51 protein-coding genes and 3 pseudogenes are annotated in these 51,971 nt (G+C 71.4%); 40 read left to right on the forward strand and 14 right to left on the reverse strand.

What is annotated here, in order from left to right; genetic code table 11:
* The first annotated feature begins 126 nt into the window (after positions 1–126).
* Together ABZY11_RS14720 and mycP are read left to right on the forward strand one after the other, a co-directional pair.
* Positions 127–900 (forward strand): hypothetical protein, encoded by a 774-nt coding sequence (locus tag ABZY11_RS14720; RefSeq protein ID WP_356479530.1) that lies wholly within the window; start codon positions 127–129, stop codon positions 898–900.
* Positions 897–2,084, forward strand: coding sequence for a type VII secretion-associated serine protease mycosin (gene mycP / locus ABZY11_RS14725; protein WP_356479485.1), 1,188 nt, complete (start codon positions 897–899; stop codon positions 2,082–2,084). Before ABZY11_RS14720 ends, mycP begins: the two co-directional genes overlap by 4 nt.
* A gap of 27 nt (positions 2,085–2,111) precedes the next feature.
* Here the strand turns inward: mycP and ABZY11_RS14730 are convergent.
* A pseudogene (locus ABZY11_RS14730) lies at positions 2,112–2,861 on the reverse strand (serine hydrolase); the annotation flags it as partial.
* Positions 2,862–2,957: 96 nt separating this feature from the next.
* Here ABZY11_RS14730 and ABZY11_RS14735 point away from each other — a divergent pair.
* Positions 2,958–3,734 (forward strand): SseB family protein, encoded by a 777-nt coding sequence (locus ABZY11_RS14735; RefSeq protein WP_356479486.1) that lies wholly within the window; start codon positions 2,958–2,960, stop codon positions 3,732–3,734.
* 72 nt (positions 3,735–3,806) lie between these two features.
* Here ABZY11_RS14735 and ABZY11_RS14740 read toward each other — a convergent pair whose 3' ends face one another.
* Positions 3,807–4,169: a DUF1844 domain-containing protein gene (locus ABZY11_RS14740; protein ID WP_356479487.1), complete on the reverse strand. Its 363-nt coding sequence runs from the start codon at positions 4,167–4,169 to the stop codon at positions 3,807–3,809.
* Between the two features lie 342 nt (positions 4,170–4,511).
* Between ABZY11_RS14740 and infC the strand changes: the two genes are divergently transcribed.
* From infC to ABZY11_RS14780, 8 genes are all read left to right on the forward strand, one after another.
* A complete protein-coding gene (infC, locus tag ABZY11_RS14745) occupies positions 4,512–5,210 on the forward strand; it encodes a translation initiation factor IF-3 (RefSeq protein ID WP_356479488.1) in 699 nt (232 codons plus the stop codon).
* 120 nt (positions 5,211–5,330) lie between these two features.
* The gene (gene rpmI / locus ABZY11_RS14750; RefSeq protein ID WP_072484441.1) at positions 5,331–5,525 is read left to right on the forward strand and encodes a 50S ribosomal protein L35; all 195 of its coding nucleotides are present in this window, start codon (positions 5,331–5,333) and stop codon (positions 5,523–5,525) included.
* 109 nt (positions 5,526–5,634) lie between these two features.
* Positions 5,635–6,018, forward strand: coding sequence for a 50S ribosomal protein L20 (gene rplT, locus ABZY11_RS14755; protein WP_072484442.1), 384 nt, complete (start codon positions 5,635–5,637; stop codon positions 6,016–6,018).
* A gap of 125 nt (positions 6,019–6,143) precedes the next feature.
* On the forward strand, positions 6,144–6,974 hold the full coding sequence (locus ABZY11_RS14760; RefSeq protein WP_356479489.1) for an RNA methyltransferase: 831 nt from the start codon (positions 6,144–6,146) through the stop codon (positions 6,972–6,974).
* Positions 6,975–7,063: 89 nt separating this feature from the next.
* Entirely contained in the window at positions 7,064–8,227 is a 1,164-nt protein-coding gene (locus ABZY11_RS14765) for an ATP-binding protein (RefSeq protein ID WP_356479490.1), read from the forward strand.
* A gap of 145 nt (positions 8,228–8,372) precedes the next feature.
* Positions 8,373–9,500 (forward strand): phenylalanine--tRNA ligase subunit alpha, encoded by a 1,128-nt coding sequence (gene pheS / locus ABZY11_RS14770; RefSeq protein WP_356479491.1) that lies wholly within the window; start codon positions 8,373–8,375, stop codon positions 9,498–9,500.
* The gene (pheT, locus tag ABZY11_RS14775) at positions 9,500–12,013 is read left to right on the forward strand and encodes a phenylalanine--tRNA ligase subunit beta (RefSeq protein ID WP_356479492.1); all 2,514 of its coding nucleotides are present in this window, start codon (positions 9,500–9,502) and stop codon (positions 12,011–12,013) included. The genes pheS and pheT overlap by 1 nt, the downstream gene beginning before the upstream one ends.
* Positions 12,014–12,436: 423 nt before the next feature.
* Positions 12,437–13,786 carry a transcriptional regulator gene (locus ABZY11_RS14780; protein ID WP_356479493.1) on the forward strand — a complete coding sequence of 450 codons (1,350 nt, stop codon included), beginning with the start codon at positions 12,437–12,439 and terminating at the stop codon, positions 13,784–13,786.
* 146 nt (positions 13,787–13,932) lie between these two features.
* Here the strand turns inward: ABZY11_RS14780 and ABZY11_RS14785 are convergent, their stop codons facing one another.
* A complete protein-coding gene (locus ABZY11_RS14785) occupies positions 13,933–14,793 on the reverse strand; it encodes a 3-hydroxybutyryl-CoA dehydrogenase (protein ID WP_356479494.1) in 861 nt (286 codons plus the stop codon).
* A gap of 187 nt (positions 14,794–14,980) precedes the next feature.
* On the opposite strand from ABZY11_RS14785, the gene ABZY11_RS14790 reads away from it, so the two are divergent.
* Positions 14,981–16,273: a family 10 glycosylhydrolase gene (locus ABZY11_RS14790; RefSeq protein WP_356479495.1), complete on the forward strand. Its 1,293-nt coding sequence runs from the start codon at positions 14,981–14,983 to the stop codon at positions 16,271–16,273.
* Between the two features lie 139 nt (positions 16,274–16,412).
* On the opposite strand, the gene ABZY11_RS14795 is transcribed toward ABZY11_RS14790, so the two are convergent.
* Complete coding sequence (locus ABZY11_RS14795) at positions 16,413–16,625, reverse strand: DUF1918 domain-containing protein (RefSeq protein WP_356479496.1); 213 nt, start codon at positions 16,623–16,625, stop codon at positions 16,413–16,415.
* Between the two features lie 89 nt (positions 16,626–16,714).
* Positions 16,715–17,713, reverse strand: coding sequence for a DMT family transporter (locus tag ABZY11_RS14800; RefSeq protein WP_356479497.1), 999 nt, complete (start codon positions 17,711–17,713; stop codon positions 16,715–16,717).
* Here ABZY11_RS14800 and ABZY11_RS14805 point away from each other — a divergent pair.
* The 3 genes and pseudogenes from ABZY11_RS14805 to ABZY11_RS14815 all read left to right on the forward strand — a co-directional run bounded on the left by ABZY11_RS14805 (position 17,712) and on the right by ABZY11_RS14815 (position 20,721).
* Entirely contained in the window at positions 17,712–19,181 is a 1,470-nt protein-coding gene (locus ABZY11_RS14805; protein WP_356479498.1) for a PLP-dependent aminotransferase family protein, read from the forward strand. The two genes, ABZY11_RS14800 and ABZY11_RS14805, sit on opposite strands and share 2 nt — an antisense overlap.
* Before the next feature lie 235 nt (positions 19,182–19,416).
* A complete protein-coding gene (locus ABZY11_RS14810; protein ID WP_356479499.1) occupies positions 19,417–19,992 on the forward strand; it encodes a histidine phosphatase family protein in 576 nt (191 codons plus the stop codon).
* Positions 19,993–20,092: 100 nt separating this feature from the next.
* A pseudogene (locus ABZY11_RS14815) lies at positions 20,093–20,721 on the forward strand (serine hydrolase domain-containing protein).
* Positions 20,722–20,905: 184 nt separating this feature from the next.
* On the opposite strand, the gene ABZY11_RS14820 reads toward ABZY11_RS14815, so the two are convergent.
* From ABZY11_RS14820 to ABZY11_RS14830, 3 genes are all read right to left on the reverse strand, one after another.
* Entirely contained in the window at positions 20,906–21,646 is a 741-nt protein-coding gene (locus tag ABZY11_RS14820) for a Clp protease N-terminal domain-containing protein (RefSeq protein WP_356479500.1), read from the reverse strand.
* Between the two features lie 31 nt (positions 21,647–21,677).
* Positions 21,678–21,941, reverse strand: a complete 264-nt coding sequence (locus ABZY11_RS14825) for a hypothetical protein (RefSeq protein ID WP_356479501.1) — start codon at positions 21,939–21,941, stop codon at positions 21,678–21,680.
* Positions 21,942–22,030: 89 nt separating this feature from the next.
* The gene (locus ABZY11_RS14830) at positions 22,031–22,528 is read right to left on the reverse strand and encodes a peptidylprolyl isomerase (RefSeq protein ID WP_356479502.1); all 498 of its coding nucleotides are present in this window, start codon (positions 22,526–22,528) and stop codon (positions 22,031–22,033) included.
* A gap of 215 nt (positions 22,529–22,743) precedes the next feature.
* Between ABZY11_RS14830 and ABZY11_RS14835 the strand changes: the two genes are divergently transcribed.
* From ABZY11_RS14835 to ABZY11_RS14880, 10 genes are all read left to right on the forward strand, one after another.
* Positions 22,744–24,606, forward strand: coding sequence for a glycoside hydrolase family 15 protein (locus ABZY11_RS14835; RefSeq protein WP_356479531.1), 1,863 nt, complete (start codon positions 22,744–22,746; stop codon positions 24,604–24,606).
* A gap of 94 nt (positions 24,607–24,700) precedes the next feature.
* A complete protein-coding gene (locus ABZY11_RS14840) occupies positions 24,701–25,471 on the forward strand; it encodes an HAD family hydrolase (protein ID WP_356479503.1) in 771 nt (256 codons plus the stop codon).
* Positions 25,472–25,571: 100 nt separating this feature from the next.
* On the forward strand, positions 25,572–26,315 hold the full coding sequence (locus tag ABZY11_RS14845; protein ID WP_356479504.1) for a hypothetical protein: 744 nt from the start codon (positions 25,572–25,574) through the stop codon (positions 26,313–26,315).
* Positions 26,316–26,363: 48 nt separating this feature from the next.
* Positions 26,364–27,002 carry an ankyrin repeat domain-containing protein gene (locus ABZY11_RS14850; RefSeq protein WP_356479505.1) on the forward strand — a complete coding sequence of 213 codons (639 nt, stop codon included), beginning with the start codon at positions 26,364–26,366 and terminating at the stop codon, positions 27,000–27,002.
* Positions 26,959–27,525: an AAA family ATPase gene (locus ABZY11_RS14855; RefSeq protein WP_356479506.1), complete on the forward strand. Its 567-nt coding sequence runs from the start codon at positions 26,959–26,961 to the stop codon at positions 27,523–27,525. The genes ABZY11_RS14850 and ABZY11_RS14855 overlap by 44 nt, the downstream gene beginning before the upstream one ends.
* 46 nt (positions 27,526–27,571) lie before the next feature.
* Positions 27,572–28,600, forward strand: a complete 1,029-nt coding sequence (argC, locus tag ABZY11_RS14860) for an N-acetyl-gamma-glutamyl-phosphate reductase (protein WP_356479507.1) — start codon at positions 27,572–27,574, stop codon at positions 28,598–28,600.
* Positions 28,597–29,751: a bifunctional glutamate N-acetyltransferase/amino-acid acetyltransferase ArgJ gene (argJ, locus tag ABZY11_RS14865; RefSeq protein ID WP_356479508.1), complete on the forward strand. Its 1,155-nt coding sequence runs from the start codon at positions 28,597–28,599 to the stop codon at positions 29,749–29,751. Before argC ends, argJ begins: the two co-directional genes overlap by 4 nt.
* Complete coding sequence (gene argB, locus ABZY11_RS14870; RefSeq protein ID WP_356479509.1) at positions 29,748–30,662, forward strand: acetylglutamate kinase; 915 nt, start codon at positions 29,748–29,750, stop codon at positions 30,660–30,662. The genes argJ and argB overlap by 4 nt, the downstream gene beginning before the upstream one ends.
* A complete protein-coding gene (locus tag ABZY11_RS14875) occupies positions 30,659–31,855 on the forward strand; it encodes an acetylornithine transaminase (RefSeq protein ID WP_356479510.1) in 1,197 nt (398 codons plus the stop codon). The genes argB and ABZY11_RS14875 overlap by 4 nt, the downstream gene beginning before the upstream one ends.
* Before the next feature lie 10 nt (positions 31,856–31,865).
* On the forward strand, positions 31,866–32,402 hold the full coding sequence (locus ABZY11_RS14880; RefSeq protein WP_356479511.1) for an arginine repressor: 537 nt from the start codon (positions 31,866–31,868) through the stop codon (positions 32,400–32,402).
* Positions 32,403–32,426: 24 nt separating this feature from the next.
* Here ABZY11_RS14880 and ABZY11_RS14885 read toward each other — a convergent pair whose 3' ends face one another.
* Both ABZY11_RS14885 and ABZY11_RS14890 read right to left on the reverse strand, forming a co-directional pair.
* A complete protein-coding gene (locus ABZY11_RS14885) occupies positions 32,427–33,128 on the reverse strand; it encodes a L,D-transpeptidase family protein (RefSeq protein ID WP_356479512.1) in 702 nt (233 codons plus the stop codon).
* A gap of 92 nt (positions 33,129–33,220) precedes the next feature.
* Entirely contained in the window at positions 33,221–33,829 is a 609-nt protein-coding gene (locus ABZY11_RS14890; protein WP_356479513.1) for a pyridoxamine 5'-phosphate oxidase family protein, read from the reverse strand.
* A 164-nt stretch (positions 33,830–33,993) separates the two neighbouring features.
* Between ABZY11_RS14890 and ABZY11_RS14895 the strand changes: the two genes are divergently transcribed.
* From ABZY11_RS14895 to ABZY11_RS14910, 4 genes are all read left to right on the forward strand, one after another.
* Positions 33,994–35,187, forward strand: coding sequence for an argininosuccinate synthase (locus ABZY11_RS14895; protein WP_356479514.1), 1,194 nt, complete (start codon positions 33,994–33,996; stop codon positions 35,185–35,187).
* A gap of 88 nt (positions 35,188–35,275) precedes the next feature.
* Positions 35,276–36,709 carry an argininosuccinate lyase gene (gene argH / locus ABZY11_RS14900; protein ID WP_356479515.1) on the forward strand — a complete coding sequence of 478 codons (1,434 nt, stop codon included), beginning with the start codon at positions 35,276–35,278 and terminating at the stop codon, positions 36,707–36,709.
* A 114-nt stretch (positions 36,710–36,823) separates the two neighbouring features.
* Positions 36,824–37,795: an aldo/keto reductase gene (locus ABZY11_RS14905; RefSeq protein ID WP_356479516.1), complete on the forward strand. Its 972-nt coding sequence runs from the start codon at positions 36,824–36,826 to the stop codon at positions 37,793–37,795.
* A gap of 95 nt (positions 37,796–37,890) precedes the next feature.
* On the forward strand, positions 37,891–38,790 hold the full coding sequence (locus tag ABZY11_RS14910) for a sigma-70 family RNA polymerase sigma factor (protein ID WP_356479517.1): 900 nt from the start codon (positions 37,891–37,893) through the stop codon (positions 38,788–38,790).
* A 63-nt stretch (positions 38,791–38,853) separates the two neighbouring features.
* On the opposite strand, the gene ABZY11_RS14915 is transcribed toward ABZY11_RS14910, so the two are convergent.
* Complete coding sequence (locus ABZY11_RS14915; protein ID WP_356479518.1) at positions 38,854–39,378, reverse strand: hypothetical protein; 525 nt, start codon at positions 39,376–39,378, stop codon at positions 38,854–38,856.
* Between the two features lie 83 nt (positions 39,379–39,461).
* Between ABZY11_RS14915 and ABZY11_RS14920 the strand changes: the two genes are divergently transcribed.
* Together ABZY11_RS14920 and ABZY11_RS14925 are read left to right on the forward strand one after the other, a co-directional pair.
* Entirely contained in the window at positions 39,462–40,013 is a 552-nt protein-coding gene (locus ABZY11_RS14920; RefSeq protein ID WP_356479519.1) for a helix-turn-helix domain-containing protein, read from the forward strand.
* On the forward strand, positions 40,010–41,554 hold the full coding sequence (locus ABZY11_RS14925) for an MFS transporter (RefSeq protein WP_356479520.1): 1,545 nt from the start codon (positions 40,010–40,012) through the stop codon (positions 41,552–41,554). Before ABZY11_RS14920 ends, ABZY11_RS14925 begins: the two co-directional genes overlap by 4 nt.
* A 96-nt stretch (positions 41,555–41,650) precedes the next feature.
* Here ABZY11_RS14925 and ABZY11_RS14930 read toward each other — a convergent pair whose 3' ends face one another.
* Entirely contained in the window at positions 41,651–42,322 is a 672-nt protein-coding gene (locus tag ABZY11_RS14930) for a lysophospholipid acyltransferase family protein (protein WP_266917157.1), read from the reverse strand.
* 234 nt (positions 42,323–42,556) lie between these two features.
* Here ABZY11_RS14930 and ABZY11_RS14935 point away from each other — a divergent pair, with 234 nt between their 5' ends.
* The 3 genes from ABZY11_RS14935 to ABZY11_RS14945 all read left to right on the forward strand — a co-directional run bounded on the left by ABZY11_RS14935 (position 42,557) and on the right by ABZY11_RS14945 (position 44,935).
* Positions 42,557–43,735: a glycerophosphodiester phosphodiesterase gene (locus ABZY11_RS14935; RefSeq protein WP_356479521.1), complete on the forward strand. Its 1,179-nt coding sequence runs from the start codon at positions 42,557–42,559 to the stop codon at positions 43,733–43,735.
* A gap of 93 nt (positions 43,736–43,828) precedes the next feature.
* Complete coding sequence (locus ABZY11_RS14940; RefSeq protein ID WP_356479522.1) at positions 43,829–44,395, forward strand: sigma-70 family RNA polymerase sigma factor; 567 nt, start codon at positions 43,829–43,831, stop codon at positions 44,393–44,395.
* Positions 44,396–44,431: 36 nt separating this feature from the next.
* Entirely contained in the window at positions 44,432–44,935 is a 504-nt protein-coding gene (locus tag ABZY11_RS14945; RefSeq protein ID WP_356479523.1) for a GNAT family N-acetyltransferase, read from the forward strand.
* Between the two features lie 5 nt (positions 44,936–44,940).
* Here ABZY11_RS14945 and ABZY11_RS14950 read toward each other — a convergent pair whose 3' ends face one another.
* Both ABZY11_RS14950 and ABZY11_RS14955 read right to left on the reverse strand, forming a co-directional pair.
* Entirely contained in the window at positions 44,941–45,378 is a 438-nt protein-coding gene (locus ABZY11_RS14950; protein ID WP_356479524.1) for a hypothetical protein, read from the reverse strand.
* A 2-nt stretch (positions 45,379–45,380) separates the two neighbouring features.
* Positions 45,381–45,740, reverse strand: a complete 360-nt coding sequence (locus tag ABZY11_RS14955) for a hypothetical protein (RefSeq protein WP_356479525.1) — start codon at positions 45,738–45,740, stop codon at positions 45,381–45,383.
* A 611-nt stretch (positions 45,741–46,351) separates the two neighbouring features.
* Here ABZY11_RS14955 and ABZY11_RS14960 point away from each other — a divergent pair.
* From ABZY11_RS14960 to ABZY11_RS14985, 6 genes and pseudogenes are all read left to right on the forward strand, one after another.
* Positions 46,352–47,413, forward strand: a complete 1,062-nt coding sequence (locus tag ABZY11_RS14960; protein WP_356479526.1) for an ATP-binding cassette domain-containing protein — start codon at positions 46,352–46,354, stop codon at positions 47,411–47,413.
* Complete coding sequence (locus ABZY11_RS14965) at positions 47,410–48,081, forward strand: methionine ABC transporter permease (RefSeq protein WP_326764593.1); 672 nt, start codon at positions 47,410–47,412, stop codon at positions 48,079–48,081. The genes ABZY11_RS14960 and ABZY11_RS14965 overlap by 4 nt, the downstream gene beginning before the upstream one ends.
* 75 nt (positions 48,082–48,156) lie before the next feature.
* Positions 48,157–49,023, forward strand: a complete 867-nt coding sequence (locus ABZY11_RS14970) for a MetQ/NlpA family ABC transporter substrate-binding protein (protein ID WP_356479527.1) — start codon at positions 48,157–48,159, stop codon at positions 49,021–49,023.
* Between the two features lie 141 nt (positions 49,024–49,164).
* Positions 49,165–49,812, forward strand: coding sequence for a GNAT family N-acetyltransferase (locus ABZY11_RS14975; RefSeq protein WP_356479528.1), 648 nt, complete (start codon positions 49,165–49,167; stop codon positions 49,810–49,812).
* 107 nt (positions 49,813–49,919) lie between these two features.
* Complete coding sequence (gene cbiE, locus ABZY11_RS14980; protein ID WP_356479529.1) at positions 49,920–51,158, forward strand: precorrin-6y C5,15-methyltransferase (decarboxylating) subunit CbiE; 1,239 nt, start codon at positions 49,920–49,922, stop codon at positions 51,156–51,158.
* Positions 51,159–51,491: 333 nt separating this feature from the next.
* Positions 51,492–51,971 (forward strand): annotated as a pseudogene (locus ABZY11_RS14985) (5,6-dimethylbenzimidazole synthase); the annotation flags it as partial.

Genomic DNA, 51,971 nt, shown 5'->3' on the forward strand with positions numbered 1-51,971 from the left:
GGCGTGGAGGCGCCCGGGCGCGGGGTGTGGTCCACGCCCCCGACCGGGCCGGCCCACGTCCCGCACACCTACCGGCAGCCGTATCCCGCTCCCCGCCCCGAGACGCCCGCCGAGACCACCACCCGGCTGCGCCCGATCCGTACCCGGCACCCCGGCAGGACCGCGACAGCCGCGGCCTGTGTCGTGCTCGGGCTCGGACTGATCGGCGGCGCGGCCACCGGCGCCTGGCTCACCAGCGACTCCTCGGCCGATGCCGCCGCCCACAGCGCCTACACCGTGGGCCGCTCCGCCTGGCACAGCGTTCCCGTGGACACCCTCTTCCCCCGCACCCTGACCGGTGAGGGAGCGGGCCCCGGCGGCGCCGACCGGGTCTGGACCCGGATCGCCGTCGCCCCGGACAGCGGCTGCCGGGCGGCCCTGGACCCGCTGCTGGCCCGGACACTCGGCCCGGTCGGCTGCGAGCGCCTGCTCCGCGCCACCTACACCGATGCCACCAGCAGCAGCGTCACCACGGTCGGGGTGATCTTCACCGAGGGCGACGCTGCGGCGATGAAGGCGCTGAGCAACCGCTTCACCGCCCAGCACCTCGGCCGGCGCACCGACCTGTTGCCCCGCACCTACCCGGTCAAGGGCACGGTCGCCGCCGGATTCGGCGACCGGCAGCGCGCCAGCTGGACCGTCCACGTACTGACCGAGGTGCCCGTCGTCGTGTTCGCCGTGTCCGGCTTCGCCGACGGGCGTACCGTCACCGACCCGCAGCCCGTCGACAAGGCCATGGCCGCGGACGCCACGACGGCCGCCGCCCAGGCCGGGCTCGGCCACGAGGCCAAGGGCCTGGCCGACCGGATCGAGCGCGGCCTGCGCCGGACCGTCAACGACCTCACGGAGAAGCCGGAATGAGCCGCCGCCGCCGTGCCCTGGGCGCGGTCTGCGCCGCCACCGCGTTCGCGCTCCTGCCCACGGCACCGGCCCGGGCCGACGCCATCCGGGACCAGCAGTGGGGCCTCCAGGCCCTCCACACCGACCAGGCGTGGCGGACCACCAAGGGCAGGGGAATCACCGTCGCCGTCGTCGACACCGGGGTCGACGGCAGCCTTCCCGATCTGGCCGGCCAAGTACTGCCCGGCAAGGACATGATCGGTTTCGGCGCCCGCCGCGGCGACCGCTCCTGGGCCCGCCACGGCACCGCGATGGCGGGCATCATCGCAGGTCACGGCCATGGCACGGGACGCGACGACGGCGTGCTCGGCATCGCGCCCGAGGCGAAGATCCTGCCGGTCCGGGTGATCCTCGAAGCCTCCGACCCGGCCCGCGCCAAGGCCCGGGAATCACGCGGCACGGCCCTCGCCGACGGCATCCGCTGGGCTGCCGACCACGGCGCCGACGTCATCAACCTCTCGCTCGGCGACGACAGCAAGTCCGCGCACCCCGAGCCGGGCGAGGACGCCGCCGTCCAGTACGCGTTGAAGAAGGGGGCCGTGGTCGTCGCCTCCGCGGGCAACGGCGGCGAGAAGGGCGACCACATCTCGTACCCCGCCGCCTACCCCGGCGTCATCGCGGTCGCCGCCGTCGACCGGTACGGCACCCACGCCGCGTTCTCCACTCGTCGCTGGTACGCCACCGTCAGCGCACCCGGGGTCGACATCGTCGTCGCCGCGCCCGACCGCCAGTACTACGTGGAGTGGGGCACCTCCGCCGCCTCCGCGTTCGTCTCCGGCGCGGTCGCGCTGGTCCGCGCCGCGCACCCGGAACTGACGCCCGCCCAGATCAAGAAGCTCCTCACCGACACGGCCCGCAGCGCCCCGGCGTCCGGCCGTGACGACGCCCGGGGGTACGGCATCGTCGACCCCGCCGCGGCGATAGAGGCCGGAGCCGCGCTCCGCCCCGCCGGTCTGCGCGCCGATTCCGCCGAGACCGGCTACCGGAAGCGGTACTTCGGCCCCGGCCCCACCCCCGAGCACCACGAGAGCAGCGCCGCGGGCTGGCTCGCAGCCGGCGCGGGCGGTCTCGGAGCGGTTCTGCTGGCCCTGGCCGTGGTGCTCTGGCGCGGCCGGGGCCGCGGTCCGGCCGCAGTACGGGGCTGAAAGCGGCCCCGGCCGCCGCGCGGTGCCGAGCACCCCCACCGCCGCCTTCGCCACCGCCTCGACCAGCGCGATCCCGGACTCCTTCGTCCGTTGCCCGTCCGAGAGCACCGCCAGCAGACAGGTACACCCGTCGGCCCGGACCCGGCCGACGCTGTTGATGTCCCACAGCCCGGTCGTCGTCCGCGGCATCCAGCCGTTCTTCAGCGCCCAGCCGCTGCCCGCCGCCGACACCCCCCACCGCTGACCGGCCTCCACCCGCCCCATCAGCCCCCGCAGATACGCACGGGACTCCTCGCTCAGCTCCGACTCCGTGCCGAACACCGCCCGCAGCAGCGTCAGCCGGTCCGCCGCCGTGGTCCGGGTCAGCCCCCATGGGTGCGCCGCGGTCGTCCCGGTCAGGCCCAGGCGCGCATTGGCCGCGTCGAGCGCCGCCGGGCCGCCGATCGCCCGCAGCAGTGCGGTGGCACAGGCGTTGTCGCTCCGCTCGATCGCGGCGGTGGCCCGGTCGTGCTCGACGGCGGTGAGGGCGCGCCGCTCGTCCTGGGCGATGAGCAGCAGCGCCGCGACCATGTCGACCTTGACGGTGCTGGCGGTGTCGAACGAGCCGTCCCCGTAGACCGCCCGCGCCCCGCTCCCGGTGTCCAGCGCGGCGGCGGACACCCGCACCTCACCCGCACCGGCCGGCAGCGGCTCCACCGCCGCGGCCAGCGCCGCGTCGAGATCCACCGTCGGCTCCTCACTCCTCGTCGCCGGACCCCGAGCGGTGCCGGCGGCCAGTACGGACGATACGGACCCGGCCGGGTCCGGGCCGCGAGGACCGGCCGGTCCCGACCTGTCGGCGGGACGGAAAAGCCCAGGCACTAGGCTCGCCCTGTGGCGCAGAAGAACATTCCGGACCCTGGATACTCCGACGACGACGGCACGGCCGACCCGGCACTGACCGCGGCACTGGCCGCCTGGGCCGAGGACCGCAAGGCCATCGGCCCGGTACTCGAAGCCCTCAAGGGCACCCGGCTCCTGGTCCCGGTCGTCGCCGTGCTGGGGGAGCTGGAGGAGGACGACGAGGCGAGCCGCGAAGCGTCCGGCAAGGGTGGTGGTGGGCGACGGGCGGGCGGGCTGCGTCGCGAGAAGACCAGCGACATGGCCGTCCCCACCCTCCAGGCGGGGGACCGCCGGGCCCTGCCCGCCTTCACCTCGACCGCCTCGCTGGCCCGCTGGGACCCGAAGGCACGCCCCGTCGCCGTACCCCTGCACCAGGCGCTGCAGGCCGCCGCGCACGAGAAGGCGGACACGGTCGTCCTCGATCTCGCCGGCCCGGTCGCGTTCGAGCTGACCGGTTCCGCGCTGCTCGCCCTCGCCGAGGGCCGCACCAGCGCCGACCCGCTGGACGACCCCGCCGTCACCTCGGCGGTACGCGACGCGGTCGCCGCCGAGCCCGCGGTGCTCCGGGCCCACCTCGGCCCCGGCCGGGCCGACGGCACCCTCGCCCTCGTCCTTGCCCCCGGAGCGGACCCCGCCGAAGCGGCCCGCCGGGTAGCGGAAGCGCTGGCGGCCGACGAGGTCCTGCGCGCCCGTCTGGTGCGCGGCCTCGACCTGGCGCTGCTGCCGGGCGACGCCGTTACGCCGGGCGAGCCGCTGTTCACGCGCTGATCGCGGCACCACGGGGTGAGCCCCCCTGCCCGGGGCGGGCAGGGGGGCTCACTCGTGGGAACAGGGAGGGGCTCAGCCGAAGACGGGGCCGGTGTACTTCTCGCCGGGGCCCTGACCTGGCTCGTCCGGTACCAGCGACGCCTCACGGAACGCGAGCTGCAGCGACTTCAGGCCGTCCCGCAGCGGGGCCGCGTGGAAGGAGCTGATCTCGGTGGCGCTGGCGTCCAGCAGGCCGGCCAGCGCGTGCACCAGCTTGCGGGCCTCGTCGAGGTCCTTGTGCTCGTCGCCGTCCTCGGTCAGCCCGAGCTTCACGGCGGCGGCGCTCATCAGATTGACCGCGACCGTCACGATCACCTCGACCGCGGGCACCTCCGCGATGTCGCGGGCCATGTCGTCGAAGCCGGGGGAAGCACTGGTGGGGGTCGCGTCACTCATGCGCCATACGATAGGCCCACACCGATGCCGTCCCGTCCGCGGGAGCGGTGGGCGAGAGCTGGTTAGCGTACGCCCGGGGGAGCTGCTAGCCTTGTGTAACGACCGGCTGGGCAGCTATGTGCCCGGCCCACAAGTGGAGGCTCCGATCTCCCACCTGGCTGCCCTTCAGGGTGGCGGGTCATCCGGTCAGGCGGTGACCATCGTTCCGTACGGACGATGGGACCGCCCGATGCGCCCCGCGGTTGACCGCGGCGGTTCCGGTTGTTCCAGGAGCCCCGCCTGTGTCCCGTCCGGGGCATTTTTATTGCACTGGTGCGGTTGGTCTCACGAAACAGACGTTACGTGGCTGTCCGCCAGGCGGCCGCGTGGTGCTACCGAGGAGGATCCATCAGCGCCGAGCCCCGCATCAACGACCGGATTCGCGTTCCCGAGGTGCGACTTGTCGGTCCCAGCGGCGAGCAGGTCGGGATTGTTCCGCTTGCCAAGGCCCTGGAACTCGCACAGGAGTACGACCTCGACCTGGTCGAGGTGGCGGCGACCGCCCGTCCGCCCGTGTGCAAGCTCATGGACTACGGGAAGTTCAAGTACGAGTCGGCCATGAAGGCCCGTGAGGCGCGCAAGAACCAGGCGCACACGGTCATCAAGGAGATGAAGCTCCGGCCGAAGATCGACCCGCACGACTATGACACCAAGAAGGGTCACGTCGTCCGGTTCCTCAAGCAGGGCGACAAGGTCAAGATCACGATCATGTTCCGTGGTCGTGAGCAGTCCCGCCCTGAGCTGGGCTTCCGACTGCTCCAGCGTCTGGCTTCGGACGTGGAGGAACTCGGCTTCATCGAGTCCAACCCGAAGCAGGACGGCCGGAACATGATCATGGTTCTGGGCCCGCACAAGAAGAAGACCGAAGCCATGGCCGAGGCCCGCGAGGCCCAGGCCGCCCGCAAGGCGGGGCGTCAGGGTTCCACCCCCGACGCCGAGGCCGCGGACGGGGCTGCCGAAGCGCAGTCCGAGGCTCCGGCCGAGACACCTTCCGAGGCGTGACCTCAGGGGCTGCCATCCAGGCGGCCCCGGGTCCCCCCGGAATTCCCACCAAGATCTGACGCCCCTGCTGTCCGGTGCCTGCACCGCGAGGGGCGCCACTGACGAGGAGAGAACGGCGCGATGCCGAAGAACAAGACGCACAGCGGTGCCAGCAAGCGCTTCAAGATCACCGGCTCCGGCAAGGTGCTCCGTGAGCGCGCAGGCAAGCGCCACCTTCTTGAGCACAAGTCGTCCAAGAAGACCCGCTCGCTGACCGGCACGGTCGTAGTGGCTCCGTCCGACGCCAAGAAGATCAAGAAGCTTCTCGGCAAGTGAGTCCGCGGCCCGCGGTGAACCCGTGGGCGGCGAACTCGACTGAGACCGGGACCAATTCGTTTCCGGGCCGTGTGAGTCCAACCACGGCCCCGCTACAAGGAGTCAAAAAGTGGCACGCGTCAAGCGGGCAGTAAACGCTCACAAGAAGCGCCGGGCAATCCTCGAGCAGGCCAGCGGTTACCGCGGCCAGCGCTCCCGCCTGTACCGCAAGGCGAAGGAGCAGGTCACCCACTCCCTCGTCTACAACTACAACGACCGCAAGAAGCGCAAGGGCGACTTCCGTCAGCTGTGGATCCAGCGCATCAACGCCGCTGCCCGCCAGAACGGCATGACGTACAACCGCCTCATCCAGGGTCTGAAGGCCGCCAACATCGAGGTGGACCGCAAGATCCTGGCCGAGCTCGCGGTCAACGACAGCAACGCGTTCGCCGCCCTCGTCGAGGTTGCCCAGAAGGCCCTCCCGAGCGACGTCAACGCCCCGAAGGCCGCCTGATCCAGGTCGCACTTCCTGTCTTCTGAGCCGGACCCGCAGGCGCTCGCCGTCTGCGGGTCCGGTGCGTTGCACGACATGTTCCGTACGTCCGTCACCTCCGTACGCAGAGAGGCTCGCCGCCGACCATGGGCACCCCCGAACTGATCTCCCCGCGATCGCCGCGCGTCACCGCCGCCCGGCGGCTGGCCAAGCGCAACTTCCGCGGCAAGGAGCGCAGGTTCATCGCCGAGGGGCCGCAGGCCGTGCGCGAGGCCGCCGAGCACCGCGGCAGCGACGGCGAGCCGACCCTGATCGAACTGTTCGCCACCGTCGAGGCGGCCGAGCGGTACGCCGACATCGTCGCCGCCGCCCACGCGGCCGGCGCCCGGGTGCACCTCGCCGACGGCGATGTGCTCGCCGATGTGTCGCAGACCGTCACCCCGCAGGGCCTGATCGGCGTCTGCCGCTTCCTCGACTCCCCGTTCGACGCGATCCTCGCCGCGAAGCCGAAACTGGTCGCCGTCCTCGCCCACGTACGCGACCCCGGGAACGCCGGTACGGTGCTGCGCTGCGCCGACGCGGCGGGTGCCGACGCCGTGGTGCTCACCGACGCCTCGGTGGACCTCTACAACCCCAAGTCCGTCCGGGCCTCGGTCGGCTCGCTCTTCCACCTGCCGGTCGCCGTCGGCGTCCCGGTCGAGCAGGCGGTGCGGGGGCTGCGGGAGGCGGGCGTACGGATCCTCGCCGCCGACGGCGCGGGCGACGACGACCTCGACGACGAGCTCGACGCGGGCACCATGGGCGGTCCGACCGCCTGGGTCTTCGGCAACGAGGCCTGGGGTCTGCCGGAGGAGACCCGGGCGCTGGCCGACGCCGTGGTGCGGGTACCCATCCACGGCAAGGCGGAGAGCCTCAACCTCGCGACGGCGGCGGCCGTCTGCCTGTACGCCTCCGCGAGGGCCCAGCGCCCGCGGTGACACCGCAGGGTGTCGCCGCGTCACCGACGACTAGTAGGGTGGCGAACTCGGGGGCCCACTGCACCGGTTCGAGAGGTGGGGTACGGGATATGGCTGTCGGCACGAGCAGGCCGCGCGAGACACATGCGGTCGTTCTGCGCGCCTGCGAATCCCCTGGTACGGCCGGTGAACCGGACGGGAGCCGGGAGGCCGGAGCCCTGGACCCGGGTGTCGACGCCGACGACCTGCCCGACGGCCTGGTGGTCGCCGACGAGACCGGCCGGATCATCTGCTTCAACTCCGCCGCCGCCCGGATCACCGCGGTGCCCCGGGCCGCCGCCCTCGGCCGCTCCCTGGAGCACGCACTGCCGCTGGAGGACCTCAAGGGCCGCCGCTGGTGGGCCCTGACCGATCCCTACGGCGGCCTCGCCACCCGGGTCGGCCAGCCCGAACGCAATCTGCTGCTGCCCGGCGGCCGGGAGGTCCTGGTATCCGCCCGTTATGTGCGTGAGCACCCCACCGGCCCGGTGCGCCGGGTGGTGATCTCGCTGCGCGGCACCGAGGCCCGCCGCCGCAACGAACGCAGCCACGCCGAGCTGATCGCCACGGTCGCCCATGAGCTGCGCTCCCCGCTGACCTCCGTCAAGGGCTTCACCGCGACCCTCCTCGCCAAGTGGGAACGGTTCACCGACGACCAGAAGCGCCTGATGCTGGAGACGGTCGACGCCGACGCGGGCCGTGTCACCCGGCTCATCGCCGAGCTGCTCGACATCTCCAGGATCGACTCCGGACGCCTGGAGCTGCGACGCCAGCCCGTGGACCTCTCCGCCGCCGTCGAACGCCACATCCAGGCCCTCACCGCGAGCGGCCAGACCCCCGACCGCTTCCTGGTCCGCACCTGCCAGCCGCTGCCCGCGGTCTGGGCCGACCCGGACAAGGTCGACCAGGTGCTCGGCAACCTGCTGGAAAACGCGGTGCGCCACGGCGAGGGAACCGTCACCATTGAAGTCGCACCCGCACCCGCGAAGAGCGACGAGAAGGGAACGGCCGTCACCGTGAGCGACGAAGGCCCCGGCATCCCCGAGGAGTCGATGGGCCGTGTCTTCACCCGCTTCTGGCGGGGAAGCAAGCGCGGTGGTACGGGGCTGGGCCTCTACATCGTCAAGGGCATCGTCGAGGCGCACGGCGGCACGATCACGGTCGGCCGCGGCCCCGGCGGCGGCGCGGAGTTCCGATTTATCCTGCCCGTGAGCGCGCCGGCCTACCTGGTCTGAGCGGCCCACGGGCCTCCCACACATCCTGTGGCCCTTAGACTCGACCTTTGGCACCTTTGCGTCCTCCAGTCGTCGATCGGGGCCATGGGGGTCCGGGGCATTCCCCGGTAAGCGCAGTATCAGCCAATCGGAAGCACGGGAAGAGATGTCGGCACCGAACAAGTCGTACGACCCAGTCGAGGTCGAGGCACTGAAACCGGAAGAGATCGAGCGCATGCGGGACGAGGCGTTCGCCGCCTTCGCCGCCGCCGGTGACCTCGACGCGCTCGCCCAGGCGAAGACCGCGCACACCGGGGGTACCTCGCCGCTGTCGCTCGCCAACCGCGAGATCGGCGCACTGCCGCCGCAGGCCAAGGCCGAGGCCGGCAAGCGCGTGGGACAGGCCCGCGGCGCCGTCTCCAAGGCCCTCGCCGCCCGTCAGGCGGAGCTGGAGGCCGAGCGGGACGCCCGCGTGCTGGTCGAGGAGGCGGTGGATGTCACGCTGCCCTACGACCGCACCCCGGCCGGCGCCCGCCACCCGCTGACGACCATCATGGAGCGCGTCGCGGACGTCTTCGTGGCCATGGGCTACGAGGTCGCCGAGGGCCCCGAGGCCGAGGCGGAGTGGTTCAACTTCGACGCCCTGAACTTCGTGCCCGACCACCCGGCCCGGCAGATGCAGGACACCTTCTTCGTCCAGGGCCCCGACGGTGCCAGGACCGACGAGTCCGGTGTCGTGCTGCGTACCCACACCTCGCCGGTCCAGGCCCGCTCCCTGCTCGACCGGGAGCCGCCCGTCTACGTGGTCTGCCCCGGCCGCGTCTACCGCACCGACGAGCTCGACGCGACGCACACCCCGGTCTTTCACCAGATCGAGCTGCTGGCCGTCGACGAGGGCCTCACCATGGCCGACCTCAAGGGCACCCTCGACCACATGGTCCAGGCGCTCTTCGGCCCGGACATGAAGACCCGGCTCCGGCCGAACTTCTTCCCGTTCACCGAGCCGTCCGCCGAGATGGACATGGTCTGCTACGTCTGCCGCGGCGCGTCCGTCGGCAACCCGGACCGCCCCTGCCGTACTTGCGGCAGCGAGGGCTGGATCGAGCTCGGCGGCTGCGGCATGGTCAACCCCAGGGTGCTCATCGCCTGCGGCGTCGACCCCCAGAAGTACAGCGGATTCGCCTTCGGGTTCGGCATCGAACGGATGCTGATGTTCCGCCACAACGTAGATGACATGCGAGACATGGTCGAGGGTGACGTCCGGTTCACCCGGCCGTTCGGGATGGAGATCTGATGCGCGTCCCGCTTTCCTGGCTGCGGGAGTACGTCGACCTGCCGGCGACCGAGACCGGCCGTGACGTACAGGCCAAGCTCGTCGCCGTGGGTCTGGAGGTCGAGACCGTCGAGCAGATCGGCGCCGGCCTCAAGGGCCCGCTGGTCGTCGGACAGGTACTGACCATCGAGGAGCTGGAGGGCTTCAAGAAGCCCATCCGCTTCTGCACGGTCGACGTCGGCAACGCCAACGGCACCGGCGAGCCGCAGGAGATCGTCTGCGGCGCCCGTAACTTCGCCGTCGGCGACAAGGTCGTCGTGGTCCTCCCGGGCGCCGTGCTGCCGGGTGACTTCGCGATCGCCGCACGCAAGACGTACGGCAGGACCTCGCACGGCATGATCTGCTCCACCGACGAGCTCGGCATGGGTGACGACGGCACGCACGGCATCATCGTGCTGCCGCCGGAGCACGAGGTCGGCACCGACGCGATCGAGCTGCTCCAGCTCGTCGACGAGGTCCTCGACATCGCCGTCACGCCGGACCGCGGCTACTGCCTCTCCATGCGCGGGGTGGCCCGCGAGACCGCCATCGCGTACGGGCTGCCGCTGCGCGACCCGGCGCTGCTGGACGTGCCCGCGCCGAACGCGTACGGCTACCCGGTCAAGGTCGCCGACCCGATCGGCTGCGACAAATTCACCGCGCGCACCGTCGTCGGCCTCCAGCCCGAGGTCCGTTCCCCGATCTGGCTGCAGCGCCGGCTGCAGAAGGCCGGGATGCGTCCGATCTCGCTCGCCGTCGACATCACCAACTACGTGATGCTGGAACTCGGCCAGCCGCTGCACGCCTACGACCGCACCCGCATCGACGGGCCGATCGGGGTGCGCCGCGCCCAGCAGGGCGAGAAGCTCACCACCCTCGACGGCACGGTCCGCGTCCTGGACGCCGAGGACCTGGTCATCACCGACAACCGCGGGCCGATCGGCCTCGCGGGCGTCATGGGCGGTGCCAACACCGAGATCGCGGATGTCCAGGAGGGTGAGCACAGCACCACCGAGGTCGTCATCGAGGCCGCGCACTTCGACGCGATCTCGATCGCCCGGACCGCCCGCCGCCACAAGCTGTCCTCCGAGGCGTCCAAGCGCTTCGAGCGCGGCGCCGACCCGCAGGCCGCCGCGGCCGCCGCACAGCGCACCGTCGACCTGCTGGTGCTGCTCGCCGGCGGCACCGCCGAGGCCGGGGTCACCGAGGTCAGCGCGCCGTCCGCGCCCCGCACCATCGCGATGCCCGCCAACCACCCCGACCGGGTGGCCGGTGTCGACTACGGCCGCGAGACCGTCGTACGCCGCCTCCAGGAGGTCGGCTGCGACGTCTACGGGCAGGACGAGCTGATCGTCACCGTGCCGTCCTGGCGCCCGGACCTCAGCGAGCCGAACGACCTCGCCGAAGAGGTCATCCGGCTGGAGGGTTACGAGAACCTCCCGTCCACCCTCCCGACCCCGCCCTCCGGCCGCGGGCTCACCGACCGCCAGCGGCTGTACCGCAGGGTCGGCCGGGCGCTCGCCGGAGCCGGCTACGTCGAGGCGCTGAACTACCCGTTCATCGGCGACGCCGTCCTCGATCAGCTCGGGCTCGACGCCGACGACGCCCGCCGCCGTACGGTCCAGCTCGTCAACCCGCTCTCCGACGAGGAGCCGGCGCTGCGCACCACGCTGCTGCCGGGCCTGCTCGGCGCACTGCGGCGCAACGACGGCCGCGGCAGCCACGACCTCGCGCTCTTCGAGACCGGCCTGGTCTTCCGGCCCACCGGTCAGGAGGCGAAGCCCGTGAGGCTGCCCGTCGACCGGCGTCCCACCGACGAGGAGATCGCCTCGCTCGACGCCGCGCTGCCGCGCCAGCCGCGCCGCGCCGCGGTCGTCCGCGCGGGCGCCCGCGAGCAGGCCGGCTGGTGGGGCAAGGGCCGCCCGGCCGACTGGGCGGACTCCATCGAGGCCGCCCGCACGATCGCCCGTGAGGCCGGAGTCGAGGTGACCGTTCGGAGCGACCGGCACGCGCCGTGGCACCCGGGCCGCTGCGCCGCGCTGTACGTCACGGTGAACGGCGAGGAGACCCTTTTCGGACACGCCGGTGAGCTGCACCCGCGGGTCGTCAAGGACCTCCACCTGCCCGAGCGCACCTGCGCCATGGAGGTCGAGCTCGACGTCCTGGAACAGGCCGTCGACGGCGCGCTCCAGGCGCCCCGGATCTCCGCCTTCCCGGTGGCGACCCAGGACGTCGCGCTGATCGTCGCGGAGAACGTCCCGGCCGCCGACGTGGAGCGGGCGCTGCGCGAAGGCGCCGGCGAACTGCTCGAATCGGTGCGGCTGTTCGACGTCTTCACCGGTGAGCAGATCGGTGCGGGCCGCAAGTCCCTGGCGTACGCGCTGCGCTTCCGCGCGGCGGACCGCACGCTGACCGTGGACGAGGCGACGGCCGCGCGCGACGCGGCGGTGGCCCTCGCCGCCGAGCGGACGGGCGCGATGCTGCGGGGCGCGTAGCGTCGCGCGCCGACACGGCGAGGAGGGGCGCATCCGGTGACCGGGTGCGCCCCTCCTGCATGCTCGCCGAGCGGCGAGGACCGCACCCGGGACCCGGCGCGGCCCGGGGGGAACCCGGTTCCGAGCCGACCCCGCAGCCACCCTCCGATCCGTGGGCAGTGGGTCGTGCGATCCAGCGCCGTCCGCGCTGCCACGGAGGGTCGGGCAGGTCGGCAGAACGGACGGCGCGGGTGCGGGTCGTCGTACTGTACGAGGGGGAGCAGACGACCCGTCCGCTTCTTGCGAGACGACTGATTCAACCGATCCGCACACCGGCGCAACAGGGTGCGCAGCGGGACGGTTCGGGCATTGCGTTCACACCCCGTGTGAATCGTGCTCCACTGGACCGACACGCCTCGGCGTGCCGAACCACCGGAGGGGCACATGGGGGCAACGGAGCCCAATATTCTGCTGGCTGCCCTGATCGAGGAGGCGGGCGTCTCCCGGGCGGGTCTCGCCGCGCACATCAACCGGGCCGGCCGCTCCCGCGGACTGTGCCTGCGGTACGAACACACCGCGGTGGCCCGCTGGCTGAAGGGGCAGCGTCCGCGCGGCCAGGTGCCCGACCTGATCTGTGAAGTGCTCGGGAACCGGCTGAGCCGGCCCGTCTCGCTGGACGACATCGGCATGGCGGCCCCGGGCACCGGCTCGCCCGTGCCCGGCTCCTCGCTCACCGGCTTCGTCGAGCGGGCCACCGCGCTGTGGCGCTCCGACGAGGCACAGCGTTCGCAGGCCCTCGTCCCGGCCGCCGTCACGGGCACCACGGCGGTGATGCCCGTCTGGGAGTGGGAGAACCCGCCGGAGGACACCGATGTCTCGCGGGACGGACCGACCCGCGTCCGCATGGCCGACATAGTGACTCTGCGCGCGGCGCGTACCCACTACGAACTGATGTACCGCCGGGCAGGCGGAATCGCGACCCGATCCCGCATCGTCGGCTTCCTCAACGCCGAGACCGCCCCGCTGCTGCGCGGCGGCTGCAGCGATGCGATGGGCCGCCGGCTGCACCGGGCGGCGGGCGGTCTGGTGGCGGTCGCGGGGATCTGCGCGTACGACTCCGACGCGCACGGGCTCGCCCAGCGCTACTTCCACCAGGCGCTGCGGCTGGCCAAGGCGAGCGGGGACCGGGGGTTCGGCGGCTATGTGATCGCCCTGCTGGTCAACCAGTCGCTGTTCCTCGCCGAGTACCGGCAGTCCGTGGCCTTCGCCCAGGCGGCGCTGCGGGCCGCCGGAGGACACATCAGCCCCGCGCTCGCCGCCGACCTGTACGCGATGCAGGCCAAGGCGTACGCCCGCCTCGGCGACGCGGGCGGCGCCCGGGAGTGCATCCGGCGCGCGGAGTCGGAGGCCGGGCGCATCACGCCGGGCCAGGAACCGGACGAGACGGGGTACGTCCAGCCGGGCCTGGTCGATGTGCAGGTGGCCGAGGCCCTGCTCGGCATCGGCGATCTGCCGGGGGCCAGGGAACACGCGGCGAAGGCCGTACGGATCCCGGCGCACGACCGGGGCCGGGTGCACCGGCTGGCCATACTGACCCATATCGAGCTGCGTCAGGGCGAGGCGGACCGGGCGGCGGCCACGGCCGTGGAGATGGCGGAGCGGGCCAGGGGCATGGAGTCGCGGCGGCTGCGCGACCGGCTGCGTGCCGTGCGCGAGGATCTGGCGGCGAGCGGTTGCGCCGACGCGGGGCGGGCCGCCGAACTGATCGACGGAGCGCTGCGCGTACCGCTGTGAGCGCCCACCCGCGGGCACCGGTGCGTTCCCGCTGTCACCGCTGATGACGCTCCATCGCGCGCGGCCGGTGCGAGGCGCCGCGAAACCGCGAACGGGGCCGGCCGGAGGATCGCCCCGGCCGGCCCCGTACGGGCACGAAGGAAGGATCAGGAGTACGGGTAGAAGCCCGAGCCGGTCTTGCGGCCGAGCCTGCCCGCGTCGACCATGCGCTGGAGCAGCGGGGGAGCGGCGTACAGCGGCTCCTTGAACTCCGCGTACATCGAGTCGGCGACCGAGGCCACCGTGTCGAGACCGATCAGGTCGGAGAGCTTGAGCGGGCCCATGGGATGGGCGCAGCCGAGCTCCATGCCGTTGTCGATGTCCTCACGGCTGGCGATCCCCGACTCGAACATCCGGATCGCGGAGAGCAGATACGGAATCAGCAGCGCGTTGACGACGAAGCCGGAGCGGTCCTGGGCTCGGATCGGGTGCTTGCCGAGCACGTCCTGCACCAGGGCCTCGGCGCGCTTCACCGTCTCGTCGGACGTCGTCAGCGCGGGGATCAGCTCGACGAGCCGCTGCACCGGGGCCGGGTTGAAGAAGTGGATACCGATGACCTGGTCCGGGCGGGAGGTCGCCACGGCCAGCTTCACCAGCGGGATGGAGGAGGTGTTCGAGGCGAGGATCGCGTCCTGCCGGGTCACCACCTGGTCGAGCACCTGGAAGATCTCGGTCTTGACCTGCTCGTTCTCCACGACGGCCTCGATGACGAGATCGCGGTCGGCGAACTCGCCCAGGTCCGTGGTGAAGCTCAGCCGGGCGAGTGTCTCGTCGCGCTCCTCGGCAGTGATCTTGCCGCGCTCGGCGGCCTTCGAGAGGGAGTTGTGCAGCCGGGTGCGGCCGATCTCCAACGCCTCGCCGGTGGTCTCGGCCACCATGACCTCAAGACCGCTGCGGGCGCACACCTCCGCGATCCCCGCGCCCATTTGGCCACAGCCCACCACCCCGACGCGTGCAATGTCGGCCATAGAGTCCGTCACCTCGTGCCTTTCGCTGTTCTGTGTCGCAGGTTCCCGTCTGATTCCGGTGCCCGCCCCGACCCCCCGACGTTACTCCGCGGCCTACGGGTCATCGTGGGCCGGGGCGGGCATGCTCTGCGTTGCGCCCGGATATCGGGGTGGCTGACGCGGACAGAGAGACGGAAGGTGCAGTGAAATGCGGCAAATGGCCCGAAGGAGCTTTGTGGCGGGTGCGGCCGGAGTGGTCGCGGGGGTGGTGAGCACCGTCACCACGGCCGGTGACGCCGTCGCGGATCCGCTCCGGCGGACCGGTGCCGAGCCGGCCGGCGCCCCGGCGCGCGCGGGCGCCCGCCATGTCGCACGGCGTGAGCTGCGCGGCATGTGGGTCGCCACCGTCGCCAATCTGGACTGGCCCTCGGCGCCCGGCCTGACCGCGGCCGCGCAGCGGGCCGAGCTGATCGCGTACCTCGACGAGGCCGTGGCCCGGCGGCTGAACACCGTGATCCTCCAGGTCCGGCCGACCGCCGATGCGCTGTGGCCCTCGCCCTATGAACCGTGGGCCCAGTACCTCACCGGCGTCCAGGGCAAGGACCCCGGCTGGGACCCGCTGGGCACCGCGGTCCAGGAGGCGCACCGCCGCGGCCTGGAACTGCACGCCTGGTTCAACCCGTACCGGGTCGCCAACCACACCGACCCGTCCCGGCTGGCCGCCGGCCACCCGGCCAGGCTGCACCCCGACTGGGTCCTGCCGTACGGCGGGAAGCTCTACTACAACCCGGGAATTCCGGAGGTCCGCCGCTTCGTCCAGGACGCGATGCTCGACGCGGTCCGCCGCTACGACATCGACGCCGTGCACTGGGACGACTACTTCTATCCGTACCCGGTGGCCGGGCAGGTCTTCGACGACGACGCGACGTACGCCAAGTACGGCGCGGGTTTCCCGGACAAGGCCGCGTGGCGGCGCGACAACACCGACAAGCTCGTGCGCGAGACCGCCGAGCGGATCAAGAAGATCAAGAAGAACGTCCAGTTCGGGATCAGCCCGTTCGGTGTGTGGCGCAACGCCGCGACCGACCCGCTCGGCTCCGACACCAGGGCCGGCGTGCAGACCTACGACGATCTGCACGCCGACACCCGGGGCTGGGTCCGGAAGGGCTGGATCGACTACATCTGCCCGCAGATCTACTGGAACATCGGCTTCGCCGCCGCCGACTACGCCAAGCTGCTGCCCTGGTGGGCCGAGACGGTACGCGGCACGGGCGTCGATCTGTTCGTGGGCGAGGCGCTCTACAAGGCCGGTGACCCCGCCCAGCCCGCCGCCTGGCAGGACCCGGCCGAGCTCTCCCGGCACATCGACTTCGCCGCCGACTACGACCAGGTGCGCGGACACGTCTACTTCTCCGGGAAGGACGTGGTCAGGGACCGGATCGGGGCGATGGCCCGGGTGGTCGGCGACCACTACCGCAGCAGGGTGCGCCCACCCCGCTGACAGCAGGAGCGGAGTGGGCGCATCGGAGTGGGGCCTGTCCGGCGGATCAGGACCGGACGGGCCCCGGGGCGGGCTGCCCGGAACGGGCCGGCCCGCCCGCGGCCCGGGGGCGAAGAGCAGCGCCGACCGCCGGAGGCCGCTACCGGGTCTCCGGGGCCTGCTTCCGGGGGTCGATGTGCTGTACGACGCTGTCGGGACCGGGTGATATCAGGTGTTCGTGTCCGTCCTCGAAGCGGACGCGGTACGGGGGAGTGCCCCCGGCCCCGAGCACTTCGACGATCTCTGCGACCCTGTCGCGCTGCCCCACGGTCCTACCGTGTGTCAGCAGCCGGTCGCCCGGGTGTGCCTCCATCGGGACTGACCTCCTCACGGGTGGCGGTCCATGTCGACAAGTCTATGTCCGAAAGCCGGTTTCGCCCGGTGGGAGGGAGTGCGGGCCGCTCACCGCGGGCTCCGGGCGCGCCCCGCCCGCTGGGTGGCCGCGATGCAGACGAGCACCGCGAGCGCGGCTACCGGCGCCGCCGCCGAGACCGTCTCGCCGAGCAGGAAGAACGACCACACCAGGGTCAGCAAGGGCTGCGCGAGCTGGAGCTGGCTGGCCCGGGGCACGCCGATCTCCGCCATCCCGCGGTACCAGACGTACAGACCGAGGAAGGTCGAAACCGCCGCCACCCAGACCAGACCGATCACCCCGTGCGCGGTCAGCCGCACCGACTCGGCCGGCAACGCGACCGCGGCCCCCGCCACCGCGAGCGGCAGGCACAGGACCAGCGCCCAGCCGACCACCTGCCAGCCCGGCATGACCCGGGCCAGCCTGCCCCCCTCCGTGTACCCCGCCGCGCACACCAGTAGGGCGCCGAACAGGTACAGATCACCGCCGGACAGCTCGCCCCCGCTCTGCTGCACGGTGAACGCGATCACCACGGCCGCGCCCGCCAGCGCCGCGATCCAGAAGGCGCGGGGCGGCCGCGTCCCCGTCCGCAGCGAGGAGAACACCGCGGTGGTCAGCGGCAGCAGCCCCACGACCACGGCCGCGTGAGAGGTCGTCGAGGTCTGCAGCGCCAGCGTGGTCAGCAGCGGGAAGCCGATCACCACACCCGCGGCGACGACGACGAGCCCGGCCCAGTGCCGGCGGTCCGGTATCGCGACGCGTCCCAGGAGCAGCATGCTGCCCGCGATCACCGCGGCGAGCAGGCTGCGCAGCGCCACCAGCGACCACGGGCCGAAGCTCTCCAGGCCCCAGGCCGTGGAAGGAAAGGTCAGCGAGAAGGCGAGGACACCGAGCCCGGCGAGAACGACGCCGCCGCGGTTCGCCTCGCGGCCGGTGGCGCGGCCCGTCCCGCGGTCGGCCGGGCCGTCGGCTCCGCGGCCGGTATGGATATCGCCCGACGGCTCAACCGCTATCGTGCGATTGTCGATAGCGCTATTCTTGACTCTCATGTCAGAGCGTAGCAGTGTCGCCGACCTCGCCAGATCTCTTCGGAGCGAGCTGAATCGCTACTCACCCGGTGGAAAGCTGCCGTCCAGTCGGGATCTCGTGGAGCGCTTCCGGGTCAGTCCCGTCACCGTCTCCCGGGCCATCGCCCAGCTCGTCGCCGAGGGCCTCGTGGTCACCAGGCCCGGCTCCGGTGCCTTCCGGGCGCAGCCCCGTACCGAGGTTCCCCCGGCGGGGGACACCTCCTGGCAGGAGGTCTCCCTCAGTGGCGACGGCGGACCCGAGGCGGTGCCGCGCACCGTCGACGCCTCCGGGGTCCTGGTCACGCTTGCCGCACCGCCGCCCGGGGTCATCGAGTTGAACGGCGGCTACCTCCACCCCTCCCTCCAGCCGGAGCGGGCGCTCGCCGCCGCCCTCGCCAGGGCGGGCCGTCGCCCCGGCGCCTGGGGTCGGCCGCCCACCGACGGCCTGACCGAGCTGCGGGCCTGGTTCGCCAGGGAGATCGGGCCCGCGGTCACCGCCGCCGACGTGCTGATCACCGCGGGCGGCCAGAGCGCCCTGGCCGCGGCGCTGCGCGCCCTCGCCCCGCCCGGCGCCCCGGTGCTGGTCGAGTCACCCACCTACCCCGGCATGCTGGCCGTCGCCCGCGCCGCCGGACTGCGGCCCGTGCCGGTGCCCGTCGACGCCGACGGCGTACGACCGGAGCTGCTCGACGCGGCGTTCCGGGCCACCGGGGCCCGCGTCTTCGTCTGCCAGCCGCTCTTCCAGAACCCGACCGGCGCGGTCCTCGCCCCTGGACGGCGCGCCGAGGTCGTCCGGATCGCCCGCGCGGCGGGCGCGTTCGTCATCGAGGACGACTTCGCGCGCCGGCTGGTCCACGACGACGCCGGGCCGCAGCCCGCACCCCTGGCCGCGGACGACCCGGACGGTGTGGTCGTCCATGTCCGCTCCCTCACCAAGATCGCCTCGCCGAGCCTGCGGGTGGGCGCGCTCGCCGCCCGCGGGCCGGTGCTGGGCCGGCTGCGGGCCATCCAGATCGTCGACAGCTTCTTCGTTCCCCGGCCGCTCCAGGAGGCCGCGCTCGAACTCGTCGGCTCCCCGGCCTGGGGTCACCACCTGCGTTCCGTGTCCGCCGGACTGCGTGACCGGCGCTCCGCCATGACGACGGCCCTGAGCCTGGAACTGCCCGGCCTGACGCTCCCGCACCTCCCCGCGGGCGGCGGCAGCCTGTGGCTGCGGCTGCCCGAGGCGGAGGCGGGCACGGACGAGTCCGCGGTGGTCGCGGCGGCCCTGCGCGCGGGCGTCGCCATCGCGCCCGGCCGCCCGTACTTCTGCGCGGAACCCCCGTCCCCGCACATCCGGTTGAGCTTCGCGGCGGTCGCCGGGGCGGCCGAGATCGCCGAGGGCGTCCGCCGTCTGCGCGCCGCCTGCGACGAGGTCCTGCCCGGTTGCGGGGACGGTCCTCGGCGCTGACGGAGACCCCGGCGGTGCTCCGCCGGGCGGGCCCTGGCGGTCCGGGAGCCCCGACACGGGGCGGGGCGTCCGAGAGTTCCGATCCGGGTCAGATGCTCACAACTCGCTTATGGAAGTGGCGAGTTCAAGCCATCGGAGGGCCCGAGGTGCCGGGCGTGCCGGCAGACGGGCCGGGCCCGGCGGGCCCGCGCAGGCCCTCTTGACCGGCGTGGCGTTCGGCTCCACGATCACCGCCATGACTTTTCGAGTCTCGCTCGTCGCCGCGGCGCGGGGCGCCGCGCTGCTCGCCGAGCGCTTCGACGACGACCGGCCGCTCGACCAGACGGGCTGGCACGAGGTACGGCTCGCCGCGCACGCCCTGATGCCCCTGGGCGCCGCCGAGTTGCGCTACTGCTCGCCGACCCCGCGCAGCCGTGCCACCGGTGACGCGCTCGGCTTCGCCCCGCTCGTCCAACCGGCCCTGCGCGACTGCGACATGGGCCGCTGGCGCGGGTGCACCCTCGCCGACGTCACGGCGTGTGAACCGGCGGCGGTCGACGCCTGGCTCGCGGACCCGCGCTCCGCCCCGCACGGCGGGGAACCCCTGCTCGCGTTCATCTCGCGGATAGGGGGCTGGCTGGACACCCGTCCCGTGTGCGACGGGGCCATCGTCGCCGTCGCCGAACCCGCGGTGGTCCGGGCCGCGCTCGTCTACGCGCTCAAGGCCCCGCCGTCGACGTACTGGAGCGTCGATGTCGGACCGCTCTCCACGGTCACCCTCACCGGTGTGCCGGGCCGCTGGAGCCTCCGGCTCGAAGCGGGAGTCCGCTGACCGGCCGCCCCGCCGGGCGGGGCCTTCCCGTCGGTCCGACCGGTCGGTACGTTGCGGGTCCACCACATCCGACAGGCAGGTCCGGGCGAGGGAGGCCACCGTGCCGCAGATCCACGGCCATTGCGACGACCGATTCTCCGCGGTACGGGCCGCGTTCGAAGAAAATTTCCGGCAGCGCGGGGAACTGGGCGCGGCCGTCACCGTGCTGATCGCCAAGGAGCCGGTGGTCGACCTCTGGGGCGGCTGGGCCGACGGTGCCCGCACCCGCCCCTGCGAACGGAAGACGCTGGTCAACGTCTGGTCCACGACCAAGGGCCCGACCGCCCTGTGTGCCCATGCCCTCGCCGATCGGGGCCTGTTGGACCTCGACGCACCGGTTGCCGCGTACTGGCCGGAATTCGCCGCGGCGGGCAAGGAGGCCGCCAGGTCCTCTCCGAGGCGGCCGCCGAACGTGTCCGCGAGGGGCAGGGGGCCTGCCGGGACCTGGTGCTCGGCGCGGGCATCGGCCATGACACGGAGATCGCCCTCGGGCTCTGGACGAGTGGCCCGGAGGGTTCGTACGGGCCCAACCCGCGGGCCCTCGGCCATGACGGCGCCGGCGGCTCCTGCGGCCTCGCCGACCCCGAGGCCGACCTCGCCCTCGGGTACGTGATGAACCGGATGGGCCCGCGGATCTCGGACGACCCACGCAAGATGGCCCTGGTCGAGGCGGTGTACGGGGCGCTGTGACAGGGGCGGGGGCGGGGCGGAACCGGCGGCGCGGAGGAGTGAGCCGCGTCCCGGATGCCCGGATGCCCGGATGCCCGGATGCCCGGATGCCCGGATGTCCGGATGCCCGGATGTCCAGGCACCCGGATGCCCACGCCCCCGGGCGCACCGCTTCACCGGCGTGCCCAGGGGTGGGGTGGGTCGCTCACTTCTCCTTGAGTGAGGTGGTGATGAGGGTGAGGGCCTCGGTGATGCCCGTCTCGGCGGTCGCCTTGTCGATACCGAGGCCGGTCAGTACGCCCGCGCCGTCCTCCTGCTCCAGCAGGGCGAGCAGGATGTGCTCGGTTCCGATGTAGTTGTGGCCCATCCGCAGCGCCTCCCGGAACGTCAGCTCCAGTGCCTTGCGGGCCCCGGCGTCGTACGGGATGAGGTCCGGCACCTCTTCGGCCGGGCCGGGCAGCGCCTCGGTCGCGGCCCGGCGGATGTCCTCCGCGCTGACGCCCTGGGCCTTGATGAACGCGGCGGCCAGCCCCTCCGGCTCGCCGAGCAGCCCCAGCACCAGGTGCTCGGTGCGAACCTCGTCGTTGCGCGCCGCGCGGGCCTCGTTCTGCGCGGCCATCACGACGTTCCTGGCCCGCTCGGTGAAGCGGCTGAAGCCCTGGCTGGGGTCGAGATCCGAGATCTCGCCCGGGTCCTTGGCGACGAACCGTTTCTGGGCCGCCTGCCTGGTCACCCCCATGCTCTTGCCGATCTCCGTCCAGGAGGCGCCCGAGCGTCGGGCCTGGTCCACGAAGTGCCCGATCAGATGGTCGGCCACGTCACCGAGGTGGTCCGCGGCGATGACGGCGTCGGAGAGCTGGTCGAGGGCGTCGGTGTGCACCTTCTTGATGGCCTCGATCAGGTCGTCGAGGCGTACGGGATGGCTCATGCCTACGGGATTCTCCATGTGTCAACCTTAAGTTGACAGTGGAGAGGTGTCAACCATCAGTTGACAGTGCATCGACCGGCGCCGGGGTCCGTTCCTGCGGGGAGCGGCCCCATTCGATGTCCTCCAGATCGAAGCCGACCACCCCGCACCCCATGACGCTCTGGTCCTGCTGGGACAGCAGGGTGGCGAAGCGGTGCTCCCAGACGGTGTCGGCGAGGCCGGACACGGCCAGCATCAGCACATCGACGAAGACTTCCGTGCCGCCGTTGGACAGGTACAAGCGACGGCCCCCGCCGCCGAAGACGTTCCCCATCCCGTCACCGTACCGAGCGGGCCGGGAACGGAGCGCGCCCCCGACAGAGGCCGTCGGGGGCGCGTTCGTTCAGCGTTTCGGTGCGCGGGTCAGAGGGTGCCGCTGTCCGCGATGGTGATCTTCGCCTGGGTGCGGCCGCTCTGCGAGCCGAGGGACTCGATCTTCTTGACCAGGTCCATGCTCTCCTGGTCGTCGACCTCGCCGAACACCACGTGCTTGCCGTCCAGCCACGACGTCACGATCGTCGTGATGAAGAACTGCGAGCCGTTGGAGTTCGGGCCGCTGTTGGCCATGGACAGCAGGCCCGGCTTGGAGTGCGTGAGCTTGAAGTTCTCGTCGGCGAACTTGGCGCCGTAGATGCTCTGGCCGCCCGTGCCGTCGCCGCGGGTGAAGTCGCCGCCCTGCAGCATGAAGTCGGGGATGACCCGGTGGAAGGACGACCCCTTGTAACCGAAGCCCTTCTCGCCGGTCGCCAGCGCCCGGAAGTTCTCCGCCGTCTTGGGGACGACGTCGTCGAACAGCTTGAACGTGATCCGCCCTGCGGGCTTGTCGTCGATGGTGATGTCGAAATAAACCTTGCTCGTCATAGGACCATCCTGACATCGACGTGCGCGGTGTCGACAATCGGGAGGCCCCGGGCCCTATCGTGCCCGGTCGCCGGCACCGTACCGCGACGTACGGATCGGGTCCGGCCCGTCGGCCCGGCCCTCCGCCCGGCCCGATCCAGACGGAGGATCTAGCCTGGTAGAGGGGCTGTCCGAGGAGGTCCGACGTGATGGTGGAGCCCGAGGCGGGTGCCGGGATGCCGCAGGTTCCCGGCGGTTTCCCGGGCGCCGGTGCCGTCCGCTACCCGCCCGTCGCCGATCACGGCCTGATCGGCGATCTGCGCAGTGCGGCGCTGGTGGACACCCGGGGCACCATCGACTGGTACTGCTGCCCGCGCTTCGACGCGCCCAGCGTCTTCGCCTCGATCCTCGACGCCGACCGGGGCGGCTCCTTCGAACTGGCCGCCGACGCCCCCACCCGCACCAAACAGTTCTACTTCCCCGACACCAACGTGCTGATCACCCGTTTCTTCGCGGAGGACGGTGTCGGCGAGGTCCAGGACTTCATGCCCGTCGTCGACGACTCGCGTGAGGCCGACCGCCACCGGCTGATCCGCCGCGTGGTGTGCGTACGGGGATCGCTGCCGTTCCGGGCCCGGGTGGCCCCGCGCTTCGAGTACGGGACCTGTCCGCACACGGTGCGGGCCCAGCACGGCCAGGCGGTCTTCGAGACGCCCTCGCTCACTCTCGCCCTGACGTCCAGCGTGCCCGTCGAGGTCTCCGGACCGGACGTGTGGTCGCTGTTCAAACTGCACGAGGGCGAGTCCGCCGTCTTCGCCCTGGACCGGATCGGCGGCGACGTGGCCCCCCGCTTCTGCCCGCTGTCCGAGGCGGAACAGCAGTTCAACGCCACCGTCGGGTACTGGCGGCGCTGGCTCTCCCGGTCCAGGTACCGCGGCCGCTGGCGGGAGATGGTCCACCGCTCCGCCCTCACCCTGAAGCTGCTCACCTACGTCCCGACCGGCGCGATCATCGCCGCACCGACCACCAGCCTGCCCGAGCGCATCGGTGGCGAACGCAACTGGGACTACCGCTACGTATGGATCCGCGACGCCGCGTTCTGCGTGTACGCGCTGCTCAGACTCGGTTTCACCGACGAGGCCGAGGCGTTCATGGGCTTCCTCTCCGAGCACGTCCAACTCGAAGCGACAGCGGACGGCGAAGCGGCGGGAGCGCCCCGCTCCACCGGCCCGTTGCAGATCATGTACGGCATCGACGGGCGCCGCGAACTGCCCGAACGCCGGCTGACCCACCTGGAGGGCTACCGGGGCTCGTCCCCCGTACGGGTCGGCAACGGCGCCGTCGGCCAGCTGCAACTGGACATCTACGGGGCGCTGATCGACGCCCTGTACCTCTACGACAAGTGGGGGCAGCCCATCTCCAGCGCGCACTGGGAGAGCATCGGCGAGGTGGTCGACTGGGTGTGCGAGCACTGGGACCAGCCCGACCAGGGGGTCTGGGAGAGCCGCGGCGCGGGCGAGAAACACCTCTACTCGCGGCTGATGTGCTGGGTGGCCGTCGAACGCGCGATGCGGCTCGCGCAGCACCGCGGGCTGCCCGTCGACATCGTGCGGTGGGGGCGGGCGCGCGACGCGATCTACCACCGGATCATGAGCCATGGCTGGTCCACCGAGCGGAACGCTTTCGTCCAGTACGAGGGCGGTCATGTCCTCGACGCCTCGCTGCTGATGATGCCGCTGGCGAAGTTCATCTCTCCCACCGACCCGAAGTGGCTCGCCACGCTGGACGCGCTGGGGGAGGACCTGGTGTCCGACTCGCTGGTCTACCGCTACGACCCGCAGGCCAGCCCGGACGGCCTGCGCGGCGACGAGGGCACGTTCTCGATCTGTTCGTTCTGGTACGTCGAGGCGCTGACCCGGGCCGGCCGGCTCGACGAGGCCAGGCTCGCGTTCGAGAAGATGCTCACGTACGCCAACCACCTCGGCCTGTACGCGGAGGAGATCGGCCGCACCGGGGAGCAGGTCGGGAACTTCCCGCAGGCGTTCACCCACCTCGCCCTGATCAGCGCGGCCTTCAACCTCGACCGCGCACTCGGTTAGCGCCCGGAGGCGCGCCCCGTCGACACGTGCCGCCCGAGCCGCTCGCACGGCGGGCGGTGCATCGGGTACGAAACCGGCTGGATACCCTCGCACGGTGATCACCTCCAGCGCCCGCAGCACGGTCTTCGACATCGACGGCACGCTCTGCTTCGACGGGCAGTCCATCGACGGCCGGATCCTCGCCGCAATCGGTGCCTGCGAACGCGCCGGCCACCAACTGGTCTTCGCCTCCGCCCGGCCGGTCCGCGATCTCCTGCCCGTCCTCGACGGGGCCTTCCCTTCCGCCACGCTGATCGGCGGGAACGGCAGCCTCGTCTCCGTCGGTGGCCACGTCCGAGCGCGGGCCGCGTTCGACCGCGGCGAACTCGGCGCGCTGCTGGCGGAGGCCGAGCGGTACCGGGCGGGCTACCTCGCCGACGGTCCCTGGGACTACGCCTACACCGGACCGACCGACCACCCGATCCGCAGCCGTGTCGACCAGGGAGACCTCGCCCGCAGGGTGGAGCTCGCCGACCTTCCCGAGGTCGTGAAGTTTCTTGTCGTCGACGCAACCGACATGGCGGCCCTCGCCGAGGCCGGCCGCGCGCTCGGGATGACGGTCAACCACCACCTCGACGAGGCGATCATCGACTTCGCCCCGGGCACCACGACGAAGTGGGAGGCTCTGACCTCGCTGGGGATCGACGAATACAACGCCTTCGGCAACGACATCAACGACCTCGACCTGCTGCGCAACGCGCGGCACGCGGTGCGCGTCGGCGCCCACCCGGGCCTGGACAGCGTCGCCCGCGTCACCGTCGCCCCCGATCCGGGTGCGGTCGCCGCCGAGATTTCCCGGCTGGCCGCAGCGACGCCCGTGGCCTGAATCCAGTCTCCTTGGTCATCTGCCTGTAGGTGCCGCTGCTGCTCCGGTTGAATGTTTCCGGAGGCAGCAACCGGTGCCCGGTCACAGGGGGGAGAGGGAGTTGAGCAGTTCAGGTGACGGGACGTCATCGAACCGGCGGATCGGGGAAATCGCGGCGCTGATCTCGGCGGTCACCGCTGTCGTCGGTCTGCTGCTGGCGGTGTTCGGCGTCCCGTTCGTCGGTGGTTCCCTGGTCAACCGGACCATCGCCGACGGTGCGGGCACCCCGGCCTCGTCCACGCCCACTCCGTCGGAGCCCGTCTCCCCGTCCGCGACCGCCGAGCCCGGCACCGTACCCACGGCGTCCTCCCGGCCCACCCCGCCGGCCGTGCCCGAGGGCTGGCACCGCGTCGACGAACCCGGACTCACGGCCGCCTTCGCCCTGCCGGACGGCTGGGTCCAGAAGCGGAAGAACGACATCCAGAGCAACTGGAGTTCCCCGGACGGAGCCCATGACATGAGCGTCAAACGGGACACGTCGTACGGGGCGACCGCCCAGGCGGCCTCCGCCGGGCAGCTCGCCTGGTACCGCGACACGGGCAAGTCGTCGATGGCCGACATCGAGGTCGTCACCCACACCACCCGGCAGAACGGCCGGGACGCCCTCTGGCTGGAGATCGACTACCACTATGCGCACCAGAGCGAACCCCGCAAGCGGGTGGAGGCCTTCGTCGCGGGCAGGGCGGGCCAGGTCTACCAGCTGCTCTTCGACACCGCCGCCGACTCCGGGAAGCTCACCGCGCAACGGCGGTTGTTCGCGACCGCCCGCGCCCAACTGCTGATCGACACGGGCAGCCCGGCCTGATCCAAGCGAAAGACCCCAGGGCCCGGCCGGCGGAACGGGGGAACGGGCGTGGGGGAGAACCCACTGATCGCGGCGGTGCGCGAGGGGGACGTCGAGGCGGTCGGGAGCCTCCTCGCGGAGGGCGCGGACCCCGACACCGTCGGCGTACAGGGCATCCCGGCGCTCTGTCTGGCCGTCGCGGCGTACGACGATCCGCTCGCCGAAGTCCTGATGGGCGCGGGAGCCGATCGGGACCGCCGGCTGGCCGATGGAAGCACACCCCTGATGCGGGCCGTCGACAGCGGATCGCTCACCCTCACGCGCGCGCTGTTCCACGCTGCCTGGAGGGCCGCCCCCCGACGGGGGAGTTCGACCGGACGTACTGGTCCTGGATCCTGGACGCGGCGGACCGGTACGAACAGCGGCGCCGCGAACGGGGCACTGCGGCTGCCGCCGGGCAGTGACCGCGCGAGCCCGTCGTGCGGGTCATCGCCCGGCGGGCGCGGTCCCGCACCCGGGTGCGCTCGGCGGGCTGCCGCTCGTTCGCGCAGTTCGAGCAGGCCACGGGTGGCGGCATTGATCGGGTTGACCCGTGAGTGCTTGAGTCGCTCCGGCCGAGCTTCGGGGATGGCCCGTCTTCGACGGCATCGAGATACTGGTCCCTGTGAGCAGCGTCGCGTTCGTGGTCGTCTCAGGTCTACCGGGTAGCGGAAAGAGCACCCTGGCTCGGATTCTGGCCGGACACCTCGGTCTCCCGGTGATCGACGAGGATGTGATCCTGGAGTCCCTCTACGACTCGCTCGGAGTCGGTGACCACGCCTGGCGGAGCAGGCTGAGCAGAGCAAGCGACGACATGCTGTTCGCCTTGGCGGCGGACGCCGGCCGGGCCGTGCTCGACAACTGGTGGCACCACGACACCGCCCCCGGGCGACTGCGGAGCCTCGCCGACCTCTTGATCGAAGTCCACTGCGACTGCGATGTCGCCCTCGCTGCCGAGCGCTTTCAAGCACGCACCCGACACCGCGGCCACCTCGACCCGGAACTCACTCCTCAACAGGTCGGCGAACGAGTGGCCGCCATTCGTGCCACCCACCCAGGCCCGCTCAACCTGGGCGGTCCGCTGCTGACCGTCGACACCGGCCGCCCCACCGACGCTGCGGCGATCGCGGAGGAGATCGCGCACACCCTCGGCGCCGACCGCAGCGAGCAGAACGCGCAAAGCTTTGCATAAAAGTGCGGCAATGCGTATAGTCATGCCATCGACGAGGAGGCTTTCGATGGTGGTACGTGCGGCAGTGGCAGGGGCGAGCGGATACGCCGGTGGGGAGCTGCTCCGTCTTTTGCTGGTTCACCCCCAGGTCGAGATCGGGGCACTCACCGCCAACTCCAACGCGGGGCAGAAGCTCGGCGCGCTCCAGCCGCATCTGCGGCCGCTCGCCGACCGGGTGCTCCAGCCGACCACCCCCGAGGTCCTCGCCGGGCACGACGTCGTCTTCCTCGCCCTCCCGCACGGGCAGTCCGCCGCCGTCGCCGAGCAGCTCGGTGACGAGGTGCTGATCGTCGACATGGGGGCCGACTTCCGGCTCAGGGACGCCGCGGACTGGGAGAAGTTCTACGGCTCTCCGCACGCGGGGACCTGGCCCTACGGCCTGCCCGAACTGCCGGGGGGACGCTCGGCGCTGGCGGGATCGAAGCGTATCGCGGTGCCCGGCTGCTACCCGACCGCCGTCTCCCTCGCGCTCTTCCCGGCCTACGCGGCCCAGCTGGCCGAGCCCGAGGCCGTGATCGTCGCCGCTTCCGGCACCTCCGGGGCGGGCAAGGCGGCCAAGCCGCATCTGCTCGGCTCCGAGGTGATGGGCAACATGTCCCCGTACGGCGTCGGCGGCGCCCACCGGCACACCCCCGAGATGATCCAGAACCTCAGCGCGGCGGCCGGTGAACCGGTCACGGTCTCCTTCACGCCGACCCTGGCGCCGATGCCCCGCGGCATCCTCGCCACCTGCAGCGCGAAGGCGAAGCCCGGCGTGAGCGCCGCGTCCGTCCGTGACGTGTACGAGAAGGCGTTCGCCGACGAACCCTTCGTCGACCTGCTCCCCGAGGGACAGTGGCCCGCCACGGCGTCCGTCTACGGTTCCAACGCCGTACAGATCCAGGTCGCCTACGACGAGGCGGCGCGCCGGATCATCGTGATCAGCGCCATCGACAACCTCGCCAAGGGCACCGCCGGCGGCGCCCTGCAGAGCATGAACATCGCCCTCGGACTTCCCGAGGACACAGGTCTTTCCACGATCGGAGTCGCACCGTGAGTGTCACGGCAGCACAGGGGTTCTCCGCGGCGGGCATCGCCGCGGGAATCAAGGAGAGCGGTAACCCGGACCTGGCCCTCGTGGTCAACCACGGTCCGCGTCGCGCCGCCGCGGGCGTCTTCACCTCCAACCGCGTCAAGGCCGCCCCCGTCCTCTGGTCGGAGCAGGTACTGAAGGGCGGCGAGGTCACCGCCGTCGTCCTCAACTCCGGTGGCGCCAACGCCTGTACGGGGCCCAAGGGCTTCCAGGACACCCACGCCACCGCGGAGAAGGCCGCCGAGGTGCTCACCGGCCACAACGCGGGCGAGATCGCGGTCGCGTCGACCGGGCTGATCGGCACGTTGCTCCCGATGGACAAGCTGCTGCCCGGCATCGAGCAGGCCGCCGCCGCCCTCAGCGAGCACGGCGGCGAGAAGGCCGCCATCGCGATCAAGACCACCGACACCGTCCACAAGACCGCCGTCGCGGGCGGCGAGGGCTGGACCGTCGGCGGCATGGCCAAGGGCGCGGGCATGCTCGCCCCGGGCCTCGCCACCATGCTGGTCGTCCTCACCACCGACGCCGACGTCGACACCGCCGGACTCGACTCCGCGCTGCGCGCCGCCACCCGCACCACCTTCGACCGGGTCGACTCCGACGGCTGCATGTCGACCAACGACACCGTGCTGCTGCTGGCCTCCGGGGCGAGCGGAATCACCCCGGAGCAGGGCGAGTTCGCGGAGGCCGTCCGGGTCGTCTGTGCCGACCTCGCCCGGCAGCTCATCGGTGACGCCGAGGGTGCCTCCAAGGACATCCGGATCGAGGTCATCAACGCCGCGACCGAGGACGACGCCGTCGAGGTGGGCCGCTCCATCGCCCGTAACAATCTCCTCAAGTGCGCCATCCACGGCGAGGACCCCAACTGGGGCCGGGTGCTCTCCGCGATCGGCACGACGAAGGCGGCCTTCGAGCCCGACCAGCTGAACGTCGCCATCAACGGCGTCTGGGTCTGCAAGAACGGCTGCGTCGGCGAGGACCGCGACCTGGTCGACATGCGCTACCGCGAGGTCGAGATCACCGCCGACCTGGCCGCCGGCACCGAGTCCGCCGTCATCTGGGCCAACGACCTCACCGCGGACTACGTCCACGAGAACAGCGCGTACAGCTCATGAGCGCGGCGCGGAAACACACCGCACTCCCGAAGGCGCAGATCCTCATCGAGGCACTGCCCTGGCTGACCCGGCACAACGGCAAGACCGTCGTGATCAAGTTCGGCGGCAACGCCATGATCGACGACGAGCTGAAGGCGGCCTTCGCCCAGGACGTCGTGTTCCTGCGCCAGGCCGGCCTCAAGCCCGTCGTCGTGCACGGCGGCGGCCCGCAGATCAGCGCTCAGCTCGACAAGCAGGGCCTGGTCAGCGAGTTCAAGGCGGGTCTGCGCGTCACCACGCCCGAGGCGATGGACGTCGTACGGATGGTGCTGGCCGGCCAGGTCCAGCGCGAACTCGTCGGTCTGCTCAACCAGCACGGCCCGCTCGCCGTCGGCATGACCGGCGAGGACGCCCACACGATCACCGCCACCCAGCACCGGCCGACCATCGACGGCGAGACCGTCGACATCGGCCGGGTCGGCGAGATCACCGCCATCGACACCGGGGCGATCCAGGCGCTGCTGGACGACGGCCGGATCCCGGTCATCTCCTCCATCGCACGCTCCGCCGACGACAACCACGTCTACAACGTCAACGCCGACACCGCGGCCGCCGCGCTCGCCGCCGCGCTGAACGCCGAGACGCTGATGGTCCTCACCGATGTCGAGGGCCTCTACGAGGACTGGCCCAACAGCGACGACGTGATCAGCCGTCTCACCGCGGCCGAGCTGGAGAAGCTGCTGCCGGAACTCTCCAGCGGCATGGTGCCGAAGATGCAGGGCTGCCTGCACGCCGTGCGCAACGGCGTCGAGACCGCCCGCGTGATCGACGGCCGGGTCCAGCACTCGATCCTGCTGGAGATCTTCACCGACGAAGGAATCGGCACGATGGTCGTGCCCGACGCACAGCCCGACGCGCAGGGGGAGTCATGAGCAATCAGGAGCTCGCACAGCGCTGGAACCACGCGCTGATGGACAACTACGGGACCCCGCAGCTGTCCCTGGTCCGCGGCGAGGGCGCCCGGGTGTGGGACGCCGACGGCACCGAGTACCTCGACTTCGTCGGCGGTATCGCGGTGAACGCGCTGGGGCACGCCCACCCCGCCGTCGTCGAGGCCGTCTCCACCCAGATCGCCTCCCTCGGTCATGTCTCCAACCTCTTCATCGCCGAACCGCCCGTCGCGCTCGCCGAACGGCTGCTCCAGCTCTTCGGCCGGACCGGCCGCGTCTACTTCTCCAACTCGGGCGCCGAGGCCAACGAGGCCGCCTTCAAGATCGGCCGGCTGACCGGACGGACCCACATGGTCGCCACCGACGGCGGCTTCCACGGCCGGACCATGGGCGCGCTCGCGCTGACCGGCCAGCCCAAGAAGCGCGAGCCGTTCCTTCCGCTGCCCGGTGACGTCACGCACGTCCCGTACGGTGACGCGGACGCCCTGCGGGCCGCCGTCACCACCGACACCGCCCTGGTGATCATCGAGCCCGTCCAGGGCGAGAACGGTGTGGTCGTACCACCCGCCGGGTATCTGGAGGCCGCCCGGGAGATCACCCGGGCCACCGGCACCCTGCTCGTGCTCGACGAGGTGCAGACCGGCATCGGCCGCTGCGGCCAGTGGTTCGAGCACCAGGCCCACCAGGGCGTCGAGCCAGACGTCGTCACCCTCGCCAAGGGCCTGGGCGGCGGACTGCCGATCGGCGCGACCGTGGCCTTCGGACCGGCGGCCGATCTGCTGCAACCGGGCCAGCACGGCACGACGTTCGGCGGCAACCCGATCGCCTGCGCCGCCGGTCTCGCCGTCCTGGACACCCTCGCCGCCGATGGCGTCCTGGACCGGGTGAAGCGGCTCGGCGAGCGGATCCGGGACGGCGTGGAGGGTCTCGGCCACCCACTGGTCTCCCATGTCCGCGGCTCCGGACTGCTGCTGGGTATCGTGCTCACCGAGCCCCTCGCGCCTCAGGTGCAACAGGCGGCTCAGGGAGCCGGAATCCTGGTGAACGCGCCCGCCCCCGATGTCCTGCGGCTCATGCCGCCGCTGATCATCGGTGACGCGGAGGTGGACGCGTTGCTCCAGGCACTGCCCGGCGCTCTCGACGCGGCAAAAGGGGACGGACGATCCGGAGAATGAGGCGACGACGATGACCGAGGCGCAGGAAACCGAGCACGGCGGGCCGTCCGTGCCGCAGACCCGCACCGCACGCCACCGCCGGATCGTGGACATCCTGAACCGGCAGCCGGTGCGTTCGCAGAGCCAGCTGGCCAAGCTCCTCGCCGACGACGGGCTGAGCGTCACCCAGGCGACGCTCTCCCGCGATCTGGACGAGCTGGGCGCGGTGAAGATCCGCAACACCGGCGGCGAGCTGATCTACGCGGTGCCGAGCGAGGGCGGATTCCGCACCCCGCAGGCCCCGTTGGGCGGGTCCGCGAAGGAGGAGCGGATGCGGCGGCTCTCCGCCGAACTGCTCATCTCCGCGGAGGCGTCGGCCAACCTCGTGGTGCTGCGCACCCCGCCGGGCGCGGCCCAGTTCCTCGCCTCGGCCATCGACCAGGCCGAACTGCACGACATCCTCGGCACCATCGCGGGTGACGACACCCTGATGCTGATCAGCCGTGACCCGTCGGGCGGCCAGGCGCTCGCCGACCATCTGCTGCGACTGGCCCAGAACGAGCGCTGATCGGACCGGTGTTGTGGGCTTCCGTCAGTAGCGCGTGATCGCGGTCGGGCCCGACCGGGTGCCGATCGCGATGTGCGGACGGCGGGCCGGGTTCACCCAGTCGAGGATCCGGTCCATCGCGGCCGCCGGTACGGAGACACAACCGGCGGTCGCGCCACGCCCGTTGACGTGGAGGAAGATTCCGGCGCCGCGCCCGCGCACCGGCCGTTCGTAGTTGAACCCGATGACGAGCGCGCGGGCGTACTGCGTCGGATAGGCGATCAGATGCTCCGCCTCGCCCGCCCGGCAGTCCGCGGGCCGCGGCTCCACCCAGCGGTTGTAGGCCCGCGCCGCGTTGTCCTGGCACCACCACGACCGGTCGTTGACCCGGCGGTACGGATGGACGGTGCCGGCCGGTGCGGGCTTGATCCCGAAGGCGTACGGCAGGTCGTACAGGCCGGTGGGGGTGGTGTTCGTGCCCTGCTTGCGCGACGCCCCCTCGGCCAGGCCCTTCGCACCGAACCTGGCGGGCGTGGACCCGCCCTTCACCCAGACCCCCCGGCGCAGGTTCCACCAGGTGACGGTGCCCGTGGTGGAGTCCTCGGCCGGGGCCTCGGCCGTGATCAGCTGGGTGCCGCCGCCGGTGTCGGCCAGCCGTGCCGGGAGCGGGGGTGTGGCGGCGGGCCGGGCCGCGACCGAGCCCGCCAGCGCGAGCAGTACCGAAAAGGTCACCAGGGATCTGCGCATGTCCGGACGGTAGACCCTTTGGCCGGGCGCCACCCGGGGATCTGCCCCGTACGGCTCAATACCGATCCGCCGAGTCCCGGACGGATCGGGACTCAATCCACTGAGTCCCGATCCGTCCGGGGCATGGCCGGCAGCGGGAGCGGCAGGCCCGGAAGCCCGTCGATACTCGTCGCCACGTGCTCCTTCTTCTCGAAGTAGGCACCGAGCGAGGCGTCGTCCTCGCGGGCGAAGCGCTGGGCGTGCAGCGGCCGGTCCTCCTCGTACGACATGAACGGCACCGCGAATCCGCAGGTGTCCCGGATCAGCTCGGCCCTGACCACGATGACGGCGCGCAGGCCGTGGGCGCCGGGGTCCGCCCGGGGGAAGTGTTCGAGCAGTGCGCCGAACCGCGGATCGTCCCGGAAGACCGGCTCACCGCGACCGTGCACCCGCACGATGTTCGGCGGCCCCTGGAAGGCGCACCACATCAGTGTGATCCGGCCGTTCTCGCGGAGATGGGCGACGGTCTCGGCATTGCTGCCCGCGAAGTCCAGATAGGCCACGGTCAGCCCGTCGATGACGGCGAACGAACCGCTGACGCCCTTGGGGGAGAGGTTGACCGTGCCCGCTCCGTCCAGGGGTGCCGTCGCCGTGAAGAAGATGGGCTGCTCTTCGATGAAGGTCCTGATCCGTCCGTCGATGCGTTCATATGCTTTCCCCATGACGGCCATTGTCATCCCCAACTCCGGTGGCAGCGAGGTGATCTCACCTGGTGGGACGCTTGCGGGGGCCTTCGCACCGATGGGGGCGACCGCATACTTTTGACAAAACATACGGAGGTCTGCATAGTTATACCCATCAGTGATTGCACCGTGAGGAGAGACCCGTGACCGAGCGCGTCGTGCTCGCCTATTCAGGCGGCCTGGACACCTCCGTCGCCATCGGCTGGATCGCCGAGGAGACGGGCGCCGAGGTCATCGCCGTCGCCGTGGACGTCGGCCAGGGCGGCGAGGACCTGGACGTCATCCGTAAGCGCGCGCTCGCCTGCGGTGCCGTCGAGGCCGAGGTCGCGGATGCCAGGGACGAGTTCGCCGAGGAGTACTGCCTCCCCGCGATCAAGGCCAACGCCCTCTACATGGACCGCTACCCGCTGGTCTCGGCCCTCTCCCGGCCGGCCATCGTCAAGCACCTCGTCGCCGCCGCCAACAAGCACGGTGCCGGCGTCGTCGCCCACGGCTGTACCGGCAAGGGCAACGACCAGGTCCGCTTCGAGGCCGGCATCTCCGCCCTCGGCCCCGGCCTGAAGTGCATCGCCCCGGTCCGTGACTACGCGATGACCCGGGACAAGGCGATCGCCTTCTGCGAGGAGAAGAACCTCCCGATCGCGACCACCAAGAAGTCCCCGTACTCCATCGACCAGAACGTCTTCGGGCGCGCCGTCGAGACGGGCTTCCTGGAGGACATCTGGAACGCGCCGATCGAGGACATCTACGAGTACACCGATAATCCCGCCACCCCGCGCGAGGCCGACGAGGTCGTCATCTCCTTCAAGGAGGGCGTCCCGGTGGCGATCGACGGCAGGCCCGTCACCGTCCTCCAGGCGATCCAGCAGCTCAACGTACGGGCGGGCGCCCAGGGCATCGGCCGGATCGACATGGTCGAGGACCGTCTCGTCGGCATCAAGTCCCGCGAGGTGTACGAGGCGCCGGGCGCGATCGCACTGATCACCGCCCACCAGGAGCTGGAGAACGTCACCGTCGAGCGCGAGCTGGCCCGCTACAAGCGGCAGGTCGAGCAGCGCTGGGGCGAGCTGGTCTACGACGGCCTGTGGTTCTCCCCGCTCAAGCGCGCCCTGGACGGCTTCATCGAGGAGGCCAACCAGCATGTGACCGGTGACATCCGGATGACCCTGCACGCGGGCCGCGCGGTCGTCACCGGCCGAAGGTCCGAGCAGTCGCTCTACGACTTCAACCTCGCCACCTACGACTCGGGCGACACGTTCGACCAGTCCAAGGCACAGGGCTTCATCGAGATCTTCGGCCTCTCGTCGAAGATCGCGGCGAAGCGTGACCTCGCCTGACCCCCAGTAGTTACGTCACCGCCTCCCCGGCCCTGGGCACGGGGAGGCGGTCGCACACCCACCACCCCGTTCTTCCGAGGAGCACGCAGTGAGCAACGGCAACGGCAACAGCGACGTACGCCTCTGGGGCGCCCGCTTCGCCGACGGTCCGGCCGAGGCGCTGGCCAAGCTGTCCGCCTCCGTCCACTTCGACTGGCGGCTCGCGCCGTACGACATCGCCGGTTCCCGCGCCCACGCGCGTGTCCTGAACAAGGCGGGCCTGCTCACCGAGGACGAGCTGAGCCGCATGATCGCCGGTCTCGACCAGCTCGAAGCCGATGTCGCGGACGGCTCCTTCACCGGCACCATCGCCGACGAGGACGTCCACACCGCACTGGAGCGCGGGCTGCTGGAACGCCTCGGCCCGGACCTCGGCGGCAAGCTGCGGGCCGGCCGGTCCCGCAACGACCAGATCGCCACGCTCTTCCGGATGTACCTGCGCGACCACGCCCGGATCATCGGCGGTCTGATCGCCGAACTGCAGGGCGCGCTGGTCGGCCTCGCCGAGGCGCACCCGGACGTCGCGATGCCCGGCCGTACGCATCTGCAGCACGCCCAGCCGGTGCTCTTCGCCCACCACGTCCTGGCCCATGTGCAGTCCCTGTCCAGGGATGCCGAGCGGCTGCGCCAGTGGGACGAGCGGACCGCCGTCTCCCCGTACGGCTCCGGCGCCCTGGCCGGTTCGTCCCTCGGCCTCGACCCGGAGGCGGTCGCCGCCGACCTCGGCTTCGAGCACGGCTCCGTCGCCAACTCCATCGACGGAACGGCCTCCCGCGACTTCGTCGCCGAGTTCGCCTTCATCACCGCGATGATCGGTGTGAACCTCTCGCGGATCGCGGAGGAGGTCATCATCTGGAACACGAAGGAGTTCTCCTTCGTCACCCTGCACGACGCCTTCTCCACCGGCTCCTCGATCATGCCGCAGAAGAAGAACCCGGACATCGCCGAGCTGGCCCGCGGCAAGTCCGGCCGGCTGATCGGCAACCTGACCGGCCTGATGGCCACGCTCAAGGCCCTCCCGCTCGCATACAACCGCGACCTCCAGGAGGACAAGGAGCCGGTCTTCGACTCCTGCGACCAGCTGGAAGTCCTGCTGCCCGCCTTCACCGGCATGATGGCCACCCTCACCGTCAACCGCGAGCGCATGGAGGAGCTGGCCCCGGCCGGCTTCTCGCTCGCCACCGACATCGCCGAGTGGCTGGTCAAGCAGGGCGTGCCGTTCCGCGTCGCCCACGAGGTCGCCGGTGCGTGCGTCAAGGAGTGCGAGCAGCACGGCATCGAGCTCGACGAGCTGACCGACGAGCAGTTCGCCAAGATCTCCGAGCACCTCACCCCCGAGGTCCGCACGGTCCTCGACGTGGCCGGTGCGCTCGCCTCCCGCAGCGGCCGCGGCGGTACGGCCCCGTCGGCCGTGGCCGTCCAGCTCGCCGAGGTGAAGGCCGACCTCGCCGCCCAGCTGGCGTGGGCCACCGAGAAGAACTGACCGCGACAGGGGCGGCACCGGAAGGCGGGGAGCGGTCGTACGCTCCCCGCCTTCCGGTTTCCGTGAGCTGGGTTACGTTGACGGGGAGCGCACCGATCGACGAGGAGCCCCACGATGCCTTTCGCCCGGCTGGCCACAGCGACGACTCCGACCGCCCATATCGGGCTCGGCCTGGCGGCGGTCGGCAGGCCCGGCTACATCAATCTCCACCGCGACCGCGATCTGCCCGCCGACCGCAGCGTCGAGGCGATGCGCAAACGCACCCACGAACTGCTCGACGCCGCCTACGCACAGGGCGTCCGCTACTTCGACGTGGCCCGCTCCTACGGCCGCTCGGAGGAGTTCCTGGCCGACTGGCTGACGGCGCGCCCCGAGGTGGACGACGTCGTCATCGGCAGCAAGTGGGGCTACACCTACACGGCAGGCTGGAGCGTCGAGGCCGAGGCGCACGAGGTCAAGGACCACAGCCTCGCCACGTTCCTGCGCCAGCGGGCCGAGACCGACGCGCTGCTCGGTGACCGGCTGGACCTCTACCAGATCCACTCGGTCACCGCCGACAGCCCGGCCCTTACGGACAAGGAGCTGCACGAACGGCTGGCCGCCCTCGCCGCGGAAGGGGTCAGCGTCGGCCTCACCACCAGCGGACCCGCCCAGGCCGACGCGATCCGGGCCGCCCTCACCGTCACCGTGGACGGCGAGCCGCTCTTCCGTACCGTCCAGGCCACCTACAACGCCCTGGAGACCTCGGCCGGGACGGCGCTCGCCGAGGCCCATGCCGCCGGACTCACCGTGATCGTCAAGGAGGCCATGGCCAACGGGCGGCTCGCCGGGACGGAGGCCCCCGCCGTGGTCCGGGAGATCGCCGCCGACGCCGGTCTCGGCAGCGACGCGATCGCCCTGGCCCTGGTGCTGCACCAGCCCTGGGCCGGTGTGGTGCTCTCCGGCGCGGCGACCGTCGGCCAGCTCGCCGGAAACCTCCACGCGGCCGTCGTCGATCTCGACGAGGAACGGCGCGCCCGGCTCGACGCGCTGGTGGAGGAGCCCGAGGCGTACTGGCGGCACCGCGCCGGGCTGCGCTGGAGCTGACCGGACACCGCCGGAGAACCGCGCGGGCCGTCCCGTCACATCGACGGGGCTCCGTCCGTCAGTGCTGTGACGGAACACGACGGAGGAATGCGACTGTGGACGGACATGAGTTCCTGGCGGAGCGCTTCGAGGAGAACCGGAGCCGGCTGAAGGCCGTGGCCTACCGGATGCTCGGTTCGACGAGCGAGGCGGAGGACGCGGTCCAGGAGGCCTGGATCCGGCTCAGCCGTTCCGATGACCGGGTGATCGAGAACCTGGGCGGCTGGCTGACGACGGTCGTGGGGCGGGTGTGCCTGGACATGCTGCGCTCCCGCCGCTCCCGCCGGGAGGAGCCCCTGGGTACCGGGGCACCCGAGGAGCACGTCGCCGGCCCGGACCTCGGCGACCGGCCGGGGACCGACCCCGAGCAGCAGGCGCTGATGGCCGACTCGGTCGGTCTCGCGATGCTCGTCGTACTCGAAACGCTCGACCCCGCGGAGCGGCTCGCCTTCGTGCTGCACGACATGTTCGCCGTGCCCTTCGACGAGATCGCCGGCGTCGTGGGCCGTACCCCGGCCGCGACCAGGCAGCTCGCCAGCCGGGCGCGGCGCCGGGTGCAGGGCGTGGACCCGGTTCCGGACCCCGATCTCACCCGCAAGCGCGAGGTCGTCGCCGCCTTCCTGGCCGCCGCCCGCGACGGTGACTTCGATGCGCTCGTGGCCGTGCTCGACCCGGACGTGGTGGTGCGGTCCGACGTCGGCGCCGACGGGGTCGGTGCCCCGGCCCCGGTGCGGGGCGCCGACCCCGTGGCCCGTCAGGCAATGATGTTCGCGCCGTTCGCGCGGTCGGCGCAGCAGGCGCTGGTCGACGGGGAACCGGCCGTCATCTCGACCCGCGAGGGCCGCCGGTTCTCGGTCCTGATCTTCACGGTCGCCCGGGGGAAGGTCGTCGAGATGTCCGTGATCAACGACCCGGCCCGCCTCCCCGGCCTCGATCTGACGGTCCTCAACGACTGACGGGACCGGGCGGTCGGGGTGCCCGCCGTGCGACCGTCCGCGCGGGGCGTTCGTACGGCGGGCTCAGCGCCCGCCCCGCGGGCCGCCGTCCGCCCATGCCGCGAGCGCCGCGAAATCGGACGGCAGCAGCCCGATCCCCGGGTCGATCCACCGGAGCAGCGTCTCGGTGGCTCCCTGCTCCGAGACCCACTCCCGGTCCTGCTCGGCGATCTCGTCGTCGACCCAGGCGAACGGCCTGCCGGCCGCGTACTCCACGACGTACTGCGTCTTCCAGTACGTGCCGTGCGGGGCGCTGCCGTGCATCGCCGGCCAGTCGATGTACGGCAGCGGGGGCAGCCCGAGCCGCGGCCCGATCCAGACGTTCGCCTCGTCCTTCCAGGTCGTCGCCCAGACCAGCTCGTACCGGCCGGCCAGGGCCAGCAGCGCCCTGCCGTGCTCCGGGTTCAGCAGGACGGGGAGCGGCGGACCGTAGTCCCACCCCGGCGGCCGCATCAGATGCTTCGCATAACCATCCGGTGGCCGGAGGTGCGCGAGAGCCGCGTAGGGATTGAGCGGACCGTCGATGTCGATCAGCAGCAGCGGCTTCATGGCGCCATGGTCCTCCCTCCCTCCGGGGGCGGACAGGCCTTTTCAATGAGACATTCTTGTCTCATATGGCCTATGGTTGTCTCATGAGTCTCGACCGTGAGCAGGTGCTGCGCAGTGCCGCCGCTCTGCTGACCCGCAAATCGACCGCCACCATGGACGAGGTCGCCAGAGCCGCAGGCATCGGACGCGCCACCCTGCACCGGCACTTCGCCGGACGGGACGCCCTGGTCAGAGCGTTGGAGAACCTGGGCATCCAGGAGGTGGAAGCGGCTCTGGACGCCGCCGCGCTCGACGAGGGCCCCGCGCAGGACGCGCTGCGCCGCTTCGTCGCGGCCGTCGAGCCGAGCGCCGGACTGCTCTCCTTCCTCGTCACCGAGAACCAGCTCTTCGAGGGCGAAGAGGTGAACGAGGGCTGGAACCGCCTCGACGCCCGGGTCTCCGCCTTCTTCAGGCGCGGCCAGGAGCGCGGCGAATTCCGGATCGACCTCACCCCCGCCTGGCTGACCGAGGCCCTCTACGGGCTCATCTCGTCCGCCGCCTGGGCCGTCCAGGACGGCCGGGTCGCGAGCCAGGACTTCCAATACATGATCGTCGAGTTGCTGCTCGGCGGTGCCCGCCGGAGCGTGGAGCAATGATCCGTACCGAACAGCGGGTGGAAACACCGGAAGAGCTGCACCGTCCCGGGCGGTGGATCGCTCTGTCCGTGCTCGTCCTCGCCGTGCTGCTCGTGGCGATCGACGCCACCGTCCTCGGTCTGGCGACCCCGTTCCTCACCGAAGACCTCGAACCGACCGGCACCCAGCTCCTGTGGATCGGCGACGTCTACTCCTTCGTCATCGCCGGACTCCTGGTCTCGATGGGCAGCCTCGGCGACCGCATCGGCCGCAAGAAGCTGCTGCTGTGCGGTGCGACGGCGTTCGGCGCGGTCTCGGTGCTCAACGCCTACGCGCACACCCCCGAGATGATGATCCTGGCGCGGGCGCTGCTCGGTGTCGCGGGCGCCACCCTGATGCCGTCCACGCTCGCCCTGATCCGTAACCTCTTCCACGACCCGCGCGAGCGCAGCCTCGCCATCGGCATCTGGGGTGCGATGGCCTCCGCCGGAGCGGCGGTCGGCCCGGTGGTCGGCGGACTCCTGCTGGAGCACTTCTGGTGGGGCTCGGTCTTCCTGATCAACCTGCCGGTCATGGCGGTCCTCGTGGCCGTCGGCGCCAAGATGATCCCCGAGTCCAGGAACCCGGCCCCGGGCCCCTGGGACCTGGCCGGCGTCGCGCTCTCCTTCGTCGGCATGATCGGCGTCGTGTACGCCGTCAAGGAGTTGGCGGCGCACGGCCCGAGCGCGGGGACCGTCGCCGCGGGCATCGGTGGTGTGGCCGCACTCTGCTGGTTCGTACGCAGGCAACTCACGCTTCCCGCACCCCTGCTGGACATGCGGCTCTTCCATCACCGGGGCTTCTCGGGCGCGGTCCTCGCCGACCTGCTGACCATCCTCGGCCTGTCCGGACTGGTCTTCTTCCTCTCCCAGTTCCTCCAACTGGTGCAGGGGCGCGGGCCGCTGGAGGCCGGTCTCGCCGAACTGCCCGCGGCCGTCGGCGCGGTCGCCGCCGGTCTGATCGCCGGCCGGGCGGCCCGTCGCTTCTCGGTGCGCTCGGTGGTGACCAGCGGTCTCGCGGCGATCGGCCTGGCGCTCGCCGCGGTCACCCTGATCCACAAGGAGACCGCCTACCCGCTGATCGGCGCGGTGCTGCTCATCGTCGGCGTGGGTGCGGGCTTCGCCTTCACCGTCACCTCCGACGTGATCCTCTCCAGCGTTCCCAAGGAGCAGGCGGGCTCCGCCGGCGCGGTCTCCGAGACGGCGTACGAACTCGGTGCGGCCCTCGGCATCGCCCTGCTCGGCTCCATCGTCACCGGCGTCTACCAGACGTTCGAATCGCCCGAGGGCACCCCGCCGGCCAACGCAGGGGCCGCGCACGAATCGCTGGGCGGCGCGGTCGAGGCGGCCCACGGTCTGTCGGCCCAGCAGGGACAGGCGCTGCTCGCCGCGGCGCAGGACTCGTTCGTCGAAGGGCTGCGGCTCGCCGCGGGGGTCGGCGCGGCGGTCCTGCTGGCGACGGCCGTCGCAGCCTGGTTCCTGCTGCGCGGTCAGAAGCTGGAGGACGGCATCGTGCACCAGTAGCCGCCGGGCCACCCGGACATGCGGAAGGGCCCGTACCACCGAGAACCGGGGTACGGGCCCTTTCGCACGTCCTGCCGTCGGCGCGTCCGCGTCAGCTCACGCGGCCTTGGCCTTCGTGGCGTACATGTCGACGTACTCCTGACCGGACAGCCGCATCACCTCGGCCATCACGGAGTCGGTCACCGCCCGCAGCACATAGCGGTCGCGGTCCATGCCCTCGTAGCGGGAGAACTCCATCGGCTCGCCGAAGCGGACCGTCACCTTGCCCGGACGCGGCAGGCCGGCCCCGCCGGGCTGCAGCTTGTCCGTGCCGATCATCGCGAACGGCACCACCGGCGCGCCCGTCATCAGCGTCAGCCGGGCGATGCCCGTGCGGCCCCGGTACAGCCGGCCGTCGGGGGAGCGGGTGCCCTCGGGGTAGATGGCGAACGCCTTGCCCTCCTCCAGCACCCGACGGCCCGTCATCAGCGCCGCGACACCGCCGCGGCCGCCGTCCCGGTCCACCGGGATCATGCCGCAGCCGGTGAAGAACCAGGCCATCGCCCGGCCCTTGAGCCCCTTGCCCGTCACGTACTCGTCCTTGCCGATGTAGTACACCGGCCGGTCGCAGCAGATCGGCATGATCATCGAGTCGATGAACGTCAGATGGTTGCCCGCGAGGATCACCGGACCGTCCCCGGGAATGTTCTCCACACCCTCCACCTGGGGGCGGAACATCAGGCGCAAGATCGGTCCGAGCACTGCCTTGATGAGTGCGTGTCGGGACAACGGTTCCTCCGGTGTAGTGGCCGGGCCGGCCGAGGTGCGGGATCGTGACGGTCCATGCAGGTGAGGACGATACTCGCGGGCGCTCGCTGATCGCACATCGGGTTCACGGAGCGGATACGTGGTGTTGACCTGAGTTTCCGCCAAGTTCGTCCAGGGGCTGCCTCCACGACGGTACTGCTGCCTAAGCTCGGGCCTCGCTCGACAGGTGCCAGACATCACACGCGAGGAGCATTCATGACTGAGCGCGCGCAGGCCGGTCCCGGCCGCAGGACCATGCTGGGAGCGGGAGCCGCCGTACTGGGCACGGCCGCCCTCGGACTGGCCGGCGGCCCGGCCGACGCCGCCGGCAACACCGCGGGGAAGGTCTCCGAGCGGCACGGCGGCCACGGCTTCCGCCTCGACCTGCCGGTGCCCACCGTCATCGGGCACCGCGGCAGCAGCGGCTACCGGCCCGAGCACACCATCGGCTCCTACCAGCTGGCCCTCGACATGGGCGCGCACATCATCGAGCAGGACCTGGTGCCGACCAGGGACGGCCATCTCGTATGCCGTCACGAGAACGACATCACCGCCACCACCGATGTCTCCGCCCACCCCGAGTTCGCGAGCCGCCGGACCACCAAGAAGGTCGACGGCGTCTCCCTCACCGGCTGGTTCACCGAGGACTTCACCCTCGCCGAACTGAAGACGCTGCGGGCCAAGGAGCGCATCCCCGGCACCCGCCAGAAGAACACGCTCTACGACGGCCGCTGGGAGATCCCCACCTTCGAGGAGGTGCTGCGCTGGGCCGACCGCGAGGGCCGCAGGCGCGGAAAGCCCGTCTGGCTGTACGTCGAGACCAAGCACCCCACCTATTTCCGCGGCCTCGGCCTCGGACTCGAAGAGCCGCTCGCCAAGCTGCTGCGCCGTTACGGCCGGCACCGCGAGCAGTCGCCGCTGATCCTCCAGTCCTTCGAGCCCGGCAGCATCCAGCGGCTGGCGCGGCTCGTCGCGACCCCGCGCGTCGTGCTGCTGTCCGGCGCGGGCTCGCGCCCCTGGGACTTCGTGACGTCCGGCGACCCGCGCACCGTGGCCGACCTGGTGAAGCCCGAAGGGCTGAAGTGGATGGCCTCCTTCGCGCAGGGCATCGGCCCCACCCTGGACCTGATCATCCCCAAGGACGCCTCGGGGCGGCTCACCGCACCGACCACCCTGGTGGACGACGCGCACGCGCAGGACCTGGTCCTGCACCCCTACACCATGCGCAATGAGAACAACTTCCTGCCCGCCGACTTCCGGCGCGGCACGGACCCCACCGCCTACGGTGACGCGTTCGGCGCGTTCCAGGCGTACTTCGCGACGGGCATCGACGGCATCTTCTCCGACCACCCGGACACAGCCCTGCTCGCCGCGGCGGACTTCGCCGCGAAGTGACACCGCGTCAGCACCCGGCCGGGGCGTGCCCCGGTCGGGTGGTGCTCGCCCGGTACGGCAACCGGTCGCCCGCGCGGGCGCGTCGGCCGGGGCATGATGCTTCTCGATCTTGCTCCCGCGGCCCCCGCCCCCACCACCGCGGCCGTCGTCCGTGCCCTGTATCCGCTGGTGAGCGCCGAGGCCATGGCCGAGGCGGCCGCCTCGGTGACGGGTGCGGCGGTCGAACCGGCCGATCTCGAACAGGCCGTCTGGCTACGGCTGCTGGAGCGGCTCGCGGGGGAGGGACCACCGACGGACCCGGCCCGCTGGGTGCGGGACGCCGTACGGGCGGAGGCCCGCAGGGCCCGCCGTACCGCCCGCCACGAACGCCCCTACCGCGACGACACCGCCGCGGATCCGGCCGGCTGCCCGGAGCGGCTCGCCGTCGGCGCCGACGAACGCCGGGCGCTGCGCGCGGCGGTGGACCGGCTGCCCGGCAGGTGCGCCCGGCTGATGGCGGCGATGCTCGCGCCCAGTGATCCCACCTACCGGGAAATCGCAGGGAAGTTGGGTATGTCACAGGGGAGTTTGGGCCCGATCCGTTCCCGATGCCTTGGATGTCTGCGCAGAATGCTCGCGGCGGAGGTTGCTGCTCCTGAACTGCGGGGAAAGGAGCGTTAGACAACCGGTGGATCAGGTGGGCGGAGGCATGCGCGGATGGGCATGAGCGTGATCATCTCGGCGGCGACGGCACAGGACGCCGAACAGATCTTGAAACTCCAGTACCTCTGCTTCCAGAGCGAGGCGGAGCTGTACGGGAACTACCGGATCGACCCGCTCGTCCAGACCCTCGACTCGTTGCTCGCCGAGATCGCCACGAACCCGGTGTTCGTGGCGCGGCTGGGTGACGAAGTCGTCGGCTCGGTCCGGGGAGCCATCGGCGAGGACGGCGCGGGGGAGATCGGCAGGCTCTGCGTCCACCCCCGGCTCCAGGGGCACGGTCTCGGTGCCCGGCTGCTGCGGGCGGCGGAGGCGGGACTCGCCGACCAGCGGTCGGCCACCCGGTTCCGGCTGCACACCGGTCATCGCAGCGAGAGCAATCTGCGGCTCTACCGGCGGGCGGGCTACGCCCCCGTGGGCAACGAGACCGGCCGGGACGGCGTCCTGATGATCCTGCTGGAGAAGGACGCCACGAAGCCCGTGTACGTGGCCAGCGCCTGAGCCGGCTACGCGTTCCTCGCCCGGCGCAGCCACATCATCCCGGTGATCGGCAGGATCACCGGGATGAACAGGTAACCCATGCCGAAGTCGGACCAGACGGTGGCCTCCGCGAACGCCGAGGGCTCCACCATCGTCCAGGTCCCGACGACCAGCACGCCCAGCAGCTCGGCGGCGCAGCACACCAGCGCGGTCCTGCGCGCCTTCTCGCCCCCGCGCACCAGCGAGTACGTGATGAACCCGTACACGAGCGCGGCGACGGCCGACAGCACATAGGCGAGCGGCGCCTTGCCGAAGTCCAGGATCATCTGGACGATCGAGCGGGAGGCGGCCGCGACGGTGAACACCCCGTAGAACCAGACCAGTACCCGGCCGGGACCGGTGCCGAGGTCGAAGGGCTGCTTCTCGCCGGTGGCCGCCGCGGGGGTGCGATCGGTGTCGGTCACGGTCAGTTTCCCCAGATGTCGTAGAGCCGTACTTCGAGGACGGCCAGCACGACCGCGCCCGCCGCCACCGTCACCGAACCCCACCGGGTCCGCTCGGTCAGCGACAGGAAACCGGCCGCGGGCACCGCGAGGAAGGACCCGATCAGATACGCGATGAAGATCGTCATGCCCTGCTCGGGCCGCTCGCCCCGGGACAACTGCACGATGCCCACCACCAGCTGGGCCAGCGCCAGCAGCGAGACCACGGCCATCCCGATGAAGTGCCAGTCCTTGGTCGGCTGGTCCCGGTATGCGGCGAATCCGCACCAGGCGGCGAGGGCGAGCGCGGTCGCGGCGACCGCGACCGTCAGGGCGTCAAGCATGGGGTGAGGGTATTACGGACCAAACGACCCCCTGCGTGCGCCCCCTGCCCCCGCTCCCGGCGGACTGCGGGCCGGACGGGCACCCGGGGCGAAGGTCGTGGCCTTGGCCACAACCCACGACCCTTCCGAACCGGTCACCGATGTCGTCGCCGACGAGTCCTCCGCCGTATCCGTGCAGGTCACAGCCGATGGAACGGGAGTCGAGACAACCGGCCGAACCGTCTCACGGCACTGTCCACGGCTGTCCGCTATTCGGACAGGCTGGTCGGGCGGAACGTTACGTCTGTTTTACTTGGGACATGACCACGACGAGCAACCGCATCCTTGCGACCGAGGCGATCACTACGCCCGGTGCTCGTTGTATGTGTCGAATGCGCACCTTCTGAGGGCCCCAGCCCGATCCTCGCGCCCCGAAGCGAGACCGAGCGCCGGCCGTCCGCATCCAGCGGAACGAGCCTGCCCCAGCACCGCTGCCCGGCCAACCGCCGCCCCGAGCCGTGCCGAGACCCCCGCTTGGAACGTCCGATCGAAACGTCCAAACAGTCTCATCAGACGAATGCCCCGTGCCCGGCGGACACCGCGCCGCGCACTCGACAGTGACGGAAACCCCTGTGATCACCACTTCGGGCCTCACGAAGGTCTACCAGTCGCACGGCCGTGAGGTCACCGCCCTGGACGGCGTCGACCTGCACGTCCGCGAGGGCGAGGTGTACGGCGTCATCGGACAGAGCGGCGCCGGTAAATCCTCCCTGATCCGCTGCGTCAACCTCCTGGAGCGCCCCACCTCCGGCACCGTGACCGTGGCCGGCCAGGACCTCACCGCACTCGCCGGACGCGGCCGCCGTGCCGGCAAGGAACTGCGCGAAGCACGCAGCCGCATCGGCATGGTCTTCCAGCACTTCAACCTGCTGGCCTCCCGCACCGTCCAGGACAACGTCGAACTCCCGCTGGAGATCCTCGGCGTCTCCGGCCGGGACCGCTCCCGCAAGGCACTCGAACTCCTCGACCTGGTAGGCCTCGCCGACAAGGCCAAGGCCTATCCGGGCCAGCTCTCCGGCGGCCAGAAGCAGCGCGTCGGCATCGCCCGCGCCCTCGCCGGGGACCCCAAGGTCCTGCTCTCCGACGAGGCGACCTCGGCCCTCGACCCCGAGACCACCCGCTCCATCCTCCAGCTGCTGCGCGACCTCAACCAGCAGCTCGGCCTGACCGTTCTGCTCATCACGCACGAGATGGACGTCGTCAAGACGGTCTGCGACTCCGCCGCGCTGATGCAGAAGGGACGCATCGTCGAGTCCGGCACCGTCGGCGAGCTGCTGGCCACCCCCGGCTCCCAACTGGCCGATGAGCTGTTCCCCGTCGGCGGTACGGCCTCCGGCCCCGAGTGCACGGTCGTCGACGTCACCTTCCACGGCGACGCGGCCGGCCGGCCGGTGATCTCCCAGCTCTCCCGCACGTACAACATCGACATCTCGATCCTGGGCGCCGCCATGGACACCGTCGGCGGCAAGCAGATCGGCCGGATGCGCATCGAGCTGCCCGGCCGCTTCGAGGAGAACGTCGTCCCGATCGGCTTCCTGCGCGAGCAGGGCCTCCAGGCCGAGGTCGTGACGGACGAGGGCCCCGCCATCCCCGTACAGACCCCCGCCCCACTCACCAAGGAGGTGGCGAAGTGACCTGGTCCGAAATGCAGCCGCTGCTCACCCAGGGGACCATCGACACCCTCTACATGGTGCTCTGGTCCACGGTCGTCACCGTGCTCGTGGGACTGCCGCTCGGCGTCCTGCTGGTCCTCACCGACAAGGGCGGACTGCTCCAGAACACCCCGGTGAACAAGGTCATCGGCGTGATCGTGAACATCGGCCGCTCGCTGCCGTTCATCATCCTGCTGATCGCCCTGATCCCCTTCACCACCTGGGTGGTGGGCACCTTCATCGGCCCGTCCGCGATGATCGTGCCGCTCTCCGTCGGCGCCATCCCGTTCTTCGCCCGGCTCGTCGAGACCGCCGTCCGCGAGGTCGACCACGGGCTCGTCGAAGCCGTCCAGTCGATGGGCGGATCCATCCCGACGATCGTCCGCAAGGTCCTCCTGCCGCAGGCGCTGCCCTCGCTCATCTCGGGTGTCACCACCACCGTCATCGTGCTCATCGGCTACTCCGCGATGGCCGGCGCCGTCGGCGGCGAAGGGCTCGGCTCCAAGGCCGTCACCTACGGATTCCAGCGCTTCGACAACCAGTTCATGCTCATCACCGTCGCGCTGCTGATCGTCATCGTGACCGTGATCCAGCTGATCGGCGACGGAGCCGTACGCCTGCTGGCCCGCCGGGGCCGCACCGCCTCCTGAGACCTTTTCTCCGCTCACAAGCCCGAACTCCTTGTCCGGGCGCACCACCCTCACCACCAGAAAGAGGCACTTTTCGTGCGTAAGAACATCAAGATCACCGCGGCTGCCGCCGCCACCGCCGCCATCGCCCTCGGCCTCACCGCCTGCGGCACCTCGTCCGACCCGGGCGCCAAGGGCGAGACCGGAGCCAAGGCCGACGCCTCCAAGGCGCTCGTCGTCGCCGCGTCCCCGACGCCGCACGCCGACATCCTGGACTTCGTCAAGAAGAACCTGGCCGAGAAGGCGGGCCTCAAGCTGGAGGTCAAGGAGTTCACGGACTACGTCCTGCCGAACACCGCCACCGAGACCGGCCAGGTGGACGCCAACTTCTTCCAGCACCAGCCGTACCTCGACGACTTCAACAAGAAGAAGAACACCCACCTCGTCTCGGTCGGCACCGTCCACCTGGAGCCCCTCGGCCTCTACTCCAAGAAGGTCAAGGACCTCAAGGACATCAAGGCCGGCCAGACCGTCGCCGTCCCCAACGACACCACCAACGAGGGCCGCGCCCTCCAGCTCCTCGCCGAGAACGGCCTCATCACCCTCAAGGCCGGCGTCGGCACCAGCGCCAAGCTGAGCGACATCACCGACAAGAAGGGCCTGGAGTTCAAGGAGCTGGAGGCCGCCACCGTGCCCCGCGCCCTGAACGACGTCGACGCCGCCGTCATCAACGGCAACTACGCGATCGAGGCCGACCTCAAGCCCGCCAAGGACTCCCTGGTGCTCGAAAAGGCCGACGGCAACCCCTACGCCAACATCATCGCCGTGAAGAAGGGCAACGAGAAGGACCCCCGCGTCCAGAAGCTCGTGAAGCTCCTGCACTCCGACGAGGTCAAGAAGTTCATCGAGGACACCTACCAGGGCTCCGTCGTCCCGGCCTTCGGCACCGCCGCCAAGTCCTGACACCCGCACGGCAATTGCCCGAGGAGCCCCGCGCACCCCGCCAATGGGGTCGCGGGGCTCCGTCGTGCGGACCCGCCCATGCGCGACATCGGGCCGATGCTGCATGCTGTGCCTTTAACGGTCTTCAGCATGGAGCTGCGCATGACTTCCACCTTTCCGGACATCTCCATCAGCACGGACCGGTTGGTGCTGCGCCCCTTCGACATGGCGGACGTCCCCGCGTACATCGAGATGATGAACGACGAGCTGGTCACCGCCTGGACCGACGCCCCTCACCCCTACACCCAGGTCGACGCCGAACGCTGGGTCCGCAGGATCGCCCCCGCCCAGCGCACCGGCGGCGACGGCATCGTCCTCGCCGTCACCGAATTCCTCACCCAGCGGCTCGTCGGCTCGGTCCGGCTCCACAACACCGACTGGCGCACCCGCGCCACCGAGGCCGCGTACATCACCGCCCCCTGGGCCCGCGGCGAGGGCTACGCCACCGAGTCCGTGCTGGCAGTGGCCCAGTGGCTCTTCCGCGACCAGGGCTTCGAGCGCATCGAGCTGCGCACCGCCGCAGACAACACCGCCTCCCAGCAGGTCGCCCAGAAGCTCGGCTGCATCAGCGAGGGAGTCCTGCGCAACGCCCGGATAGCGCGCACCCGGACCGAGAACGGCACGGACGGAGGCTGGACCGACATCAGGACCGACCTGATCGTCTGGGGCCTGCTTCCCGAGGACCTCGAAGGCGTCGCCGAGCAGCTCGCCGACGCGGGCGGCTACGGCGCCTACAACGACTGGAACTGACCCCCGGGAGGGGCCCTGACACCGCGTCGGCACGGACCGGGTACTCTCACCCTGCCCGCCCCGCACCTCCATCCCCACCTGCGACGACTCCAGGAGACTGACGACAGATGGCCGATCGGGTCACCGTGATCGGCTGGGACGGCTCGCCACTGACCGGAGCGGCCACGGCCGCCCTCTCGGCCGCCACGCTCGTCGCCGGAGCCGCCCACCACCTCGCACTTCCCGAAGTGCCGGCGAACGCCGAACGGATCCGCCTGGGCTCCATCGACCTGGCCGCCCGCCGGATCGCGCTCCACCGCGGCAGCGCAGTGGTCCTCGCCGACGGGGACCCCGGCTTCTTCGGCGTCGTACGCAACCTCCGCGCACCCGAACACGGCCTGGAGGTCGAGGTCGTCCCGGCCGTGTCCTCCGTCGCCGCCGCGTTCGCCCGCGCGGGAATGCCGTGGGAGGACGCCCGGACGGTCGTCGCCCACCCCCGCACCCTGCGCCGCGCCGTGAACGTCTGCCGCGCCCACCACAAGGTCGCCGTCCTCACCTCGCCCGGCGCGGGCCCCGCCGAACTCGCCCTGCTCCTCGAAGGCGTCCACCGCACCTTCGTCATCTGTGAGGAACTCGGCACCACCCGGGAACAGGTCACCGTCGTCACCTCCGACAAGGCAGCCGACCACGTCTGGCGCGACCCCAACGTGGTCATCGTCATCGGCGGCGGACCCGAACCGCAGGCCACCGGCGCCTGGATCGCCGGCTGCCACCCCGCCTACCCTCGTGGCGTACGCGGCTGGGCACTGCCCACGGAGGCGTACCGGGGCGATACCACCGAGGCCGGCGGGCAGAGCGGCGAAGGCGAGTCCCCGGGGCTGCGCGCCGCCCAACTGGCCCGCCTGGGCCCCCGGACCGGCGATCTCCTCTGGGACATCGGCTCCGGCAGCGGGGCCCTGGCCGTGGAGGCCGCCCGCTTCGGCGCGGCGGTCCTGGCGGTCGACAGCGACCCGGCCGCCTGCGCTCGTACCACGGCGGCGGCGCGGGCGTTCGGAGTCCAGCTCCAGGTCGTCGAGGGCCGGGCCCCCCATGTGCTGGAACGGCTGCCGGAGCCCGACGTCGTACGGATCGGGGGCGGCGGAGTCCCCGTCGTCACCGCCGTCACGGAACGGCGGCCGGAGCGCATCGTGACCCATGCGTCGACGCGGGACGAGGCCGAGGCGCTCGGCGCCGCCCTGGGCGCGAACGGATACACCGTCCGGTGCTCGCTCCTCCAGTCCGTCGAACTCGACACGGCCGCATGGTCGGAGCGCGAACGCTCGGTCGTGTTTCTCCTCTCGGCGCTGCGTTCCGACCTCGCCCCGTGACCCTGTCGGCGTACAGCGGGAGGTAGGCTGGCCGATCGTTGCACCGCGCCCGGACGTTCGTCGCTTCGTTCGTCAATGTCCGGAAAAGGGGACCGTTTTGGCCCCCGTTGTGGTACGGCAGAACCGGGGGATGCGCGACGTGGCGCAGTCCACAGCGGGCCGTGGCGAAATGAGCTGCCGCGGCGGCGAACGGCCGCGAGAATGCAGTATGTCCGCGACCGATTCGTGCCGCGCGGCGAGCCCGCTCGTTCTTGTTGACGAGCACCGGCGTGCCGTGTCCGGGCGTCCCGGGCGAAGGGCCGAAGGAGCACTGACGATGGGCGAGGGGTACGCATGAGTGACACCGGCCAGATCCCGGGTGAGGGACTGCCGGAGAACGCAGGCACGGTGGAGCAGCCGGGCGTCGCCGCCCCGGACGCGTACACCTACCTCGCTCCCTCCGGGCATGTCTCCGAGGACGACGACCTCCTCCTGATGCCGAGCCCACAGGGCGCCTGGAGCGACCCGCAGGCCGTACCGGCCCCGGGCCAGTACCCCGAGGGCGTCGCCCAGGCACCGCTGCCCGCGCAGGGCGCCCACCAGGCCCAGCCCGTGGCACAGCCCTATGCCCGGTCGGCCGGAGAGACCCCGGCACAGCCCCAGGGGCCCGTCCAGGTCCAGGTGCAGGAGCCCGCCCAGGCGCAGGCCGCGGACGCCTACGTCGCTCAGCAGGCGGTGGCGGAGCCGCTGCCCGGGACCGGCCAGGGGACCCACGAGTCCGGTGGCCGCGACTCCGGTTCGGTCGACCTGACCGGCGTACGCATTCCGTCGCCC

Origin of the sequence: Streptomyces sp. NPDC006510 (genome assembly GCF_040611955.1) — a bacterium.
Lineage (GTDB): Bacteria > Actinomycetota > Actinomycetes > Streptomycetales > Streptomycetaceae > Streptomyces.

Coding starts and splice junctions, on each gene's coding strand:
- ABZY11_RS14935 (WP_356479521.1), top strand. CDS start 42,557: ATGACTGAGCGCGCGCAGGCCGGTCCCGGCCGCAGGACCATGCTGGGA.
- ABZY11_RS14740 (WP_356479487.1), bottom strand. CDS start 4,169: ATGAGTGACGCGACCCCCACCAGTGCTTCCCCCGGCTTCGACGACATG.
- ABZY11_RS14875 (WP_356479510.1), top strand. CDS start 30,659: ATGAGCAATCAGGAGCTCGCACAGCGCTGGAACCACGCGCTGATGGAC.
- ABZY11_RS14825 (WP_356479501.1), bottom strand. CDS start 21,941: ATGGGGAACGTCTTCGGCGGCGGGGGCCGTCGCTTGTACCTGTCCAAC.
- argB (WP_356479509.1), top strand. CDS start 29,748: ATGAGCGCGGCGCGGAAACACACCGCACTCCCGAAGGCGCAGATCCTC.
- ABZY11_RS14760 (WP_356479489.1), top strand. CDS start 6,144: ATGGGCACCCCCGAACTGATCTCCCCGCGATCGCCGCGCGTCACCGCC.
- ABZY11_RS14810 (WP_356479499.1), top strand. CDS start 19,417: ATGACTTTTCGAGTCTCGCTCGTCGCCGCGGCGCGGGGCGCCGCGCTG.
- ABZY11_RS14800 (WP_356479497.1), bottom strand. CDS start 17,713: ATGAGAGTCAAGAATAGCGCTATCGACAATCGCACGATAGCGGTTGAG.
- argC (WP_356479507.1), top strand. CDS start 27,572: ATGGTGGTACGTGCGGCAGTGGCAGGGGCGAGCGGATACGCCGGTGGG.
- pheT (WP_356479492.1), top strand. CDS start 9,500: ATGCGCGTCCCGCTTTCCTGGCTGCGGGAGTACGTCGACCTGCCGGCG.
- ABZY11_RS14830 (WP_356479502.1), bottom strand. CDS start 22,528: ATGACGAGCAAGGTTTATTTCGACATCACCATCGACGACAAGCCCGCA.
- ABZY11_RS14820 (WP_356479500.1), bottom strand. CDS start 21,646: ATGGAGAATCCCGTAGGCATGAGCCATCCCGTACGCCTCGACGACCTG.
- ABZY11_RS14940 (WP_356479522.1), top strand. CDS start 43,829: ATGATGCTTCTCGATCTTGCTCCCGCGGCCCCCGCCCCCACCACCGCG.
- mycP (WP_356479485.1), top strand. CDS start 897: ATGAGCCGCCGCCGCCGTGCCCTGGGCGCGGTCTGCGCCGCCACCGCG.
- ABZY11_RS14835 (WP_356479531.1), top strand. CDS start 22,744: ATGCCGCAGGTTCCCGGCGGTTTCCCGGGCGCCGGTGCCGTCCGCTAC.
- ABZY11_RS14915 (WP_356479518.1), bottom strand. CDS start 39,378: ATGAAGCCGCTGCTGCTGATCGACATCGACGGTCCGCTCAATCCCTAC.
- ABZY11_RS14890 (WP_356479513.1), bottom strand. CDS start 33,829: ATGGGGAAAGCATATGAACGCATCGACGGACGGATCAGGACCTTCATC.
- ABZY11_RS14780 (WP_356479493.1), top strand. CDS start 12,437: ATGGGGGCAACGGAGCCCAATATTCTGCTGGCTGCCCTGATCGAGGAG.
- ABZY11_RS14885 (WP_356479512.1), bottom strand. CDS start 33,128: ATGCGCAGATCCCTGGTGACCTTTTCGGTACTGCTCGCGCTGGCGGGC.
- ABZY11_RS14925 (WP_356479520.1), top strand. CDS start 40,010: ATGATCCGTACCGAACAGCGGGTGGAAACACCGGAAGAGCTGCACCGT.
- ABZY11_RS14790 (WP_356479495.1), top strand. CDS start 14,981: ATGCGGCAAATGGCCCGAAGGAGCTTTGTGGCGGGTGCGGCCGGAGTG.
- ABZY11_RS14920 (WP_356479519.1), top strand. CDS start 39,462: ATGAGTCTCGACCGTGAGCAGGTGCTGCGCAGTGCCGCCGCTCTGCTG.
- ABZY11_RS14765 (WP_356479490.1), top strand. CDS start 7,064: ATGGCTGTCGGCACGAGCAGGCCGCGCGAGACACATGCGGTCGTTCTG.
- ABZY11_RS14975 (WP_356479528.1), top strand. CDS start 49,165: ATGACTTCCACCTTTCCGGACATCTCCATCAGCACGGACCGGTTGGTG.
- ABZY11_RS14945 (WP_356479523.1), top strand. CDS start 44,432: ATGGGCATGAGCGTGATCATCTCGGCGGCGACGGCACAGGACGCCGAA.
- ABZY11_RS14785 (WP_356479494.1), bottom strand. CDS start 14,793: ATGGCCGACATTGCACGCGTCGGGGTGGTGGGCTGTGGCCAAATGGGC.
- pheS (WP_356479491.1), top strand. CDS start 8,373: ATGTCGGCACCGAACAAGTCGTACGACCCAGTCGAGGTCGAGGCACTG.
- ABZY11_RS14805 (WP_356479498.1), top strand. CDS start 17,712: ATGTCAGAGCGTAGCAGTGTCGCCGACCTCGCCAGATCTCTTCGGAGC.
- ABZY11_RS14795 (WP_356479496.1), bottom strand. CDS start 16,625: ATGGAGGCACACCCGGGCGACCGGCTGCTGACACACGGTAGGACCGTG.
- cbiE (WP_356479529.1), top strand. CDS start 49,920: ATGGCCGATCGGGTCACCGTGATCGGCTGGGACGGCTCGCCACTGACC.
- ABZY11_RS14955 (WP_356479525.1), bottom strand. CDS start 45,740: ATGCTTGACGCCCTGACGGTCGCGGTCGCCGCGACCGCGCTCGCCCTC.
- ABZY11_RS14880 (WP_356479511.1), top strand. CDS start 31,866: ATGACCGAGGCGCAGGAAACCGAGCACGGCGGGCCGTCCGTGCCGCAG.
- ABZY11_RS14905 (WP_356479516.1), top strand. CDS start 36,824: ATGCCTTTCGCCCGGCTGGCCACAGCGACGACTCCGACCGCCCATATC.
- rpmI (WP_072484441.1), top strand. CDS start 5,331: ATGCCGAAGAACAAGACGCACAGCGGTGCCAGCAAGCGCTTCAAGATC.